This is a genomic window from Mesorhizobium australicum WSM2073 (genome assembly GCF_000230995.2).
Taxonomy (GTDB): domain Bacteria; phylum Pseudomonadota; class Alphaproteobacteria; order Rhizobiales; family Rhizobiaceae; genus Mesorhizobium; species Mesorhizobium australicum.
Map to the genome: position 1 here is coordinate 3610377 of NC_019973.1, position 56929 is coordinate 3667305.

General features: G+C 63.7%; 53 protein-coding genes, 1 tRNA gene, 1 pseudogene and 1 riboswitch (2 of these 56 only partly in view). Of the genes and pseudogenes, 37 read left to right on the top strand and 18 right to left on the bottom strand.

The window, feature by feature from the left end:
• The 15 genes and pseudogenes from MESAU_RS17325 to MESAU_RS17395 form a co-directional block, all read left to right on the top strand.
• Nucleotides 1–575, top strand: the 3' portion of a protein-coding gene (locus tag MESAU_RS17325) for an NADH-quinone oxidoreductase subunit C (protein ID WP_015317339.1). Its footprint begins 28 nt before the window's first position; only the last 575 of its 603 coding nucleotides appear in the window; the start codon falls outside the window, past its left edge; it ends in the stop codon at nt 573–575.
• Entirely contained in the window at nt 575–1765 is a 1191-nt protein-coding gene (locus MESAU_RS17330; RefSeq protein WP_015317340.1) for an NADH-quinone oxidoreductase subunit D, read from the top strand. Before MESAU_RS17325 ends, MESAU_RS17330 begins: the two co-directional genes overlap by 1 nt.
• Nucleotides 1766–2767 (top strand): annotated as a pseudogene (gene nuoE / locus MESAU_RS17335) (NADH-quinone oxidoreductase subunit NuoE); the annotation flags it as partial.
• A 22-nt stretch (nt 2768–2789) separates the two neighbouring features.
• Nucleotides 2790–4094 carry an NADH-quinone oxidoreductase subunit NuoF gene (nuoF, locus tag MESAU_RS17340; protein ID WP_015317342.1) on the top strand — a complete coding sequence of 435 codons (1305 nt, stop codon included), beginning with the start codon at nt 2790–2792 and terminating at the stop codon, nt 4092–4094.
• 65 nt (nt 4095–4159) lie between these two features.
• Nucleotides 4160–4855, top strand: coding sequence for an NADH-quinone oxidoreductase subunit E (locus MESAU_RS17345; protein WP_015317343.1), 696 nt, complete (start codon nt 4160–4162; stop codon nt 4853–4855).
• A 73-nt stretch (nt 4856–4928) separates the two neighbouring features.
• Nucleotides 4929–7010 (top strand): NADH-quinone oxidoreductase subunit NuoG, encoded by a 2082-nt coding sequence (gene nuoG, locus MESAU_RS17350; protein ID WP_015317344.1) that lies wholly within the window; start codon nt 4929–4931, stop codon nt 7008–7010.
• A 2-nt stretch (nt 7011–7012) separates the two neighbouring features.
• Nucleotides 7013–8056: an NADH-quinone oxidoreductase subunit NuoH gene (gene nuoH, locus MESAU_RS17355; RefSeq protein ID WP_015317345.1), complete on the top strand. Its 1044-nt coding sequence runs from the start codon at nt 7013–7015 to the stop codon at nt 8054–8056.
• Complete coding sequence (gene nuoI, locus MESAU_RS17360; RefSeq protein WP_015317346.1) at nt 8056–8547, top strand: NADH-quinone oxidoreductase subunit NuoI; 492 nt, start codon at nt 8056–8058, stop codon at nt 8545–8547. Before nuoH ends, nuoI begins: the two co-directional genes overlap by 1 nt.
• A 236-nt stretch (nt 8548–8783) precedes the next feature.
• Nucleotides 8784–9404, top strand: a complete 621-nt coding sequence (locus MESAU_RS17365) for an NADH-quinone oxidoreductase subunit J (protein ID WP_015317347.1) — start codon at nt 8784–8786, stop codon at nt 9402–9404.
• A 1-nt stretch (nt 9405) separates the two neighbouring features.
• Entirely contained in the window at nt 9406–9714 is a 309-nt protein-coding gene (gene nuoK / locus MESAU_RS17370; protein ID WP_015317348.1) for an NADH-quinone oxidoreductase subunit NuoK, read from the top strand.
• A gap of 10 nt (nt 9715–9724) precedes the next feature.
• The gene (gene nuoL, locus MESAU_RS17375; protein WP_015317349.1) at nt 9725–11698 is read left to right on the top strand and encodes an NADH-quinone oxidoreductase subunit L; all 1974 of its coding nucleotides are present in this window, start codon (nt 9725–9727) and stop codon (nt 11696–11698) included.
• On the top strand, nt 11698–13203 hold the full coding sequence (locus MESAU_RS17380; RefSeq protein ID WP_015317350.1) for an NADH-quinone oxidoreductase subunit M: 1506 nt from the start codon (nt 11698–11700) through the stop codon (nt 13201–13203). The genes nuoL and MESAU_RS17380 overlap by 1 nt, the downstream gene beginning before the upstream one ends.
• A gap of 19 nt (nt 13204–13222) precedes the next feature.
• Nucleotides 13223–14659 (top strand): NADH-quinone oxidoreductase subunit NuoN, encoded by a 1437-nt coding sequence (nuoN, locus tag MESAU_RS17385; protein ID WP_015317351.1) that lies wholly within the window; start codon nt 13223–13225, stop codon nt 14657–14659.
• A 4-nt stretch (nt 14660–14663) separates the two neighbouring features.
• Nucleotides 14664–15485: a biotin--[acetyl-CoA-carboxylase] ligase gene (locus MESAU_RS17390; RefSeq protein WP_015317352.1), complete on the top strand. Its 822-nt coding sequence runs from the start codon at nt 14664–14666 to the stop codon at nt 15483–15485.
• Nucleotides 15486–15576: 91 nt separating this feature from the next.
• On the top strand, nt 15577–17247 hold the full coding sequence (locus tag MESAU_RS17395) for a ribonuclease J (protein WP_015317353.1): 1671 nt from the start codon (nt 15577–15579) through the stop codon (nt 17245–17247).
• Here the strand turns inward: MESAU_RS17395 and MESAU_RS17400 are convergent.
• On the bottom strand, nt 17237–18127 hold the full coding sequence (locus MESAU_RS17400; RefSeq protein WP_015317354.1) for an MBL fold metallo-hydrolase: 891 nt from the start codon (nt 18125–18127) through the stop codon (nt 17237–17239). The genes MESAU_RS17395 and MESAU_RS17400 overlap by 11 nt on opposite strands.
• Before the next feature lie 126 nt (nt 18128–18253).
• Between MESAU_RS17400 and mce the strand changes: the two genes are divergently transcribed.
• From mce to MESAU_RS17430, 6 genes are all read left to right on the top strand, one after another.
• Nucleotides 18254–18658, top strand: coding sequence for a methylmalonyl-CoA epimerase (mce, locus tag MESAU_RS17405; RefSeq protein WP_015317355.1), 405 nt, complete (start codon nt 18254–18256; stop codon nt 18656–18658).
• Complete coding sequence (locus MESAU_RS17410) at nt 18655–18939, top strand: DUF1467 family protein (RefSeq protein WP_015317356.1); 285 nt, start codon at nt 18655–18657, stop codon at nt 18937–18939. The genes mce and MESAU_RS17410 overlap by 4 nt, the downstream gene beginning before the upstream one ends.
• 652 nt (nt 18940–19591) lie before the next feature.
• Nucleotides 19592–20920 carry a proline--tRNA ligase gene (proS, locus tag MESAU_RS17415; RefSeq protein ID WP_015317358.1) on the top strand — a complete coding sequence of 443 codons (1329 nt, stop codon included), beginning with the start codon at nt 19592–19594 and terminating at the stop codon, nt 20918–20920.
• The gene (locus MESAU_RS17420; protein WP_015317359.1) at nt 20917–22203 is read left to right on the top strand and encodes a lipoprotein-releasing ABC transporter permease subunit; all 1287 of its coding nucleotides are present in this window, start codon (nt 20917–20919) and stop codon (nt 22201–22203) included. The genes proS and MESAU_RS17420 overlap by 4 nt, the downstream gene beginning before the upstream one ends.
• Nucleotides 22155–22883 carry an ABC transporter ATP-binding protein gene (locus MESAU_RS17425; protein WP_174361970.1) on the top strand — a complete coding sequence of 243 codons (729 nt, stop codon included), beginning with the start codon at nt 22155–22157 and terminating at the stop codon, nt 22881–22883. The genes MESAU_RS17420 and MESAU_RS17425 overlap by 49 nt, the downstream gene beginning before the upstream one ends.
• Nucleotides 22884–23531: 648 nt before the next feature.
• Nucleotides 23532–24782, top strand: coding sequence for a Zn-dependent protease (locus tag MESAU_RS17430; RefSeq protein WP_015317361.1), 1251 nt, complete (start codon nt 23532–23534; stop codon nt 24780–24782).
• Nucleotides 24783–24801: 19 nt separating this feature from the next.
• On the opposite strand, the gene lipB is transcribed toward MESAU_RS17430, so the two are convergent.
• The 7 genes from lipB to MESAU_RS17465 form a co-directional block, all read right to left on the bottom strand.
• On the bottom strand, nt 24802–25545 hold the full coding sequence (gene lipB, locus MESAU_RS17435) for a lipoyl(octanoyl) transferase LipB (protein WP_015317362.1): 744 nt from the start codon (nt 25543–25545) through the stop codon (nt 24802–24804).
• Nucleotides 25546–25688: 143 nt separating this feature from the next.
• Nucleotides 25689–25773 (bottom strand) — tRNA-Leu (locus MESAU_RS17440).
• A gap of 189 nt (nt 25774–25962) precedes the next feature.
• Nucleotides 25963–26862, bottom strand: a complete 900-nt coding sequence (gene sucD, locus MESAU_RS17445) for a succinate--CoA ligase subunit alpha (RefSeq protein ID WP_015317363.1) — start codon at nt 26860–26862, stop codon at nt 25963–25965.
• A gap of 14 nt (nt 26863–26876) precedes the next feature.
• Nucleotides 26877–28061 carry a malate--CoA ligase subunit beta gene (locus tag MESAU_RS17450; protein WP_015317364.1) on the bottom strand — a complete coding sequence of 395 codons (1185 nt, stop codon included), beginning with the start codon at nt 28059–28061 and terminating at the stop codon, nt 26877–26879.
• A gap of 21 nt (nt 28062–28082) precedes the next feature.
• Nucleotides 28083–29045: an HpcH/HpaI aldolase/citrate lyase family protein gene (locus MESAU_RS17455; RefSeq protein WP_015317365.1), complete on the bottom strand. Its 963-nt coding sequence runs from the start codon at nt 29043–29045 to the stop codon at nt 28083–28085.
• A gap of 11 nt (nt 29046–29056) precedes the next feature.
• The gene (locus tag MESAU_RS17460; protein WP_015317366.1) at nt 29057–30247 is read right to left on the bottom strand and encodes an aminotransferase class V-fold PLP-dependent enzyme; all 1191 of its coding nucleotides are present in this window, start codon (nt 30245–30247) and stop codon (nt 29057–29059) included.
• A 124-nt stretch (nt 30248–30371) separates the two neighbouring features.
• The gene (locus MESAU_RS17465; protein WP_051041364.1) at nt 30372–30938 is read right to left on the bottom strand and encodes a LuxR C-terminal-related transcriptional regulator; all 567 of its coding nucleotides are present in this window, start codon (nt 30936–30938) and stop codon (nt 30372–30374) included.
• 488 nt (nt 30939–31426) lie between these two features.
• Here MESAU_RS17465 and mgtE point away from each other — a divergent pair, with 488 nt between their 5' ends.
• Nucleotides 31427–32845: a magnesium transporter gene (gene mgtE, locus MESAU_RS17470; protein WP_015317368.1), complete on the top strand. Its 1419-nt coding sequence runs from the start codon at nt 31427–31429 to the stop codon at nt 32843–32845.
• A gap of 139 nt (nt 32846–32984) precedes the next feature.
• Nucleotides 32985–33371 (top strand): MerR family transcriptional regulator, encoded by a 387-nt coding sequence (locus tag MESAU_RS17475; RefSeq protein ID WP_006203215.1) that lies wholly within the window; start codon nt 32985–32987, stop codon nt 33369–33371.
• A gap of 6 nt (nt 33372–33377) precedes the next feature.
• Here MESAU_RS17475 and MESAU_RS17480 read toward each other — a convergent pair whose 3' ends face one another.
• Nucleotides 33378–33884 carry a methyltransferase family protein gene (locus MESAU_RS17480; protein ID WP_015317369.1) on the bottom strand — a complete coding sequence of 169 codons (507 nt, stop codon included), beginning with the start codon at nt 33882–33884 and terminating at the stop codon, nt 33378–33380.
• Nucleotides 33881–34879 (bottom strand): heparan-alpha-glucosaminide N-acetyltransferase, encoded by a 999-nt coding sequence (locus MESAU_RS17485; protein WP_015317370.1) that lies wholly within the window; start codon nt 34877–34879, stop codon nt 33881–33883. Before MESAU_RS17485 ends, MESAU_RS17480 begins: the two co-directional genes overlap by 4 nt.
• A gap of 236 nt (nt 34880–35115) precedes the next feature.
• Here MESAU_RS17485 and MESAU_RS17490 point away from each other — a divergent pair, with 236 nt between their 5' ends.
• On the top strand, nt 35116–36315 hold the full coding sequence (locus tag MESAU_RS17490; RefSeq protein ID WP_015317371.1) for an MFS transporter: 1200 nt from the start codon (nt 35116–35118) through the stop codon (nt 36313–36315).
• A gap of 3 nt (nt 36316–36318) precedes the next feature.
• Here the strand turns inward: MESAU_RS17490 and MESAU_RS17495 are convergent, their stop codons facing one another.
• Nucleotides 36319–37494, bottom strand: coding sequence for an aromatic ring-hydroxylating oxygenase subunit alpha (locus tag MESAU_RS17495; RefSeq protein WP_015317372.1), 1176 nt, complete (start codon nt 37492–37494; stop codon nt 36319–36321).
• Between the two features lie 143 nt (nt 37495–37637).
• Nucleotides 37638–37836, top strand: a riboswitch (cobalamin riboswitch).
• A gap of 36 nt (nt 37837–37872) precedes the next feature.
• Between MESAU_RS17495 and MESAU_RS17500 the strand changes: the two genes are divergently transcribed.
• Genes MESAU_RS17500 through cobO form a run of 4 tightly spaced genes read left to right on the top strand, consistent with a single transcriptional unit; the run spans nt 37873 to nt 39995 of the window.
• Nucleotides 37873–38052, top strand: a complete 180-nt coding sequence (locus MESAU_RS17500; protein WP_015317373.1) for a CbtB domain-containing protein — start codon at nt 37873–37875, stop codon at nt 38050–38052.
• A gap of 15 nt (nt 38053–38067) precedes the next feature.
• The gene (locus MESAU_RS17505; protein ID WP_015317374.1) at nt 38068–38871 is read left to right on the top strand and encodes a CbtA family protein; all 804 of its coding nucleotides are present in this window, start codon (nt 38068–38070) and stop codon (nt 38869–38871) included.
• On the top strand, nt 38864–39379 hold the full coding sequence (gene cobU, locus MESAU_RS17510) for a bifunctional adenosylcobinamide kinase/adenosylcobinamide-phosphate guanylyltransferase (RefSeq protein ID WP_015317375.1): 516 nt from the start codon (nt 38864–38866) through the stop codon (nt 39377–39379). Before MESAU_RS17505 ends, cobU begins: the two co-directional genes overlap by 8 nt.
• 1 nt (nt 39380) lies before the next feature.
• Nucleotides 39381–39995: a cob(I)yrinic acid a,c-diamide adenosyltransferase gene (gene cobO, locus MESAU_RS17515; RefSeq protein ID WP_015317376.1), complete on the top strand. Its 615-nt coding sequence runs from the start codon at nt 39381–39383 to the stop codon at nt 39993–39995.
• Here cobO and cbiB read toward each other — a convergent pair.
• Nucleotides 39992–40966, bottom strand: a complete 975-nt coding sequence (cbiB, locus tag MESAU_RS17520) for an adenosylcobinamide-phosphate synthase CbiB (protein ID WP_015317377.1) — start codon at nt 40964–40966, stop codon at nt 39992–39994. The two genes, cobO and cbiB, sit on opposite strands and share 4 nt — an antisense overlap.
• Here cbiB and cobD point away from each other — a divergent pair.
• Together cobD and MESAU_RS17530 are read left to right on the top strand one after the other, a co-directional pair.
• Entirely contained in the window at nt 40965–42011 is a 1047-nt protein-coding gene (gene cobD / locus MESAU_RS17525) for a threonine-phosphate decarboxylase CobD (RefSeq protein ID WP_083883020.1), read from the top strand. The genes cbiB and cobD overlap by 2 nt on opposite strands.
• Entirely contained in the window at nt 42008–42517 is a 510-nt protein-coding gene (locus tag MESAU_RS17530) for a tyrosine phosphatase family protein (protein WP_015317379.1), read from the top strand. The genes cobD and MESAU_RS17530 overlap by 4 nt, the downstream gene beginning before the upstream one ends.
• On the opposite strand, the gene MESAU_RS17535 is transcribed toward MESAU_RS17530, so the two are convergent.
• Nucleotides 42518–43321, bottom strand: a complete 804-nt coding sequence (locus MESAU_RS17535) for a creatininase family protein (RefSeq protein WP_015317380.1) — start codon at nt 43319–43321, stop codon at nt 42518–42520. It lies immediately after the preceding gene.
• A gap of 56 nt (nt 43322–43377) precedes the next feature.
• A complete protein-coding gene (locus MESAU_RS17540) occupies nt 43378–43761 on the bottom strand; it encodes a RidA family protein (protein ID WP_015317381.1) in 384 nt (127 codons plus the stop codon).
• A gap of 267 nt (nt 43762–44028) precedes the next feature.
• Between MESAU_RS17540 and MESAU_RS17545 the strand changes: the two genes are divergently transcribed.
• The 7 genes from MESAU_RS17545 to MESAU_RS17575 are packed head-to-tail and all read left to right on the top strand — an operon-like array spanning nt 44029 to nt 50580.
• Nucleotides 44029–45033, top strand: coding sequence for an ABC transporter substrate-binding protein (locus MESAU_RS17545; protein WP_015317382.1), 1005 nt, complete (start codon nt 44029–44031; stop codon nt 45031–45033).
• 11 nt (nt 45034–45044) lie between these two features.
• Nucleotides 45045–45869: an ABC transporter ATP-binding protein gene (locus MESAU_RS17550; RefSeq protein ID WP_015317383.1), complete on the top strand. Its 825-nt coding sequence runs from the start codon at nt 45045–45047 to the stop codon at nt 45867–45869.
• A complete protein-coding gene (locus tag MESAU_RS17555) occupies nt 45856–46704 on the top strand; it encodes an ABC transporter permease (RefSeq protein ID WP_015317384.1) in 849 nt (282 codons plus the stop codon). Before MESAU_RS17550 ends, MESAU_RS17555 begins: the two co-directional genes overlap by 14 nt.
• A gap of 3 nt (nt 46705–46707) precedes the next feature.
• Nucleotides 46708–48009 (top strand): cytosine deaminase, encoded by a 1302-nt coding sequence (locus MESAU_RS17560; RefSeq protein ID WP_015317385.1) that lies wholly within the window; start codon nt 46708–46710, stop codon nt 48007–48009.
• Complete coding sequence (locus MESAU_RS17565) at nt 48009–49412, top strand: FAD-binding oxidoreductase (protein ID WP_015317386.1); 1404 nt, start codon at nt 48009–48011, stop codon at nt 49410–49412. The genes MESAU_RS17560 and MESAU_RS17565 overlap by 1 nt, the downstream gene beginning before the upstream one ends.
• Nucleotides 49412–49993 (top strand): NAD(P)H-dependent oxidoreductase, encoded by a 582-nt coding sequence (locus tag MESAU_RS17570; RefSeq protein ID WP_015317387.1) that lies wholly within the window; start codon nt 49412–49414, stop codon nt 49991–49993. Before MESAU_RS17565 ends, MESAU_RS17570 begins: the two co-directional genes overlap by 1 nt.
• Nucleotides 49993–50580: an NAD(P)H-dependent oxidoreductase gene (locus tag MESAU_RS17575; protein ID WP_015317388.1), complete on the top strand. Its 588-nt coding sequence runs from the start codon at nt 49993–49995 to the stop codon at nt 50578–50580. Before MESAU_RS17570 ends, MESAU_RS17575 begins: the two co-directional genes overlap by 1 nt.
• 158 nt (nt 50581–50738) lie before the next feature.
• On the opposite strand, the gene MESAU_RS17580 is transcribed toward MESAU_RS17575, so the two are convergent.
• The 4 genes in view from MESAU_RS17580 to MESAU_RS17595 are tightly spaced (each overlapping or abutting the next) and all read right to left on the bottom strand, a layout consistent with a single transcriptional unit that may run on beyond the window.
• Entirely contained in the window at nt 50739–53204 is a 2466-nt protein-coding gene (locus MESAU_RS17580; RefSeq protein WP_015317389.1) for a GcvT family protein, read from the bottom strand.
• The gene (locus tag MESAU_RS17585) at nt 53201–54382 is read right to left on the bottom strand and encodes a pyridoxal phosphate-dependent aminotransferase (protein ID WP_015317390.1); all 1182 of its coding nucleotides are present in this window, start codon (nt 54380–54382) and stop codon (nt 53201–53203) included. The genes MESAU_RS17580 and MESAU_RS17585 overlap by 4 nt, the downstream gene beginning before the upstream one ends.
• Nucleotides 54375–55280: a homocysteine S-methyltransferase family protein gene (locus tag MESAU_RS17590; protein ID WP_015317391.1), complete on the bottom strand. Its 906-nt coding sequence runs from the start codon at nt 55278–55280 to the stop codon at nt 54375–54377. The genes MESAU_RS17585 and MESAU_RS17590 overlap by 8 nt, the downstream gene beginning before the upstream one ends.
• Nucleotides 55277–56929 carry the 3' portion of a GcvT family protein gene (locus MESAU_RS17595; RefSeq protein ID WP_015317392.1) on the bottom strand. Its footprint extends 801 nt past the window's final position, so 1653 of the gene's 2454 nt are visible here — the last part of the coding sequence; the start codon falls outside the window, past its right edge; its stop codon occupies nt 55277–55279. Before MESAU_RS17595 ends, MESAU_RS17590 begins: the two co-directional genes overlap by 4 nt.

Below are 56929 nucleotides of genomic sequence, written 5' to 3' on the forward strand. Positions count from 1 at the left end.
CCTATCTCGGCGAGAAGCTGCCTGGCCGCTTCGGCGATGCGGTATTCGCCTATGGCGAGCTCACCGTTCACGTCGAGCCTCAAAACCTGATCGAGGTGATGACCTTCCTGCGCGACGATGCGCGCTGCCAGTTCATCTCGATCATCGATGTCTGCGGTGCCGACTATCCGTCGCGGGCCAAGCGCTTCGACGTCGTCTATCACCTGCTTTCGCCGAAGCAGAATGTGCGCATTCGCATCAAGGTGCAGGCCGACGAGGAGACGATGGTGCCTTCGATCACCGGCGTCTATCCCGGCGCCGACTGGTTCGAGCGCGAAACCTACGATCTCTATGGCGTGCTGTTTTCGGGCCACCCGGACCTGCGCCGCCTGCTGACCGACTACGGTTTCGAAGGCCATCCGCTGCGCAAGGATTTCCCGCTCACCGGTTTCGTCGAAGTGCGTTACGACGACGAAGCCAAGCGCGTCATCTACGAGCCGGTGGAACTGAAGCAGGAATTCCGCAATTTCGATTTTCTGTCCCCATGGGAAGGCACGGATTACGTGCTGCCAGGGGATGAGAAGGCAAAGCAGTAATGGCTGAAACCTCCGTCCGCAACTTTAACATCAACTTCGGACCTCAACACCCTGCCGCGCACGGCGTTTTGCGCCTCGTGCTGGAGTTGGACGGCGAAGTCGTCGACCGCGTCGATCCGCATATCGGGCTCTTGCATCGCGGTACGGAGAAGCTGATCGAGGCAAAAACCTATCTGCAGGCGCTGCCTTATCTCGACCGGCTCGATTATTGCGCGCCGATGAACCAGGAGCACGCCTTCGCGCTGGCCGCCGAGCGCCTGCTCGGCATCGAGGTGCCGAGGCGCGGCCAGCTGATCCGCGTGCTCTATTGCGAAATCGGCCGTATCATGTCGCACATCCTCAATGTGACGACGCAAGCCATGGACGTCGGCGCGCTGACGCCGCCGCTGTGGGGCTTCGTCGAGCGCGAAAAGCTGATGGTGTTCTATGAGCGCGCCTCGGGCTCGCGCATGCATGCGGCCTATTTCCGTCCGGGCGGCGTCCACCAGGACCTGCCGCGCCAGCTGGTCGAGGACATCGGCAAGTGGATCGACCCTTTCCTGAAATCGCTCGACGATCTCGACAGGCTGCTCACCGGCAACCGCATTTTCAAGCAGCGCAATGTCGACATCGGCATCGTCTCGCTGGCCGACGCCTGGGCCTGGGGCTTTTCGGGCGTCATGGTCCGTGGTTCGGGCTCGCCGTGGGACCTGCGCAAGTCGCAGCCCTATGAATGCTATTCGGAAATGGATTTCGACATTCCTGTCGGCAAGAATGGTGACTGTTTCGACCGCTACCTCGTGCGCATGGAAGAAATGCGCCAGTCGGCACGGATCATGCGCCAGTGCATCGATCTCTTGCTCGGCAAGGAAAGCACCGGCCCGGTGTCGAACCTCGACGGCAAGGTGGTGCCGCCCAAGCGCCAGGCGATGAAGCGTTCGATGGAAGCGCTCATCCATCACTTCAAGCTCTATACCGAGGGCTACCGCGTGCCGGCCGGCGAAGTCTATGCGGCGGTCGAGGCGCCAAAGGGCGAGTTCGGCGTCTACCTAGTCTCCGACGGCACCAACAAGCCCTACCGCTGCAAGCTGCGCGCACCCGGTTTCGCGCATCTGCAAGCCATGGATTTCCTCTGCCGCGGCCACATGCTGGCCGACGTCACCGCCGTCCTCGGCTCCCTCGACATCGTGTTTGGTGAGGTCGATCGCTAAATGTCAGTCCGCCGTCTCGCAGAAGCCAGCGTCCAGCCAGCCTCCTTCGCCTTCAACCGGGCGAATGCGGCAGCGGCGAAGCAATGGATCAAGAAGTATCCCAAGGGCCGCGAGCAGTCGGCGATCATTCCCCTGCTGATGATAGCGCAGGAGCAGGAGGGCTGGGTCACCAAGGCGGCGATCGAGACCATCTCCGACATGCTCGGCATGCCGCGTATCCGCGGCCTCGAGGTCGCGACCTTCTATACGCAGTACCAGTTGAACCCCGTTGGCACCCGTGCGCACATCCAGGTTTGCGGCACCACGCCCTGCATGCTGCGCGGCTCGGAAGCGCTGATGGATGTGTGCCGCTCGAAGATCCATCACGACCAATTCCACACCAACGACAAGGGCACCTTGTCGTGGGAAGAGGTCGAGTGCCTCGGCGCCTGCGTCAACGCGCCGATGGTCATGGTGTTCAAGGATACGTTCGAGGATCTGACACCGGAACGGCTGGCTGAAATCATCGATCTCTACGATGCGGGCAAGGGCGCCTCGGTGACGCCGGGACCGCAGAACGGCCGCACCGGCTCGGAGCCGGCCTCCGGCCTGACCACGTTGAAGAGCGAAAAGGCGATCCTCAAGTCGACCCGCGACCGTGAAGCCCGGGAAGCAGCCAGGGCCGCGAAGGCAGCGCCCGACGCGATCATCGCTGCGCCGGTGCCGGCACCGGCCGCCCCAGCTGCGCCTGGTCCGGTTGCTCCGTCGAAATCCAGCAGGCCGAAGACCGCCGCGCCAGAGACTAACCCGACGTTGAAGACGCCGTCGCCGGCCAAGGTCGCGCCGGTCACCGAGAACGCGGCTAGCGTTGCGCCACCCCTTCACTCGGCCGCCAACGCCAACAAGGCCGCTCCTGAAGTCGAGGCGACTCCAAAACAACGCAATGGGCCGAAGAACCGGGCCGAACCGGGCAGCGCCTTCAAGGCGCCGGAGACCAAGCAGCCTGCCGCCAAGCCGACCAAGAAGCCGGTCTGAGGGACGAAAAATGCTTCAGGACAAAGACCGCATCTTTACCAACATATACGGCCTCTTCGACAAGTCGCTGGCCGGCGCCATGGCGCGCGGCGCCTGGGACAACACGCCCGGCATCGTCGCCAAGGGGCGTGAGTGGATCGTCAACGAGATGAAGGCGTCGGGACTGCGCGGACGCGGCGGCGCCGGCTTCCCGACCGGGCTGAAATGGTCGTTCATGCCCAAGCAGAGCGACGGCCGGCCGAGCTATCTCGTCATCAACGCCGACGAATCCGAGCCCGGCACCTGCAAGGACCGCGACATCCTGCGCAACGATCCGCACACGCTGGTCGAGGGCGCGTTCCTGGCCGGCTTCGCCATGGGCGCGATTGCCGCCTACATCTATGTGCGCGGCGAGTTCATCCGCGAGCGCGAGGCGCTGCAGCGGGCGATCGAGGAGGCCTACGAGGCCAAGCTGATCGGCAAGAACAACACGTCGGGCTACGATTTTGAAATCTACATGCATCACGGCGCCGGCGCTTATATCTGCGGCGAGGAAACGGCGCTGCTGGAAAGCCTCGAAGGCAAGAAGGGCCAGCCCCGGCTGAAACCGCCATTCCCGGCCAATGTCGGCCTCTATGGCTGCCCGACCACTGTCAACAATGTCGAATCGATCGCGGTGGCGCCGACCATCCTGCGCCGGGGGGCTGCCTGGTTCTCGTCCTTCGGCCGGCCCAACAATGTCGGCACCAAGCTGTTCTGCGTTTCCGGCCACGTCAACAATCCGTGCACCGTCGAAGAGGCGATGTCGATCCCGTTCCGCGAGCTTATCGAGACCCATTGCGGCGGCATCCGCGGCGGCTGGGACAATCTGCTCGCCGTCATTCCGGGCGGCGCCTCGGTGCCACTGGTGCCGGCGGAGCAGATCATCGATACGCCGATGGATTTCGACGCGCTGCGCGATCTCAAGTCCGGCCTCGGCACGGCCGCCGTCATCGTCATGGACAAGTCGACCGATGTCGTGAAGGCGATCGCGCGGCTTTCCTACTTCTACAAGCATGAAAGCTGCGGCCAGTGCACGCCGTGCCGCGAGGGCACCGGCTGGATGTGGCGGGTGATGGAGCGGCTGGTGCGCGGCGAGGCTCAGAAGCGCGAGATCGACATGCTGCTCGACGTCACCAAGCAGGTCGAAGGCCACACGATCTGCGCGCTGGGCGATGCGGCGGCATGGCCGATCCAGGGCCTGATGCGGCATTTCCGCGGCGAGGTGGAGCGGCGCATCGACGAGTTTTCGCGCAACGCGCACCGGGCCGAACCGGTGATGGTGGCGGCGGAATAACAAGAAACTTTTGAACGCGGGAAGAAACGGGGCGGGGCGAACGAAGAAACGACCAGGAGAACTCTATGGCGCCGTATTCGACACCCTACCCATTGATGCCCAATTTGGACCAGATCGAGAAGATGAACCAGGACCTGACCAGGATGATGCCGAAGGAGATGGCCAGCGCCGTCAACCTTTTCGCGCACCCTGTCGCGGGTGCGGCGGCGATGTCGGCGCTTGGCATGGGGCTCGCCAATCATGCGTTCGGCGTCTGGATGGGCGCGCTTTCGGGGGCCGCCGAGGCATCACACCGCCTCATGCAGCCGCTGATCGAGGATTTCGAGGCACGCGTCGAGCAATTCGAGGATGCGAACTCGTCGTCCATCAGGGCGCGGGCGACCGCGAAGACGATGATTGCCGAGGCGCAGTCCTTCGCCCAGGAAGTCACCGATATCGCAGCCAGGGAAGCCGCCACCACCGCGCCGGCCGCCAATGCCGCTCCGGCAACAAGCGAGGCAGCGGATGTGCTGCTGCCGGAAGATTTCAGGCAGCCCAAGGCCATGGAGAAGCCGACGAGGCCGTCCGACCTCAAGGCGATATCGGGCATCGGCCCGAAGCTGGAAAGAGTGCTGAACGGCCTCGGTATCTGGACGTTTGCCCAGATCGCCGCATGGTCGCCGCAAGAGATTGCCTGGGTCGACGATTATCTGTCGTTCAAGGGCCGCATCGGCCGTGACGACTGGACTGCCCAGGCGGCGGCGCTGGCCGCGAAGAAGTGAATGAAATCTCGGGCGCTGCGTCTGTCGCGCCCGGAAAATGAGATTGCGGGAAATCCGCAGGGGTTTGAGGCGAATGGCAAAGCTCAAGGTCGACGGGAAAGAAATCACTGTACCCGACCATTACACGCTGCTGCAGGCGGCCGAGGACGCGGGCGCGGAAGTGCCGCGCTTCTGCTTCCATGAGCGGCTGTCGATCGCCGGCAATTGCCGCATGTGCCTGATCGAGGTGAAGGGCGGACCGCCCAAGCCGCAGGCCTCCTGCGCCATGGGCGTGCGCGACCTGCGCCCCGGCCCGAACGGCGAGCCGCCGGAAATCTTCACCAACACGCCGATGGTCAAGAAGGCCCGGGAAGGCGTGATGGAATTCCTGCTGATCAACCATCCGCTGGACTGCCCGATCTGCGATCAGGGCGGCGAGTGCGACCTGCAGGACCAGGCGATGGCCTTCGGCGTCGATTCCTCGCGCTACCACGAGAACAAGCGCGCGGTGGAAGACAAGTATATCGGCCCGCTGGTCAAGACAGTGATGAACCGCTGCATCCACTGCACGCGCTGCGTCCGCTTCACCACCGAAGTTGCCGGCATTTCCGAACTCGGCCTGATCGGCCGCGGCGAGGATGCCGAGATCACCACCTATCTCGAACAGGCAATGACCTCGGAGTTGCAGGGCAACGTGATCGATCTCTGCCCGGTCGGCGCGCTGACCTCCAAGCCCTTCGCCTTCCAGGCCCGGCCGTGGGAGCTGACCAAGACCGAATCCATCGACGTGATGGATGCCGTCGGCTCGGCGATCCGCGTCGACAGCCGTGGACGCGAAGTGATGCGCATCCTGCCGCGCGTCAACGAAGCCGTGAACGAGGAATGGATTTCCGACAAGACCCGCTTCATCTGGGACGGCCTGCGCACGCAGCGCCTCGACCGCCCCTATGTGCGCAAGGACGGCAGGCTGGTTCCGGCGAGCTGGGCCGAAGCGTTCGCGGCGATCAAGGGCGCGGTTTCGGCGGCGGCCCCCGACAAGATCGGCGCCATCGCGGGCGATCTCGCGGCGGTTGAGGAAATCTACGCGCTGAAGCTCCTGATGGCCTCGCTCGGTTCGAAGAACACCGACTGCCGCCAGGATGGCGCGACGCTCGATCCGGCACTCGGACGCGCCAGCTATATCTTCAACCCGACCATCGAAGGCATCGAGCAGGCCGACGCGGTGCTGATCATCGGGGCCAATCCGCGCTTCGAGGCCTCGGTGCTCAACGCCCGCATCCGCAAGCGCTGGCGCCTCGGCAATCTGCCGGTCGGTGTCATCGGCGATGTCGGCGACACGCGCTATGACTACGAACAGCTGGGCGCCGGGCCGGATTCGCTGAAGGATCTGGCGGACGGCAACGGCAAGTTCTTCCAGACGCTGAAGAAGGCGACGCATCCCCTTATTATCGTCGGTCAGGGCGCTCTGGCGCGCGCCGATGGCGCGGCCGTGCTCGGCCAAGCGGCCAGGCTCGCCGCCGCCGTGAATGCCGCACGCGCCGACTGGAATGGCTTTGCCGTGCTGCACACCGCAGCGGCGCGCGTCGGCGGCCTGGACCTCGGCTTCGTGCCGGGCGAGGGCGGCAAGAACGTCGCCGGCATGCTGGGCGAGACGGATGTCCTGTTCCTGCTCGGCGCCGACGAGATCGACATGAGCAAGACCGGCGGCGCCTTCGTCGTCTATGTCGGCACGCACGGCGACGCCGGCGCGCATCGCGCCAATGTCATCCTGCCGGCGGCTGCCTATACCGAAAAGTCCGGCACCTACGTCAACACCGAAGGGCGCGTGCAGCAGACCAACCGCGCTGGCTTCGCGCCGGGCGACGCGCGCGAGGATTGGGCGATCTTGCGGGCGCTGTCCGACGTACTGGGCAAGAAACTGCCGTTCGATTCGCTGCCGCAGCTGCGCGCAAAGCTCTATGGCGAATACCCGCATCTGGCTCGCATCGACCAGGTCGCGGCCGGCAATGCCGAGGATATCGCCGGCGTGGCGAAGCTCGGCGGGCGGTTGAACAAGGGAACCTTCACCTCGCCGGTCAAGGATTTCTACCTGACCAACCCGATCGCGCGCGCATCGGCCGTGATGGCGGAATGCTCGGCACTGGCCAAGAGCGGCTTCAAGCAGGCGGCGGAATAAGCATGGACACCTTCTTCTCCTTCTACGTGCTGCCGGCGCTGCTGATCCTCTTGAAGTCGGTCGTGCTGATCGTGGTGCTGCTGATCTTCGTCGCCTACATCCTTTATGCCGACCGCAAGATCTGGGCGGCGGTGCAGCTTCGCCGTGGCCCGAATGTCGTCGGCCCCTGGGGCACGCTGCAGGCCTTCGCCGACCTGCTGAAATTCGTCTTCAAGGAACCGGTCATCCCGTCGGGCGCCAACAAGGGCGTCTTCCTGCTGGCGCCACTTGTCTCCGCCGTGCTGGCGATCTCGGCCTGGGCGGTCATACCGGTCAGCCAGGGTTGGGCGATCGCCAACGTCAATGTCGGCATCCTCTATGTCTTCGCCATCTCCTCGCTCGAGGTCTATGGCGTGATCATGGGCGGCTGGGCGTCCAACTCGAAATATCCGTTCCTCGGCGCGTTGCGTTCGGCGGCGCAGATGGTGTCATACGAAGTTTCGATCGGCTTCGTCATCGTCACCGTGCTGCTCACCGCCGGCTCGCTCAACCTCAGCGATATCGTGCTGTCGCAGCAGGGTGGGCTTGGTACGCGGCTCGGCCTGCCCAACACGTTCCTCGACTGGAACTGGCTGGCGCTGTTCCCGATGTTCGTCATCTTCTTCATCTCGGCGTTGGCGGAGACGAACCGTCCGCCCTTCGATCTGGTCGAAGCCGAATCGGAGCTGGTCGCCGGCCACATGGTCGAATATTCGTCGACGCCGTTCCTTTTGTTCTTCCTCGGCGAGTATGTCGCGATCGTGCTGATGTGCGCGCTGGCCACCATCCTGTTCCTCGGCGGCTGGCTGCCTCCCTTCGACTTCGCGCCCTTCACCTGGGTGCCCGGCGTCATCTGGTTCGTGCTGAAGGTCTGTTTCGTGTTCTTCGGCATCTCGATGGTGAAGGCCTTCGTGCCGCGCTACCGCTACGACCAGCTGATGCGGCTGGGCTGGAAAGTGTTCCTGCCGATCTCGCTGTTCATGGTCGTCGCCACCGCGGCCTTCCTCAAGATCACGGGGTTTGCGTGATGTCCGCTTTGTCCCAGGCCGCGAAATCGCTGCTGCTGCAGGATTTCGTCAGCGCCTTCTTCCTGTCGATGCGCCAGTTCTTCGCGCCGAAGGAGACGATCAACTATCCGCACGAGAAGGGACCGATCAGCCCGCGCTTTCGCGGCGAGCATGCGTTGCGCCGCTATCCCAACGGCGAGGAACGCTGCATCGCCTGCAAACTGTGCGAGGCGATCTGCCCGGCGCAGGCGATCACCATCGAGGCCGGCCCGCGCCGCAATGACGGCACGCGCCGCACGGTGCGTTACGATATCGACATGGTGAAGTGCATCTATTGCGGCTTCTGCCAGGAAGCCTGCCCGGTCGACGCCATTGTCGAGGGGCCGAATTTCGAATTCGCGACGGAAACGCGCGAGGAACTCTACTACGACAAGGACCGGCTGCTGGCGAATGGCGACCGGTGGGAGCGCGAACTGGCGCGCAACATCTCACTGGACTCGCCCTATCGCTGAGATCTGACGCATGGACGGGGCGAGGGGCCTCGTCCGGAGGATCATCCCGAAAAGTTGCGGACTTTTCGGACAAGATCATCCTCCGGAAGACAAAAGTGTCGCATGTTTCTTTTGATCGGGTATTTCAACCCGATCGGAACATGCGATAGGACACAACGAAACTTGCCGACCGGAGGCGGTCGCAAACATCAAACAGGACGAGCGTCCTGTTTGGACAGGAACCCGGGGGATCCCCAATGCTGAGTGGACTAGAGGCGGCCTTCTTCTACCTCTTCGCCTTTGTCGCCGTGGCGTCGGCGTTCATGGTCATTTCGTCGCGCAACCCCGTGCATTCGGTGCTGTTCCTGATCCTGACCTTCTTCAACGCCGCCGGCCTGTTCATGCTGACCGGCGCCGAGTTCCTGGCGATGATCCTGCTCGTCGTCTATGTCGGCGCGGTCCTGGTGCTGTTCCTGTTCGTCGTCATGATGCTCGACGTCGATTTCGCCGAACTGAAGAGCGGCGCCCTGCAATACGCGCCGATCGGCGCGCTGGTCGGGCTGATCCTGGCGGCGGAGCTGATCGTGGTGCTGGGCGGCTACACCTTCGCGCCGAAGCTCGCCTCGACAGTCGCAAAGCCCATCCCGGATCTCGCCGCGCGATCGAACACGGCGGCGCTCGGCGACATCCTCTATACCGACTACCTCTACTACTTCCAGATTTCGGGCCTCATCCTGCTGGTCGCCATGATCGGCGCCATCGTCTTGACGCTGCGCCACAAGGAAGGGGTCAAGCGGCAGTCGATCGCAGCCCAGGTCGGCCGCACCGCGGCGACCGGCATGGAAATCCGCAAGGTCAAGTCGGGCGAAGGAGTCTGAGATGGTCGTCGGCATCGCACATTATCTGACCGTATCGGCTGTTCTGTTCACGCTCGGCGTGTTCGGCATCTTCCTCAACCGCCGCAACATCATCGTCATCTTGATGTCGATCGAGCTGATCCTGCTGGCGGTCAACATCAATTTCGTCGCCTTTTCGGCGGCGCTCGGCGATCTGGTCGGCCAGGTGTTCGCGCTGTTCGTGCTGACCGTCGCGGCGGCTGAAGCCGCTATCGGGCTTGCCATTCTCGTCGTCTTCTTCCGCAACCGCGGCTCGATCGCGGTCGAAGACGTGAACATGATGAAGGGTTGACGGGGCGACTATGTATCAAGCGATCGTCTTCCTTCCGCTGCTCGGCTTCCTGATCGTCGGCCTGTTCGGCAATGCGCTCGGTGCCAAGGCATCCGAATACATCACCTCCGGCTTCCTGGTGATCGCGGCCGTGCTGTCATGGGTCGCCTTCTTTTCCGTCGGCTTCGGCCATGGCGAGGTGTTCACCGTGCCGGTGCTGCACTGGATCCAGTCCGGCGGGCTGGACGTCTCCTGGGCGCTCAGGATCGACACCTTGACGGTGGTGATGCTGGTGGTGGTCAACACCGTGTCGGCGCTGGTTCACATCTATTCGATCGGCTACATGCATCACGATCCGAACCGGCCGCGCTTCTTCGCCTATCTGTCGCTGTTCACCTTTGCCATGCTGATGCTGGTGACGGCTGACAACCTCGTGCAGATGTTCTTCGGCTGGGAAGGGGTGGGCCTCGCGTCCTACCTGCTGATCGGCTTCTGGTACAAGAAGCCGTCGGCCAATGCCGCGGCAATCAAGGCCTTCGTCGTCAACCGCGTCGGCGATTTCGGTTTTGCGCTCGGCATTTTCGGCGTCTTCGTGCTGTTCGGCTCGGTCAATCTCGGCACGATCTTTGCCAATGCGGCGACGTTCATCCCGGCCGAAGGCGCGCCGCAAGGTGCCGCCGTGCTCACCTTCCTCGGCCATGCGCTCGACAAGCAGGCGGCAATGACCGTCGTCTGCCTGCTGCTGTTCATGGGTGCCATGGGCAAGTCGGCGCAGGTGCCGCTGCACACCTGGCTGCCGGACGCCATGGAGGGCCCGACCCCGGTGTCGGCGCTGATCCATGCCGCCACCATGGTGACGGCCGGCGTGTTCATGCTGGCGCGGCTTTCGCCGCTGTTCGAATTGTCGCACTCGGCGCTGACGGTGGTCACCTTCATCGGCGCCTTCACCGCCTTCTTCGCGGCGACTGTCGGCCTGGTCCAGAACGACATCAAGCGCGTCATCGCCTATTCGACCTGCTCGCAGCTCGGCTACATGTTCGTGGCGCTCGGCGTCGGCGCCTATGGCGCGGCGATCTTCCATTTGTTCACGCACGCCTTCTTCAAGGCGCTGCTGTTCCTTGGTTCCGGCTCGGTCATCCACGCCGTCTCCGACGAGCAGGACATGCGCAAGATGGGCGGCCTGAGGACGCTGATCCCGACCACCTACTGGATGATGGTGATCGGCACGCTGGCGCTGACCGGCGTCGGCATTCCGGTGACCGTCATCGGCACCGCCGGCTTCTTCTCCAAGGACGCCATCATCGAGGCCTCCTTCGCAGGCCACAATTCGGTCGCCGGCCTGGCCTTCATCCTGCTGGTCATCGCCGCCTGCTTCACCTCCTTCTATTCCTGGCGGCTGATCTTCATGACCTTCCATGGCAAGCCGCGGGCGAGCCACGAGGTGATGCACCACGTCCATGAATCGCCGCCGGTGATGCTGGTGCCGCTGTTCATCCTGGCGGCTGGGGCGCTGTTTGCCGGTGTCATCTTCCACAATTCCTTTATCGGCGAAGGCTATGCCGAATTCTGGAAGGCGTCGCTGTTCACGCTGCCGGACAACCATATCCTGCACGAGATCCACGAATTGCCGCTGTGGGTGGAGCTCTCGCCCTTCATCGCCATGCTGATCGGTTTCGCTCTGGCCTGGAAGTTCTACATCCGCTCGCCGGAGATGCCGGTCAATCTGGCCGCCCAGCATCGCGGGCTTTACGCCTTCCTGCTCAACAAGTGGTATTTCGACGAGCTTTACGACTTCCTGTTCGTTCGCCCTGCCAAGCGTCTCGGTCACTTCCTGTGGAAGACCGGTGACGGGACCATCATCGATGGGCTCGGGCCTGACGGCATTTCGGCGCGCGTCGTCGACGTCACCAACCGCGTCGTCAAGCTGCAGACCGGCTACCTCTACCACTACGCCTTCGCCATGCTGATCGGCGTTGCCGCACTCGTCACCTGGATGATGCTCTGATGACCGCCTGGCCAATCCTCTCGCTGGTCACCTTCCTGCCGCTGGTTGGTGTGCTGCTGATCCTGTTCATCAACGATGACAGCGAAAACGCGCGCCGCAACATCCGCGCCATTGCGTTCATCACCACGGCGTTCACCTTCCTGGTGTCGCTGTTCATCTGGGCCGGCTTCGACAATTCGCAGGCCGGATTCCAGTTTGTCGAAAAGGTCGCCTGGCTCGATTCCGGCATTTCCTACCATATGGGCGTCGACGGCATTTCCATGCTGTTCGTCATTCTGACGACCTTCCTGATGCCGCTTTGCATCCTGGCGTCGTGGGAAGCGATCGAAAAGCGCGTCAAGGCCTACATGATCGCCTTCCTGCTTCTGGAAACGCTGATGATCGGCGTGTTCTGCGCGCTGGACATCGTGCTGTTCTACGTCTTCTTCGAAGCCGGACTGATCCCGATGTTCATCATCATCGGCGTATGGGGCGGCAAGCGGCGCGTCTACGCCTCGTTCAAGTTCTTCCTCTATACGCTGGCCGGCTCGGTGCTGATGCTGCTCGCCATCATGGCGATGTTCTTCCAGTCCGGCACCACCGACATCCCGACGCTTCTGACGCACAGCTTCCCGGCCAACATGCAGACCTGGCTGTGGCTTGCCTTCTTCGCCTCCTTCGCGGTGAAGATGCCGATGTGGCCGGTGCACACCTGGCTGCCCGACGCGCACGTCGAGGCGCCGACGGCGGGCTCGGTCATCCTGGCCGGCATCCTGCTGAAAATGGGCGGATACGGCTTCCTGCGCTTCTCCTTGCCGATGTTCCCGCTGGCCTCCGAAATGTTCGCACCGCTGGTGTTCACGCTGTCGGTCGTCGCCATCATCTACACCTCGCTGGTGGCGCTGATGCAGGAGGACATGAAGAAGCTGATCGCCTATTCGTCGGTCGCCCATATGGGCTTCGTCACCATGGGCATCTTTGCCATGAACCAGGAAGGCGTGCAGGGCGCCATCTTCCAGATGCTCAGCCACGGCCTGGTGTCGGGCGCGCTGTTCCTGTGCGTCGGCGTCATCTATGACCGCATGCACACGCGTGAGATTGCCGCCTATGGCGGTCTCGTCAACAACATGCCGAAATACGCGACCGTGTTCCTGATCTTCACCATGGCCAATGTCGGCCTGCCAGGTACGTCAGGTTTCGTCGGCGAGTTCCTGACCATGCTTGGCGTGTTCCGGGTCAACACCTGGGTGGCGTTCTTCGCCGCCACCGGCGTCATCCTGTCGGCGGCCTATGCGCTTTGGCTCTACCGCCGGGTGATCTTCGGCGCGCTGACCAAGGACAGCCTGAAGGGGCTGCTCGACCTGTCGACCCGCGAGAAGGCGATCATCTATCCGCTGGTCGTGCTGGTCATCTTCTTCGGCGTCTATCCCGCACCCGTCTTCGACGCGACGGCCCAGTCGGTCAAGTCGCTCGTCACCAATGTCACCGCATCCATCGGCGCCGCGCAGACCGCGGCGGCGAACTGACCCAGGGGTTTTGCGAACCATGACGCCGGACCTTCTCTCCAGCCTGTCGCTCTCGACGCCCGAGCTGATCCTTGCCATCGGCGCGCTCGCGCTGCTTATGGTCGGGGCCTATTCGCGTTCCAACACCGCCAATACCGTGACCGGCCTTGCCGTCGCCGTGCTGGTGATCGCAGGCGCCTGGCTGATCTTCCACGCAGGGCAGGGCAGCGCCTATGGCAATGCCTTCATCCAGGATTCCTTCGCCCGCTTCATGAAGGTGCTGGCGCTGATCGGCTCGGCGGTGACGCTCATCATGTCGATGCGCTTTGCCAAGGCGGAGCGTTTCGACAAGTTCGAATATCCGGTGCTGATCCTGCTTTGCACGCTCGGCATGATGCTGATGATCTCGGCCAACGGCATGATCGGGCTCTATCTCGGCCTCGAACTGCAGTCGCTTGCGATCTATGTGCTGGCGGCGATCAATCGCGACAATTTGCGTTCGACAGAAGCCGGCCTGAAATATTTCGTCCTCGGCGCGCTGTCCTCGGGCATGCTGCTCTACGGCATCAGCCTGGTCTACGGCTATACCGGCAACACCGGCTTCCAGGAGATCGCCACGGCACTGGGCGGCGGCGAGCGCCAGCTTGGCCTTGTCGTCGGCCTCGTCTTCGTGCTGGCCGGGCTTGCCTTCAAGATCTCGGCGGTGCCGTTCCACATGTGGACGCCAGACGTCTATGAGGGCGCACCGACACCGGTGACGGCCTTCCTGGCGGCAGCGCCGAAAATGGCGGCGATGGCGCTGATCGTGCGCGTCACCATGGGTGCGTTCAAGCCGATCGCCTCCGACTGGCAGCAGATCATCGTCTTCATCTCGATCGCCTCGATGGCGCTTGGCTCCTTCGCCGCGATCGGCCAGACCAACATCAAGCGGCTGATGGCCTATTCCTCGATCGGCCATATGGGCTACGCGCTGGTCGGCCTTGCCGCGAACAGCCAGGCCGGCGTGCGCGGCGTCGCCATCTACATGCTGATTTACCTGGTGATGACGCTCGGCACCTTCGCCTTCATCCTTGCCATGCGGCGCAAGGAAGGCAATGTCGAGCAGATCAGCGATCTCGCCGGCCTCTCGTCGACCAACCCCATCATGGCGACGATCCTGACCATCCTGATGTTCTCGCTGGCCGGCATTCCGCCGCTCGCCGGCTTCTGGGGGAAGTGGTACGTCTTCCTCGCCGCCATCAACGCCAACCTTTATGCGCTGGCAATCATCGGCGTGCTCGCTTCCGTGGTGGGCGCTTACTACTACCTGCGCATCATCAAGATCATGTGGTTCGATGAGCCGGTCGGCGGCTTTGTGCCGATGGCCAGCGAGTTGCGTGTCGTGCTCGGCGTCAGTGGCGCCTTCGTGCTGTTCTACGTGCTGATCGGCGGGCCGATCGGGACCTATGCCGAAGCCGCCGCCAAGACATTTTTCTGACGGGATGGCATTTCGGCTGGCTCCAACCTCGGCGTCGGAAGGGTTCCGGCTCGAAGCGCATGACAGTGTCGGCTCCACCAACGCGCTGGCGCTAGACCATGCCCGGGCGGGCGATCCGGGCAAGCTCTGGGTCGTTTCCAAGAAGCAGGAAAGCGGACGCGGCCGGCGTGGCCGTGCCTGGGCAACGCCGGAAGGCAATCTGGCGGCGACGCTGCTCCTCATCACCGGCGGCGAATTGCGCCTTGCCGCGACGCTCGGCTTCGTCGCGGGGCTGGCGCTGGCCGACGCGCTCGACGCGGTGGTGCCGAAGGGCCGCATCGCGATAGGCCTCGACGGAGCGAGCCAGGGACAGAACCGTTTCGAGCTGAAATGGCCAAACGATGTGCTCGCCTCCGGCGCCAAGCTGGCCGGCATCCTGCTGGAGTCGGCGATGCTTGACGGTGGCCGCTTCGCGGTGGCGGTGGGCATCGGCGTCAATGTGGTGGCGCACCCGCGGGATTTGCCTTATCCCGCGACATCGCTTCATGCGTTGGGCGCGGCTTGCGATGCCGAAACGCTGTTTCTGGCGCTGTCGGATGCCTGGAGCGAGAATGCCCGCCTGTGGGACGAAGGACGTGGCCTTGCCGCCATCAGGAAGCGTTGGCTGACCCGCGCGGCGGGCCTTGGCGGCGAGGTTGCTGTCAGAATTGACGGTAATGTGGTGCGTGGCGTGTTCGAGACCATTGACGACGACTGCCGTTTCGTGATCCGCGACGATGACGGGTCTGTTCTGACGGTCGCCGCCGGCGATGTGCATTTCGGCGCGGTGGCGTCCGCGCGGATATAATTTGTTTTTGAGCAATTCCGGACGGAAAACCGGTAGGCACTTGCTGGAATTGCTTTAACGGCTTGGCCTGAGGGTCAGGAAGGAAAAAATCATGGCGAAAGCGGACAACGCCGAACTCGTCTTCGTGCCGCTCGGCGGCGTCGGCGAGATCGGCATGAACTTCGCCCTCTACGGCTACGGCCCGCCGAGCGCGCGCGAATGGATCATCATCGATGTCGGCGTCACCTTTCCCGACGCGGCGCATCCAGGCGTCGACCTGATCCTGCCCGACACGCGCTTCATCGAGGAGAACCTCGCCAATCTGCGCGGCATCATCATCACCCACGCGCATGAGGACCACTACGGCGCGCTGCTCGACATCTGGCCGAAGCTGAAGGCGCCGGTCTGGATGACGCCGTTCAGCGCCGGGCTGCTGGAAGCCAAGCGTCAGGGCGAGCAGGGCGCGCCGAAGATCCCGCTGACGATCTACCGGGCGGGCGAAAAGTTCACGGTGGGCCCCTTCGAGATCGAAGCCATTCCGGTGGCACACTCCATTCCCGAACCCATGTCGCTGGCGATCACCTCGCCGGCCGGCACCGTCATCCACACCGGCGACTGGAAGATCGATCCGGAGCCGACGATCGGTCCCAAGACCGACGAGGCGCGGTTCCGCGCCTATGGCGACAAAGGCGTGCTGGCGCTGATCTGCGATTCGACCAATGCGCTGCGCGAAGGCGAGTCGCCTTCGGAAGTGGCCGTGGGCGAGGGCCTGAAAGGCGTCATCCAGGCGGCCAAGGGCCGCGTCGCCGTCACCACCTTCTCCTCCAATGTCGGACGCATCGTTTCCATCGCCAGGGCAGCGCGCGATGCCGGCCGCCAGTGCCTTGTGCTCGGCCGCTCGTTGAAGCGCGTCATCGATGTGGCCGGCGAGCTTGGCTACATGGACGGCCTGCCGGAGTTCATCGCCGAGGAGGATTTCGGCTTCATCCCGCGCGAGAACCTGGTCATCATCTGCACCGGCAGCCAGGGCGAGCCGTTGGCGGCACTTGCCAAGCTGTCGCGCGACGAGATGAAATCGGTGTCGCTGACAGCGGGCGACACGGTGGTGTTTTCCTCGCGCACCATTCCCGGCAACGAGAAGGCGATCCTCGAGATCAAGAACCGCCTCATCGATCTCGGCATCAAGATCATCGAAGACGGCGATGCTCTGGTGCATGTCTCCGGCCACCCCCGCCGCAGCGAACTGCGCAAGATGTATGAATGGGTGCGTCCGCAAATCGGCGTTCCCGTGCATGGCGAGGCGGCGCATCTGGTGGCGCAGGGCTCGCTGATGTCCACCTCCGGCATCGGCCAGGTGGCGCAGGTGCGCGACGGCGACATGCTGCGGCTCGCTCCAGGTCCCGCCACGATCATCGACCAGGTGCCGTTCGGCCGCGTCTACAAGGACGGCAATCTGATCGGCACCGATCAGGCGATGGGTATTCGCGACAGGCGCAAACTGTCCTTTGCCGGTCATGTCGCGGTCAATGTCGTGCTTGATGACAAGTACGAGCTGGCTGGCGATCCCGATCTGGTCGCCATTGGCGTCGCCGAAACCGATGCCCGTGGCGAGACGCTCGAGGACCTGATGATCGATGCGGCCGTCGGCGCGGTCGATTCGATCCCCCGCCAGCGCCGCAAGGATCTCGACCTGGTGCAGGAGGCGGTGCGGCGCGCGGTGCGCGGCGCGGCCAACGAAGCGTGGGGCAAGAAACCGCTGGTGACGGTTTTCGTCACCCGGTGACGGAGGCGTCGGGGGCTCGGATGTTCAGCTGATAGCTGACCGGAATCCAGCGAAAGGAATGGTCTGTCCGCTCGACATAGCCCAGGCCCGGAAACGGCATGTGGTGGCCGGCGACGAGCAGGCGCTGCTCCGCAGCCATGCCGAGCAGCCGCTTGCGGGTCTCGATCGCCTTTTCCTTGTCGTCGTCGAAATCGGCATGCCACTGCGGACGCTGGATCGACACGACATAATGCAGGAAAGCGTCCGACCAGATCAGCAATTGCTGTCCGTCGCTTTCGACAAGGAAGGCCAAGAGCCCGGCGGAGTGACCGGCCGCGTCGATGGCAGTGATGCCCGGCACCACTTCGTCTCCAGGCGCTATGAACGTCGCGCGGTCGGCCAGGCCGGTGCAAATGCGCCTGAAGAGATCACGATTGGCCAACCTGGCCGGACGCACCGCATTTCCTTCGGTCCAGAACGCGAATTCCGCTGCGCCGAATACCAGGCGTGCGCGGCTGAAAACGGATGCGCCATTCCGGACAAGCCCGCCAATGTGGTCCGGGTGCCCGTGGGTGATGACCACCACATCGATGTCATCAGGGCCGAGCCCAAGGGCTTGCAAACACTCCAGGAGTGAACTGTCTTCATCTCCGCAGCCGGTGTCGAACAGGATTTTTTCGGAACCGGTATCGATCAGCGTCGGGATGAAGCAATGCTCGTAGCGATCCTGGTCGATGAAGTTCGAAACCGCGAGTTCGAGCACGGCCGCCGGCGACTGTCCGGCCGCGAAGGCCGATGCAAGCCCGTCTCTGACATCGACGGCATCGAGCAGAGCGGCAATTTTGAACGACCCGAGATCGAAGGTGAAAACGCGGGGGCGGGCAGGGCTGATTCCGGACATTGGCCTTTGTACTTTGTGGCTGCCGGTCGCAACAGGTGCGACAGTGCGCTCCTCGCGAAAGGCTGTTGATCTCGGCTGATTTGACGTATGACGCCAGTCGTTGGACCTGGGAGAAAAAGCTCGGACATGCTCGGACGGCTGAACCATGTCGCGCTTGCGGTGCCGGATTTGACCGCCGCCGTTGCAGCTTACCGCAACACGCTCGGCGCCGAAGTGACCGAGCCGCAGGCGTTGCCGGAGCATGGCGTCACCGTGGTGTTCGTCGATGTCGGCAACACCAAGGTCGAGTTGCTGGAGCCGCTTGGCGAGGGCTCGCCAATCGCGGCATTCCTCGAGAAGAACCCGTCGGGCGGCATGCATCATCTCTGCTACGAGGTCGACGACATCCTGGCCGCGCGCGACCAGCTCAAGGCCGCCGGCGCCCGGGTGCTTGGTGACGGCAATCCCAAACCAGGCGCGCACGGCAAGCCGGTGTTGTTCCTGCATCCGAAGGATTTCTTCGGCACGCTGATCGAACTGGAGCAATCATGAGCTGGGTCTCGTTCACCGCGCTGTTTTTCGCGACCTGGTGGGTGGTGCTGTTTGCCGTCCTGCCGTTCAGCGTCAGAACGCAGGACGACGATCACGACGTGACGCTGGGCACCGTGCCGAGCGCGCCGCGCGGGCCGCATATGCTGCGTGCCGTGATCCGCACCACCATCGCAACGGCGGTCCTGATGGGCATTTTCTACGGCCTGACGCACGGGTTAGGATACAGCCTCAACGACATCCCGCACATCGTGCCGGAACTCAGTCCGACCCCAGGGAAATAGACGTGGCGGCAAGGGTGCTCCGATAAGGTCGGAGCGCTGCGGATGGGATTGAGATGCCGCCCTGTACGGCGGCTACTGGCTGCTGACGCAAGGTCATGTAGCCTGCCAATTCGCAGCGCTAACCAGATGATTGCACAAAAAAAATGCAAGGCACAAGGCCTTGCAATTAAACGCGTCCGATCTGTTTCCGGTATCCGGCGGCAGCGAATAACCGCGCCTAGATCGCATCCTCCCAAGACTTTGACCGCGTAGGAGAGCAGATTTTTTTCTGCCCTCTCGGTTATCGGGGCACATTAGCCCAACGGAAATGAAAATGTCACGAAGAATTTTGCCTTGAAACGGGCAATCTCGTGCTGCACTGCACAATAGTGCGGCAGGCTTTGCTTTTGAAACGTCCAGTCAGGCTCGACAGAGCCTTTGCGGCATGTTCGCAATTGACGCGCGCAAAGAATTGACGGCCAAACCCGAAGAGGTTCGGTGCGTTCCATTGTCGGCGCGGGTCGATCCGGAAGCGAGGGATTCGGGCTCGGAAGGGGCCTACGTGGTGGGATGGCCGGGTTTCCATTCGGTCATGAAATCGCTATGAAGCCGGGGCAAGCAAGCCTGCGCCGCGCCGATTCTGGCGTGGCCATTCTCATTCACGGACCTGTCCATGCGTTTGTCGCGCTATTTCCTGCCTATCCTCAAAGAAAATCCGCGCGAGGCCGAAATCGTCTCGCATCGGCTGATGCTGCGCGCCGGCATGATCCGCCAGCAGGGACAAGGCAGTTTTTCCTGGCTGCCGCTGGGCAAACGGGTGCTGGACAAGGTCTGCAAGATCATCCGCGAGGAGCAGAACCGCGCCGGTGCGCTGGAGATCCTGATGCCGACCATCCAGTCGGCCGATCTGTGGCGCGAGAGCGGCCGTTACAACGACTACGGCAAGGAGATGCTGCGCATCAAGGACCGGCAGGACCGCGACATGCTCTACGGTCCGACCAACGAGGAAATGGTCACCGAGATTTTTCGCGCTTACGTCAAATCCTACAAGGACCTGCCGCTCAACCTCTACCACATACAGTGGAAGTTCCGTGACGAGGTGCGGCCGCGCTTCGGCGTGATGCGTTCGCGCGAATTCCTGATGAAGGACGCTTATTCCTTCGATCTCGACTTCGAAGGCGCGAGAGCCGCCTACAACCGGATGTTCGTGTCCTATCTCAGGACCTTCACGCGCATGGGCCTGCAGGCCATTCCGATGCGGGCCGACACCGGTCCGATCGGCGGCGATCTCAGCCACGAGTTCATCATCCTGGCCGACACTGGTGAAAGCCAGGTCTTCTGCCATCGCGATTACCTGTCGCTTGCGGTGCCCGGCGCGAACACCGACTTCGCCAATGACGGCGAGATAGCAGATATCGTCAAGACGTGGACGACGCCTTACGCCGCCACCGACGAGATGCATGACGAGGCGGCCTGGGAGAAGGTTCCGACAGGCGACCGGGTCTCGGCGCGTGGCATCGAGGTCGGCCATATCTTCCACTTCGGCGAGAAATATTCCAAGCCGATGGGGGCCAAGGTGACGGGGCCCGACGGCAAGGATCATTTCGCGTCGGGCGGCTCCTATGGTATCGGCCCGTCGCGACTGGTCGCGGCGATCATCGAGGCCAGCCATGACGAGAACGGCATCATCTGGCCGGAAGCGGTGGCGCCCTTCGATATCGGCCTGATCAACATGAAGGCGGGCGATGCCGACTGCGATCGCGTCTGCGACGAGCTCAACGCCGCCTTCACCGCCGCCGGCAAGGATGTGCTCTATGACGATACCGACCAGCGGCCGGGCGGCAAATTCGCCACCGCCGACCTGATCGGCCTGCCCTGGCAAGTGATCGTCGGGCCGCGCGGTGTCGCCGCCGGCGAGGTCGAGATCAAGAATCGCAAGACCGGCGAGCGCGTGACGCTGCCGATCGCCGACGCGGCCAAACACTTCGGTGCCGCCGCATGAGCGAGGCGGCGGCAGCGCGATCGGCGGGCGCCGGCCCTTTTTCCATCTTCGAGCGCACGGTCGCCTGGCGCTATTTGCGTTCGCGGCGCAAGGAGACGGTGATCTCGGTGATCGCCTCGATCTCTTTTCTCGGCATCATGCTGGGCGTCGCCACGCTGATCGTGGTCATGGCGGTGATGAACGGCTTCCGCGCCGAGCTTTTGACGCGCATCCTTGGCGTCAACGGCCATCTGATCGTGCAGCCGCTCGATTCACCGCTTGAGGACTATGCCCAGGTCGCCAGCCGCATCAACGGCGTACCCGGGGTCAAATACGCCATCCCGCTGATCGACGGCCAGGTGCTCGCGCAAGGCAATGTCGGCGGCGGCACCGGCGCGCTGGTGCGCGGCATCCGGGGTGAAGATCTCGGCAAGATCGCCATCGTGGCCAGCAACATCAAGCAAGGCACGCTCGCCGATTTCGATACCGGCGAGGGTGTCGCCATCGGCAAGCGCATGGCCGAGAATCTCGGCCTGACGCTCGGCGATACCATTACCTTGATCTCGCCGGACGGGGATGTGACGCCGCTCGGCACCACACCGCGCATGAAGGGCTACAAGATCGCGGCGATCTTCGAGGTCGGCATGTCTGAATATGACACGTCGATCGTCTACATGCCGTTCTCCGAAGCGCAGCTCTACTTCAACATGGACGGCCGGGCGCAGACGATCGAGATTTATGTCGACAATCCCGACGATGTCGACGCGCTGAAACCCAAGGTGGAAGCGGCGGCGCAGCGGCCGATCGACATGGTCGACTGGCGCCAGCGCAACGAGACCTTCTTTTCGGCTCTGCAGGTCGAACGCAACGTCATGTTCATGATCCTGACGCTGATCGTGCTGGTGGCGGCGCTCAACATCATTTCCGGACTGATCATGCTGGTGAAGGACAAGGGGCATGACATCGCCATCCTGCGCACCATGGGCGCCTCGCGCGGCGCCATCCTGCGCATCTTCCTGATGACTGGGGCGGCGATCGGCGTGACGGGCACGCTCGCCGGCGTGCTGCTCGGCGTCGTGATCTGCACCAATATCGAATCGATCCGCCAGTTCTTCTCCTGGATGACCGGCAAGGTGCTGTTCAACCCCGAGCTCTATTTCCTCAGCCAGTTGCCGGCCAAGATGGATCCGCGCGAGACGACCTATGTCATCATCATGGCGCTTGCGCTGTCCTTCCTGGCTACGGTGTTTCCGGCATGGCGGGCGGCCCGCCTCGATCCGGTCGAAGCCTTGAGGTACGAGTAGTGGCCGAAGTCATTATCGAGCTGAAGAGCGTCGAACGGCACTACGTCCAGGGGCCGCGCAAGCTCACCATCCTGAACGGCGCCGATTTCGCGCTGCGGCGCGGTGAAATGGTGGCGCTGGTGGCCCCGTCGGGCACCGGCAAATCGACGCTGCTGCATACGGCCGGGCTGTTGGAGCGGCCGGATGCCGGCGACGTGATCCTGTCCGGACGCGCCTGTGGCCGGCTGTCCGACGACGAGCGCACCTCGATCCGCCGCAACGATGTCGGCTTCGTCTATCAGTTCCATCATTTGCTGCCGGAGTTCTCCGCGCTGGAAAACATCATGATGCCGCAGCTCATCAAGGGCCTGCCGCGCAAGGAGGCGTCCGAGCGCGCGGCGCAACTGCTCGACTACATGCAGATCGGCAAGCGGGCGTCGCACCGGCCATCCGAGCTGTCCGGCGGCGAGCAGCAGCGCGTCGCCATCGCGCGTGCGGTCGCTAATGCGCCGCTGGTGCTGCTCGCCGACGAGCCCACCGGCAACCTCGACCCGGTCACAGCCTCCTACGTGTTCGAGGCGCTGGAGGCACTGGTGCGGCAATCGGGCCTCGCGGCGCTGATCGCCACCCACAATCACGAGCTTGCATCGCGCATGGACCGGCGCGTCACGTTGGCCGACGGCAAGGTGGTGCCGCTCTAAGGACGATTCTCACCCGACGTGTACCGCGCGGGGGTAGCTTAGAACCGCCAGTGAGCGCTCATTGCGATCAGAGTGGACGATATCGCGCTCGTCGCCAGGATGGCCAACCAAATTACGAGATTGCGAGAGAGGCGCCGCCGGCGACCTTGTCGCATACGCTTTCGCCAGCGTTCACCTTGATTTGCGCCTCCGTATCTCCCCATGTCGATCGCTCAGCAATGCCTCAGGCCCAGGCATTTTCGGCTCAGCCAAAATTTAATACAAGCGCTCGCTAATTTGTTCTTCCCGGGCTGAAGCCTACCCTGGCAAGCTTCCAACTCCCTCTCTTAGCGACCAATTAACGTTTCGCTAACCGTGCACAGTTCCCCGCCCATGGCCATACCTCCCAGCGGTTGACAATGGAACAAAATTAGAACAAATTAGAAACATATCCACAACAGGAGAGAGTTATGACCGATTTGGTTCAGGATGTCGTCTCGCTGGTTTGCATGAGCGCGTTTCTTGTCTCCATGGCGATCTGGATCGGAGCCATGTGATTTGGCGGCGTCGGCCGTCGCTGTTTCTCGAAGGCCAATGCCGCCCCGCCGTTAAGCTTTTCTTGCCGCAGCAAAGTTAGGGTGCGTCTCCAAGGCAGGGAGCAACGTCCAGGTGTCGCCCATCGTCACGGCCATTCTCGTGGCCAGCAATCTCGGGCTGATCTTTCTCCTGATGACCGTGCCGCTTGGTTTGCGCACGGTCAGGTCGAGCCGCATCGTGGCGATGGACCGGCAGCGCCTGTGGCAGGCGCTGTGGCCGCTCGGCAGCGATGCCGGCTGGTCCGGCGAGATCCTGTCGGCGCAGCCGCTGGACGAAGAGGGCGTCGCCCGCGTCACGCTCTCTTGGGAAGGCCGCGATGGCAAGCCGATAGAGCGCAGGGCGCAGTTTGAAGATGTCGTCGAGGGCAGCCGCTTCTCGATGCGGGTGATCGAGGACACCGCGCTCGATAGCTCGTTCTGGAAGGACTATGGCGAGACCGCCGAACTGGTTTCGGAGGGAAGCGGCACGCGCGTGACGCTCAGCCGGACCGACCGCTACCGCGGCGTGGCTTTCCTGGTGTTTCGCTATTTCGCCATGCGCCGCGAGCTCTCCAAGCTGCAGCGTTGGGCAAGGACCGGGCAGTATCGCAAGGGTGGCTGGTTCGAGCATCCGCTGAGCCAGGTCGGCTTTGCCGTGTTGTCGGCATTGATGCTGTGGCCGTTCTTCGGCCTTCACCTCGGCGGGCTGGCGCTGGCCGCGATCCTGACGTCGGTGGTGGCGCTGCACGAACTCGGCCACATGGCGGCGTTCCGGCTGACGGGCCATCGCAGGGCGCGGATGATCTTCATCCCGCTGCTTGGCGGCATCGCCATTGGCGGCCGGCCCTATAACAGCCGTTTCGAAGTGGCCTTCGTGGCGTTGATGGGGGCGGGGTTTTCCGCCTTCCTGGTGCCGATCGTCATCGCCGCCAGCGTTCTTGCCGGCGGCGAGGGTCACAAGGCGGCTGCCGCGCTACTCGCCGCACTCGCAGGCTGCGCTGCCCTGTTCAACATCGCCAATCTGGTGCCGGTGTGGAAGTTCGACGGCGGCCAGGTGCTGCGCCAGATCTGCCCGGGGCCGGTCGTCCTGGCGCTGGCGTCCTTCTCGCTGCTTTCGGCCTTTCTGGCGCTTGGCTGGCGGGCCGGTTTTTCCCTTGGCTTCCTGCTCGCGGCCGGTGCGGTCTTTTCGATTCTCAGCCTGCTCACCGTCGGCAGCGGGGTGAAGCCACGTCACGAACTGGAGCCGATCGGCACTGTCGACCGTTTGGTCATCGCCGGGGCCTTGCTGGCGGTGTTCGCCATCCACGGCTGCGGCGTGCTGTGGGCGTCAGGGCAGTTGCTCTGAGCTGGTTGGGCCGAAAGGATCAACCCGTCTTGCGGGCAGCCTCGGCCGGCAAAGCCGTCACGGGACCAAAAACATCCTCGAAGGCTGATTTCAGCGCCAGATCCAGATCGGCCATGCCGAGGGGCAGGCCGAGGTCGACGAGGCTAGTGACGCCGTGATCCTGGACGCCGCAGGGCACGATGCCGCCGAAATGGGAAAGGTCCGGCTCGACATTGATGGCAATGCCATGGAAGGTCACCCAGCGCCGCAGCCTTATGCCGATTGCCGCGATCTTGTCCTCGGCAGGTGAGCCGTCGGGCAAAGCAGGGCGATCTGGCCGTACCACCCAGACACCAACCCGGTCCTCGCGGCGTTCGCCGCGCACGTTGAAGGCGGCGAGCGTGCCGATGATCCACTGTTCGAGCGCCGCGACGAAGGCGCGCACGTCCTCGCGCCGGCGCTTCAGGTCGAGCATGACATAGGCGACCCGCTGGCCTGGCCCATGATAAGTGTATTCGCCGCCGCGTCCGGCCGCAAAGACCGGAAAGCGATCGGGTTCGATCAGGTCCTCGATGCGGGCGCTGGTGCCGGCGGTGTAGAGCGGCGGATGTTCGACCAGCCAGACCATTTCGCCGGCAGCCCCGCCGCGGATCGCCTCGGCGCGCGTCTCCATGAACGCAAGCGCATCGGGATAGGCGACAAGGCCCGGCTCGACCAGCCATTCCACCGGGGCCGAACCGGGCAAGGGCAGGAACGACGTGGCAATCTGGCTGCGTTCTGGCATGGCGTCTCTCTTGTCGCCTTCCATATGGCGATATCAGGCGGAAACGTCCAGTTCGCCGTGCGCTTGGGCGCCGAGCATCCGACGCGCCGGCAAGACAATGAGTGCTTGCTGGTTCAATTCGCAGCTGTGTCGTCAGGATGATTTGGTGCGGTCGAGAAGACTCGAACTTCCACGGGTTGCCCCACAGCGACCTCAACGCTGCGCGTCTACCAATTCCGCCACGACCGCACGTGGTAGAGCCGGAACCGACCGGCTCGCGGCGTGTAGCAAATCGTTTCCAGCGAAACAAGTGCGCCACGAGTATTTAATCGCTGGGAATGGCTATAACGGATCAATCGCTTTGCGCGCCCGGAAACGAAGGCGGCGGCGCGTCTTGGAGACTGCGTCGCCGCGTCCGTCTTTCGCCCGAACCTGCGGCTACGCCGCCTGCTTCCTCCGCGCCAGCGTATCTGCCACAACCTCGCCAAACGATGAGGGCGTCGGCACGATGATGACGCCGGCCTCTTTCAGGATCTCGACCTTTTCCTGCGCGGACTCGCCGAAGGCCGAGATGATGGCGCCGGCATGGCCCATGCGGCGTCCTTTGGGGGCGGAAAGCCCTGCAATGTAGGCGATCAGCGGCTTCCTCATATTGTCGCGCGCCCAGATCGCGGCTTCGGCTTCCTGCGGTCCGCCGATCTCGCCGATCATGACCACGGCGTCGGTCTCGTCGTCCTGCTCGAACAGCTTCAGAACGTCCTTGAACGAGGAGCCGTTGATCGGATCGCCGCCAATGCCGACGCTGGTCGACACGCCGATGCCGAGCGCCTTCATCTGCGAGGCGGCTTCATAGCCCAGCGTTCCCGAGCGGCCGACGATGCCGATGCGGCCGGGCAGGTAGATCGAGCCGGGCATGATGCCCATCAGCGCCTGTCCCGGCGTGATGATGCCGGCGCAATTCGGCCCGACCAGCCGCATGCGGTCCTCGAAGCGGTAGCGGCGCATGTAGCGCTTGACCTGCATCATGTCCTGCGACGGGATGCCGTCGGTGATGCAGACGCAGAGCTTTATCCCCGCATCCGCCGCTTCCATGATCGAATCGGCTGCAAAGGGCGGCGGCACGAAGACGATGCTGGCTTCGGCACGGGTCTCGCGCACCGCGCCCTTGACCGTGTTGAAGACGGGCAGGCCGAGATGCGTCTGGCCGCCCTTGCCGGGCGTGACGCCGCCGACGAGCTTGGTGCCGTAGCGCTTCATGTCCTCGGCATGGAAGCTGCCGATCTTGCCGGTGAAACCTTGCACGATGACGCGTGTGCTGCGGTTGAGCAGGATTGCCATTTTTCCGTCCTCCCTCAGGCTGCTTTTTTGTTGGTGGCCACGCGCCAGGCGGCGACGGCTTTTTCGGCGGCTTCGGCGAGCGTGTCGGCGACGATCACCGCCTCGCCGGAATCGGCCAGGATCTTGCGCCCTTCCTCGGCCCTGGTGCCGGACAGCCGCACCACCAGCGGCACGTTGACGCCGACCTCGCGGATGGCCTTGATGACGCCCTCGGCGACCCAGTCGCAACGGTTGATGCCGGCAAAGATGTTGACCAGGATGGTCTCGACATTCTTGTCGCCGAGCACGGCGCGGAAGGATTTCGCGACCCGCTCGGGCGAAGCGCCGCCGCCGATGTCGAGGAAGTTGGCCGGCTCGCCGCCTGCGATCTTGATCATGTCCATCGTCGCCATGGCGAGCCCGGCGCCATTGATGATGCAGCCAATATTGCCGTCGAGGCCGACATAGGAGAGGCCGCGATCGCTGGCGAAGGTTTCGCGCGGGTCTTCCTGGCTCTTGTCGCGCAATTCGGAGATTTCGGGCCGCCGGAACAGCGCGTTCTCATCGAACGACATCTTGGCGTCGAGCGCCACCAGGCTGCCGTCACGGGTCACCACCAGCGGATTGATCTCCAGCATCGAGGCGTCGTAGTCGCGGAACACCTGGTAGCAGCTGAAGATGGTCTCGGTCGCCTTGCCGATCAGACTGTCCTCCAGCCCGAGCCCGAAGGCGATCTCGCGCGCCTGGAAGCGCTGCATGCCGACGCCAGGATCGACGGTGGCGCGGATGATCGAATCGGGTGCCTTCTCGGCTATCTCCTCGATCTCCATGCCGCCGGCGGCCGAGGCCACGATCATGACGCGCTCTTCCTTGCGGTCGAGCACGAAGCCGAGATAGAGTTCCTGCGCGATGTCGACGGCTTCCTCCAGATAGAGGCGCGAGATCAGCTTGCCACGCGGGCCGGTCTGGTGGGTCACCAGCTTGCGCCCGAGCATGGCTTCGGCGGCGCTGGAAATTTCCTCATCATTGGCGCAGAGCTTGATGCCGCCGGCCTTGCCGCGCGCGCCGGAATGAACCTGCGCCTTCAGCACCCATTTGCCGCCGCCGATCTCGCGCGCCCGGTAGGTCGCCTGTTCGGGGCTGTAGGCCAGGCCGCCACGCGGCACATGGATCCCATGCCGGGCGAGCAGTTCCTTGGCTTGGTATTCGTGGATGTCCATTCTTTTCTCCTCCCCAAATCGTCAAAGTGCCGCGACGTGCTGTTGGCCGGCGCGTTCGATGGCGTCGTTGACCACCAGAACGTTGCGCGCCATGCGTTCCGACGCGGCGTCGATCATCTTGCCGTCGAGTGCGGCGGCACCCTTGCCCTGCGCCTCCGCCTCTTTCAGCACTTCGAGGATGCGGCGGGCGCGCGTGACTTCCTTCTCCGGCGGCGAGAAGACGTCGTTGGCCAAGGCAATCTGCGAGGGATGGATCGCCCATTTGCCTTCGATGCCGAGCGCGGCGGCGCGTCTGGCGGCCGCCTTGTAGCCTTCCGGGTCGGAGAAATCGCCGAACGGTCCGTCGATGGCGCGCAGGCCGTAGGCGCGGCAGGCGACGGTCATCCGCGACAGGGCGAAATGCCACTGGTCGCCGGGATAGTCGGGATTGAGGCCGCCAATATTGACGGTCCGCGCCTTGCAGCTTGCCGCATAGTCGGCAACGCCGAAATGCATGGCTTCCAGCCGTCCAGGGGTGGCGGCGATAGCCTCGACATTGGCCATGCCGAGCGCGGTCTCGATCAGGGCTTCCAGGCCGACACGGGTCTTGAAGCCCTTGGCCATCTCGATCTGGTTGACCATGGCCTCGACCATGTAGAGGTCGGCCGGAACGCCGACCTTCGGCACCAGTATGGTGTCCAGCCGGTCGCCGGCCTGCTCCATGACGTCGACAACGTCGCGGTACATGTAGTGCGTGTCCAGCCCGTTGATGCGCACCGAGACGGTCTTGCCCTTGGCGCGCCAGTCGATGTCGTTCAGCGCCTGGATGATGTTCTTGCGTGCGCGTTCCTTGTCGGGCGGCGCGACGGCGTCCTCAATGTCGAGGAAGACGAAGTCGGCGGCGCTGTTGGCCGCCTTGTCGATCATCTCCGGGCTGGAGCCTGGAACCGCCAGCTCGCTGCGCTGCAGCCTGAGTTTCTTGAGGTGGTTAATGGTGTGGCTCATCGTCAACTCCCTCAGGCGGCTTCGGCGACCGGCACCGCGGCCGAGGCGCGGAAATGCTGGATGGCGGCGCCGACGCCGGAGCCCGGTGCCAGCCGGACCCCACAATCGAGCAGCGCCATTTCCGCCGCCGAAAGCGAGGCCAGCACCATCACCTCGTTCAGCCAGCCGAGATGGCCAATGCGGAAAACCTTGCCGAACACCTTGTTGAGGCCGCCGCCCAGCGATGTCTGGTAAGCCTGGTAGGCGCGCTTGACGACGTCGCCGCTATCGATGCCATCCGGCACGAGAATGGCGCTGACCGTGTCCGAATGCCATTTTGGCGCCCTGGCGCAGAGTTTCAGGCCCCACGCGTCGGCCGCCTTGCGCACGCCTTCGGCGAGGCGATGGTGCCGGGAGAAGATGGTCTCCAGCCCTTCCTCGGCGATCAGGTCGAGCGAGGCGCGCAGGCCGCGCAGCAATTGTGTCGCCGGCGTGTAGGGGAAATAGCCGGCATCGTTGGCGCGGATCATGTCCTCGAAGGAGAAGAAGCAGCGCCGGTGGGTGGCGGTTCTCGAAGCGACGAGCGCCTTCCTGCTCACCGACAGGAAGCCAAGGCCGGCCGGCAGCATGAAGCCTTTCTGCGAGCCGCTGACGGCGCAGTCGACGCCCCATTCTTCCTGGCGAAAGTCGATCGAGCCGATTGACGAGACGCCGTCGACGAAAAGAAGGGCAGGGTGGTTCGCATCGTCGAGCGCGGCGCGGCAGCCGGCGACGTCGCTGGTAACGCCTGTCGCCGTCTCGTTCTGGGTGCAGAAGATCGCCTTGATGCGGTGCGTCTTGTCCGCCTTCAGCCGCTCCGCATAGAGTTCCAGCGGAACGCCGGTTCCCCATTCGCAGTCGATGACGTCGACCTCGAAACCGAGCCGTTCGGCCATGTCGACCCACAGATGCGAGAACTGGCCGAAACGCGACATCAAAACGCGGTCGCCTGGGCTGAGCACATTGGTCATCGCCGCTTCCCAGGCTCCGGTGCCCGAGGACGGGTAGATGAAGACGCGGCCGGTCTCGTTCTTGAAGATCCGTTTGATGTCCTCGAACAGCGGCAGGGTGAGGTCGGGGAAGGTGGCCGCGCGCATGTCCTCCATCGGCAGGTTCATCGCTTGGCGTACCTGCTCGGGGATGTTGGTCGGCCCGGGAATGAAAAGATGGGTGAAACCGGCCATGATGCGAACTCCTCCTGATCCAGCAAAGCGGTGGTGGGGAGTTTCGTTTCGACGGCCGATGCCAACAACACCTTGGCGGGTAAGATCTCACCGCATGCGGGTGGGTATGGCCTACCCGGTCGCCCTACCCGAAAGGCTGCCTTTGGCTACGCCTCTCTCGTGAATAGAGCGCGACCGCCATGGCGCGGTTGCGGACGTCCAGCTTGTCGTACAGATTCTTGAGATGGTACTTCACGGTATTTTCGGAGATGCCGGTCCGGGTGGCGATCTGCAAATTGGTCCAGCCGTCGGACAATACCGCCAGCAGTTCACGCTCGCGCACGGTAAGCCGGGATAGAGGCGTATCGTTGACCTTGTTGATGTCGATATAGGGGATGCAGATGCGGCCGTGCGCGACAGCCAGGATCGTGTCGAAGATGATGGCGGGATCGTCGAACTGGAAGCAGTAGCCCTGGGCCCCCAGGCGCACGCACTGTTTCAGGATGCCGATGTCATGGTCGTTTGAAAAGACCGCGATGCGAACGTCGAGCTTGCGGGCCTGGACCTCGGCCAGGACATCAGCGCCGTCCATGTCGGACAGCTTCCAGCCGATCACGGCGACATCGAACTCCTGGACCGCTGCCAGCTCCAGGAAATGCCTGCCGCTTTGTACGGAGGCCAAAAGCTCGAAGCGCCCGTCGCAGTCCAGCATTTCGCGCAGAGCCGATATGACGAGCGGATTGCGTTCGGCCACGACCACGCGAACGCGCCGCTCGTCGATTGCCTTGTTTTCTGTCCGCGACCTGATCTTCAAGGGCTTCCGGCTTTTTTGTTGCGGCTTGGGGGTCCAGCCGATGCCTGGACCTGCATCATGACAATTCTGCCCCAATCGCGCACGGGTGCTCTTTCCCCAGCGACATGCGCTGTCGCGTGGCCGGGCCACAAGCACACCCGCTTTTGACGGAATCGACCAGGTTGCGCACGCCGGACAATGTCGCGTCGGTGGAAAACGACGCCTTTGCGCAAGCGGGATTTTCGGCTGAATTCCCGTGCGTTGGAGCGACGGGCTGCGAAATCGAATCATGCCGCCGCTCCAAATTTCTTGTTTGTGGTCGGACCCAAAACCGATTTCCACTTTTCGGAATCATGGTCTAGACCTGACTGGCAACCTTTCCGGGATTCTGATGGCTGGAGACGCTGGTGGAAGGCCAGGACAAGCAGACGACCTCCGCCAAGGCGGCTGACGACGCCCACGCCGACATCTATGGCGAGGACGGCGCGGTCCTTTCGTCCTTCCTTGCCCAGATCGGTGCGGCGATCGCCGACCGCGATACGCTGACCCTCAAGCGCGAAGTCGACGACCTGCACCAGTCGGAACTTGGCGACCTCATCGAGGCGCTGCATCCCGAGCAGCGGCGCGCGTTGGTCGAGCTGCTGGGCGCCGACTTCGATTTTTCCGCGCTGACCGAAGTCGACGAGGCGATCCGCATGGATATCGTCGACAATCTGCCCAATGCGCAGATCGCGCAGGCCGTGCAGGCACTCGATTCCGACGACGCGGTCTACATTCTCGAAGACCTCGAGCCGGAAGACCAGGACGAGATCCTGTCGCAGCTGCCGTTCACCGAGCGGATCAGGCTGCGGCGCTCGCTCGACTACCCGGAAGAGACCGCCGGGCGGCGCATGCAGACCGAGTTCGTCGCTGTGCCGCCTTTCTGGACCATCGGCCAGACCATCGACTACATGCGCGAGGACAAGAACCTTCCGGACCGCTTCAGCCAGATCTTCGTCATCGATCCGACCTTCAAGTTGTTGGGGGCCATCGATCTCGACCAGATCCTGCGCGCCAAGCGCGCGGTCAAGGTGGGGGAGGTCATGCATGAGACGCGGCACGCCATTCCCGCCACCATGGACCAGGAAGAGGCGGCGCGGGAATTCGAACAATACGACCTTCTGTCGGCCGCGGTCGTCGACGAAAACGAACGGCTGGTCGGCGTGCTGACCATCGACGATGTCGTCGACGTCATCCAGCAGGAGGCGGAGGAAGACCTGCTGCGCATGGGCGGCGTCGGTGACGAAGAGCTCTCCGACAGCATTCTGGCGACCTCGCGCTCGCGCGTTCCCTGGCTGCTCGTCAATCTGCTGACGGCATTCCTGGCGGCATCGGTGATCGGCCTGTTCGACCACACGATCGAGCGGATCGTGGCACTCGCCGTGCTGATGCCGATCGTGGCCGGCATGGGCGGCAATGCCGGTTCGCAGACCATGACCGTCACCGTGCGGGCGCTGGCGACCAGGGATCTCGACATCTACAACGCCGGCCGCATCATCCGCCGCGAGATGGGCGTCGGCTTCATCAACGGCATCGTCTTCGCCGTGCTGATCGGCATCGTCGCCGCAAGTTGGTTCCACGACCCTAATCTCGGCGGCATCATCGCGGCGGCTATGATCATCAACATGTTCGTGGCGGCCCTTGCCGGCATCCTGATCCCGCTGCTGCTCGACAGGTTCAAGGTGGATCCCGCGGTCGCTTCGGCGGTTTTCGTCACCACGGTCACCGACGTCGTTGGATTCTTTGCCTTCCTCGGCCTCGCGAGCTGGTGGTTCGGCGTCCGGTAACGGTCTCAATTGACTTTTACGTAAATGCCATGCGAGGCTTGTGCGGGGTGTCGCGTCGATTCCGGCGGACAAGGGTTTAGTTCGGGACAGAAGGGCGACGCCGCATGGCGAGCGCCTGGAATTCCGGCAGGGAGTGACAATGCGGGAATATTATTCGATCACCGAGCTGACCCGCGAATTCGACGTGTCGACGCGGACACTGCGTTTCTATGAAGACGAGGGATTGGTGCAGCCGGTGCGGCGCGGCCGCACACGCCTGTTTCGCCCTTCCGACCGCCACCTCATCCGGCAGATCATGCGCGGAAAACGCCTCGGCTTCTCGATCAACGAGATCCGCGAGATCATCCAGATGTACAAGGAGCCGCCGGGCGAGGTCGGGCAGCTCAAGCTGATGATCAAGCGCATCGAGGAAAAGCGCGAAGACCTCAGGCAGAAACGTCGCGACCTTGAGGAGACACTAGCCGAACTCGACCAGGCCGAGGAGTCTTGCGTCGAGCGGCTGGTCGAGCTCGGCGTTAACACGTAGCCCTGCTCAAATCCAGCGCCGGACTCTTTTTGCATAGTCACGGTATTTCTTGCCGAATTTCGCCGCCAATATCTTTTCCTCGCCCTCGATCGCGACCTTCTGGGTGACGAAGGCGGCGACGAAGGCAAGCAGGAAGAACCAGGCGATGCCCGAGACGAAGGCGACGCCGATCAACAGCAGCGTGTTGGCCAGGTACATCGGATTGCGGCTGACGCCGAAGGGGCCGGTCGTGACGAGATGATCGGGCACGGCGTTGGGATTGAGCGTGGTCCTGGCCCGTATCATGGTGCGGATCGCTGTGAACCAGAGTACGGCCACGGCGAACAATGCCACCCAGCCGGCGGCGAACAGGATGTCGCCAAGGAGATCGCCGATCCAGGGCAGGGGAATGTAGAGGCCGAGCACGACACTGATGAGAATGGCGGCGGCGTAGATCACCGGCGGCCACGGTATCAGCCCAGGCTTCTGCCCGGTCCCAGGCTTCGGTTCGATCCCAGGCTTTGGCCCGATCATTGTGTCCCTCCCTCCGTCATCTTGTCCTCGGTCTTGGCGGTGCACGTTGCGGCAAGATCGGACAGATGCGCCCTGAAGTCCGCAGTCTGGTCGTTGTTGAAGAGGCGATCAAGAGAGGCTTCGCCTTCGAGCGTTTCGAGCATGCAGCCGCAATAGCTCGAACAGAAGGTTGCGTTGCGCATCTGCTCGCACGATCGCTGGCAGGTTTTCAGGAAATTGACCTGCGGGGTTTCGACTTGCGCCGGCATCACTTGCGAGAACAGCCAGACGCAGCCGATCAGCAGCGGCTGGTGGATCAGGTAGAAAGCCAGGCTGTGGCGGCCGATGAAGTCCAGCGGGTTCGACCAGCGTCCGGGCGCCAGGTTCGCCAGGCGTGCCCTTATGCCGGAGGTGGAAGCGAATTTCGCCACCGCAATGCCCGTAAGCACGGCGCCGAACCAGGGGAACAGCGGAACGTAGTCGTTGGAGCGCGGATTGATCGCCGACAGGCCGATCCACCAGAGCCAGGGATGATCGAGGGCCTCGAAGCGCAGGTAGACTGGTGCCGCGATGACGAGCGCGGCGACGGCAAGCGTCAGCAGCGCCGGCAGGCGCAGGAACGCGAGGCCGAGCAGGCTGGCGAGCGCGATCTCGTGCAGGATGCCGAAGAAGATGAACCCGTCGGGCGTGGCGACGCGGGTGACGACCGAAATGGCGACCGCCGCGCCGGCGACCATGGCGAACCGTCTCCAGAAGCCGTTCCAGCGGATCTGTCGGCCATGGGCGAGATAGAGGCTGACGCCAACCAGGAACAGGAAGGTCGATGCAATGCAGCGGGCGTAGAACTTCCACCAGCCGAAGGCGGTGAGGCCGGGATCGGTGTAACCGAAGAATTCCAGGTCCCAGGTGAAGTGGTAGCTCGCCATCGCGATCAGCGCGATGCCACGCAAGATATCGATGGCGACGATGCGCTTCGATGGCTGCGGGACGGGTACGGTCGGCGTGTGGATGCTCATGGTCTCGCGATCTGATTCAGCCCCTCCACGACGACTATCACGGTTGCACCGGATAGAAGAAGACCGGTCGCCTTGGCCTGGACCGCGCGGCGGGGTCCGCGCCAGCCGCCGGGTTGGGCCAGCGCGGAAAAGCCTTTGACCGGCTTCGCTTTTTGCCGGATGTGCGTCGGTTTCCTCTTAATGGGCCTGAAATGTCCACGGCAGATTCGACGCCGCGATTCTGCTTTGGGGAAGCAATGTCCACCCATGTTCGCCATCCGATCTGGCTTCCGGCCCTCAAGGCCGCGGATGCGCGCACCTTCGCCTCGCTTTACGCGGTCGAATCCTTCGCCCGCGCCATGGTGTCGAGCGTCATACCGATCCAGGCCTACGAGATTCTCCACAACGAGCAGATCGTCTCGATACTCTACACCGCCGTGTCCCTGCTCGGCCTGTCGGTGACCTTGTTCATGCCGATGCTGATCCGCCGCTTCGCGCGGCGCTGGGTCTACACGGCGGGCGCCTGCCTGCTCGCTATCGGCTCGCTGTTCTTCGTCACCCATACGCTCGCCGGGCAACTGGCCGGGATGCTGTGCCGGGTGATGGGCGCCAGCGCGCTGTCGATCACGCTCAACCTCTACATCATGGATCACATCCGCAAGACCGATTTCATGCAGGCCGAATCGCTGCGCATGGCGTGGTCGATGGTTGCCTGGACCTGCGGGCCGACGCTCGGCATTTTTCTCTATACGCGCTTCGGCATTTATGCCGCGCATGGCGCGGTGGCGGTGTTCGCCATGGCTTTGCTGGCGCTGTTCTGGACCTATCGGCTGAGCGACAACCAGTCGATCCGCCCGGGCAAGACACGACCGGCCAATCCGCTCGCCAATATCGGCCGCTTCGTCGCCCAGCCGAGGCTGAGATTGGCCTGGCTGATCGCCTTCGGCCGCTCCTGCTTCTGGACGACCTTCTTCGTCTATGGACCGCTGTTCATGGTCATCACCGGCGAGGGCGAATTGGCCGGCGGCCTGCTGGTCTCGGCCGGCAACGCGCTGCTGTTCATGGCGATCTTCTGGGGCAAGGCGGGGAAACGCTTCGGCGGCCGCAGGACCATGACATTTGCCTATTTCGCCATGTCGGCGACGCTGCTGGCGGCCGGTGCCGTGGGCGAAACCGTGCCGTTGCTCACCGGCGCCTTCCTGCTGTGCGGCGCCTTCTTCACCATCGCGCTCGACGCGCTGGGTTCGACCGCCTTCATGCGCTCGGTGCGCTCTTATGAGCGCGCGCAGATGGCGGCGGTCTACCGCACCTATCTCGATTTTTCCGAACTGACGCCGCCGCTGGTCTATTCGGTGGTGCTGGCCTTCTTCGGCCTGGGCTCGGTGTTCGTCACGCTTGGGCTACTGGCAGCCTTTTGCGGCTTCATGACCTGGCGATATCTGCCGAAGTCGCTGTGATCTTCAGGCCTCGGGTGAGCGCGCAGCGTGCCGTTCGCGCACCCAGTTGTGGAAACGGTGCAGGTCGTACTCCTCGGGCATCAGCACGCCAGCTGTATGACGCATCGAGCGCAGGCCCTTCTGGTTGACCTCGCAGATTGCTGCGTCCTCCTCCAGCACCTGTGTGCCGAAGGCAACGATGTTGTCGATGTCGGTCTCGGCGAGCGCCTCGGGCGCGAACAGCCATTCCGCGGTCAATTCGGTCTGTTCGGGACCGAGCGGCGTAAGCCGCACGGTCCTGACATAGTCGACATGGCCGACGATGAACATCGACGGCAGGCTGGTGGCATAGGTCTGACCGGCGCTGCGTTCCGCCGGCGTCAAGCTCGGGAAGATCGGCCCGTGCGTCTGCCCATCACGCGACCATGTCTCAGCCCCGGCGCGCAGGCCGCCGGAGAATTCTGGCGCGTCATTGTCGGCGTGGCGGAGCCATTCGGGATCGTCATGCCGGCTCATCAGGCCGCGGCCATAGATCGGCACCAGCCGCGACAGGTCCTTGTGGACGCCCGGGCAGTGCAGGCACTCGTTGAAGTTTTCCCAAAAAATCTTCCAGTTGCAGTTCATCACCTTGCGCAGCACGTGCCCTGATACCAGCATTTCCAGCGGCCAGTTGCCGAAGTCGCCGGAGGCCGGGTCGAAGGAGGATTGCGCCGAGCTGGCGGCATCTTCCGCAAGATTGACGAAGACGAAGCCCCGCCACACCGAGTGCGCGACGCGATAAAGCGGGTGATCGGCCTTGTCGAAGCCGTCAGGCAGCGATTTCGACGGCACGCGCACCAGATCGCCACGCAGAGAATAGGACCAGGCATGATACGGGCAGGTGATCAGCCGCGCCTTCAGCCGGCCCTGGCTTTCCTGGCAAAGCTGCGAGCCGCGATGCCGGCAGGTGTTGTGGAAGGCATGCAACTCGCCGGTGTCGTCGCGCAGCAGGAGGATTTCCTGCGTACCGACGCGGAAGGTGCGGAACGCCAAGGGCTGGGCAAGGTCGGCCTCGCGGCAGACGAGCAGCCAGTTCCTGTACCAGATGGCGTCGAGATCGCGCTGATAGTTGTCCTGGTCCCAATAGGCCGACGAGGGCAGCGTCGGCTCGGTTCGAGTCAGGCCGTTATAGGGCACGCACTCGCTGGCATTGGGCTGCATGGCTGGCTTCCCGTGAGGGGTGCCAGCCGACACCCGGCCATGAAGTTTGTCAATCGGGACGGGATGAGGGCAGCTTCGCCGATACGGCGCTCCTGCGCTGGCGGCTGTCGGAATTTGGTTTGCCGGGCGCGGCGAATTTCCCTATAGTCCCCGATGTCGTCGGTTCCTTTTTGGAGCCAAGAGGGAATGCGGTGCGGGCAGGAATTCCTGCCCAATGCCGTGGCTGCCCCCGCAACTGTGTGCGGTAGTCCTCTCCATATGCCACTGAAGATTTTTCTTCGGGAAGGTGGGGAAGGGCGCTTATCCGCGAGCCAGGAGACCTGCCGGCGACAGGAAACTGACTTCGATGCCCTCGGGTGGAGGGCGAAAGGACAAGACATGACTACCGCTTCCGTCTCCCTCGGCGCCTCCGTCTCCTCGCAGTCGCGCTTCATGCAGCTCGCGCTCGCGGCGCTGCTCGGCATCTTCGTCGTCGGCTTTGTCGGCTTCTCGCATATCGATGCGGTCCACAATGCTGCCCACGACTATCGCCACTCGATGGCGTTTCCCTGCCACTAACGAGGATCCGACATCATGAATCTGTTTCGCAACGTCGTGTTCGTCGCGGCGATCGCGGGGCTCGTGGCCGGTGTCGTTCTCGCCTGCATGCAGGCCTATGCCACCGTGCCGCTGATCCTCAAGGCGGAAGTCTACGAAAAGGCCGGCGGCGGCCACCACCATGATCACGCGGCCGCACCAGCGGCGACCAATGATGCCATGAGCACGGTGGCGCCCGCTGGGAATGCCATGAGCTCTGCCGCGCCCGCGGGCACCGATGCCGTGACACCGGCGGAGGAAGACGAAGGCTGGGCGCCGGCCGACGGTTTCGAGCGTTTCGCCTTTAGCGTGGTTGCCAATATCGTCACCGGCATCGGCTTCGCACTGGTCCTGGTCGCGGTTTCCGAGTTCTTCGGCGGCGTCGGCAACTGGCGCCAGGGTGTGTTCTGGGGTTTGGCCGGCTTTGCCGTGTTCACACTGGCACCGGGTCTCGGACTGCAGCCGGAACTGCCGGCAATGCCGGCGGCCGATCTTCTGCCGCGCCAGATCTGGTGGACGGCGACGGCGGCCGCGACCGCGATCGGCCTAGGCCTGATCGTCTTTCGCAGATCGCTGCCATTGACCATCCTCGCCGTCTTGCTGATCGTCGCGCCGCATGTCGTCGGCGCGCCGCAGCCCGACAGTTTCGAAACACCGATCCCGGAAGGCCTGCACCATCAGTTCGTGGTGGCGGTGACGGTGACCAATCTGGTGTTCTGGCTGGTGCTCGGCGCGATCGTGGGCGTGGTGCGCAGGCGCTTCACCGGCATGGCGACCAGCCTGCGCGACAGCTTTGCCTGATCGCGGCAGGCTGACCTTCATCATCGGTGGTGCGCGCTCCGGCAAGAGCGCGCACGCCGAAACCCTGATGACGGCATTGCCCTCGCCATGGGCCTATATCGCCACGGCGCAAGCCTATGACGACGAGATGCGCGAGCGCATCGCGCTGCACCGCTCGCGGCGCGGTGAGGGCTGGTCGACCATCGATGCGCCACTCGACCTCGCCGAAGCGCTGGAGGCGTTGCCAGACGGGCAGCCGGTGCTTGCCGACTGCCTGACGCTGTGGCTGACCAACCACACGCTGGCCGATCACGACGTCGAGGCCGCGTGCCGGCGGCTGGCGGACGTGCTGTCTCGGCCGCGCGGACCGTGGTTCGTGGTGACGAACGAGGTCGGGCAAGGCATCGTGCCCGACAACGCGCTGGCGCGTCGGTTTCGTGACGATGCCGGCCGGCTCAACCAGCGGGTCGCCGCGATTGCCGACACGGTGCTGCTCATGGTGGCGGGGCTACCGCTCAAGGTGAAGTGAAATGACCGATATCGACGACAAGGATGAAGAACGCCATCGCGCCAAGATGGCCAAGCGCAAGGCGGTGCAGGACGCCGAGGTTGCGGGCAAGACGATCGAGAAGGGGTTGCTGATCGTCAACACCGGTCCCGGCAAGGGCAAGACCACGGCCGCCTTCGGTCTTGCGCTGCGCATGCTCGGCTACGGCAAGCGCGTCGGCGTCGTCCAGTTCATCAAGGGCAAATGGCACACCGGCGAGAAGGACGCCTTTGCCGCCTTTGGCGATCGCGTCGTCTGGCATGCAATGGGCGAGGGTTTCACCTGGGAGACGCAGGACCTGAAGCGCGACATCGCGGCCGCCGAGGCCGCCTGGGCCAAGGCGCTGGAATTGATCGCCGACCCCTCGATCAGCCTTGTCGTGCTCGACGAGCTCAACATTGCCTTGCGCTACGACTATCTCGCTCTCGACAAGGTGGTTGCGGCGCTCAAGGCCCGCCGCGAAGGCCTGCATATCGTCGTCACCGGCCGCAACGCCAAGCCGGCACTGGTCGAGGCGGCGGACCTGGTCACCGAGATGGGGGTGACAAAGCACCATTTCTCGACGGGCGTGAAAGCGCAGCAAGGCATCGAGTTCTAGAAAACCAGAACGGCGATCAGCGCGACCAGGCCGAACAAGCCGATCAACAGGTAGTCCGCGACCCGGTAAAGCTTGAGCGCCCGCCTGATATCGCCGCTGTCGACATCGCGGCGCCCGCCTTCGCCCATGAAGATGTCGTCGACCATGACACCGCCATAGCTGCGTGGTCCGGCGAGCGCCAGCCCGAGTGCGCCGGCCATGGCCGCTTCCGGCCAGCCGGCATTGGGCGAGCGGTGTTTTTTCGCGTCGCGCCGTACCGCCTGCCAGGCGCCGCGGGGGTCGGCGCCCTCGACCAGGAGGGAAGCGAGCACGATCAGCAGCGCCGTCAGCCGTGATGCCGGCAGGTTGATCCAGTCGTCGAAGCGCGCCGCCGCCCAGCCGAAGGGCTCATGGCGCGGAGTCCGGTGGCCGATCATCGAATCGGCGGTGTTGGCCGCCTTGTAGGCGGCGCCGCCGGCGAGCCCTCCGACCCCGGTCCAGAAGACGGGGGCGACGATGCCGTCGGAAAAATTTTCTGCCAGGCTCTCGATTGCCGCGCGGCAGACGCCGGCGCGGTCGAGTGTCTCGGGATCACGGCCGACGATCCGCGAAACGGCGGCTCGGCCCATGTCGAGGCCTCCGCTGTCGAGCGCGTCGGCGACGGCTTCGACATGTTCGTAAAGGCTTTTCTGTGACAGAAGCGATGTCGCCAGAAAGACGGCAACGATCCACCCCAGGGGGACGAACCAGAGCAGAACAAGCTGCACGCAAAGGCCTGCTATCGCCGGCACCAGCACGATGACCAGAAGCGCCTGGACACCACGTTGGCGACGCAGCGCGTCGGGATCAGTGGCGCGGTTGAGCCGCAAGTCGAGAAAGGATATCAGCCTGCCGAACCATGTCACCGGATGGCCGATGGCGCGAAACAGCCAGTCGGGATAACCAAGGGCGAATTCGACAATTAATGACAGGAAAGCGATCAGGACTGACATGAAGCTTCTTGAAGGAGCGGTGGACCATGGTGGAAGTCTTGGCCGGGCAAGGGCGCTTTTCCCCAATGCCGTGCTGCCTTTCGTCGACCTCTCGACCGGTATCAATCCGCACTCCTACCCGCTTTTCGACCTGCCCGCCACCTCGCTGTGGCGATTGCCAGAGGCCGCGCGTGGGCGCGAACTGGTAGAGATCGCGGCCAACACCTATGGCGCGCCTTCCCCAGCAAGCGTGGTGGCGGCCCCTGGTACACAGATCCTGTTGCCGCGGGTCGCCTCGCTGGTGAGGCCCGGCAAGGCAATGGTGCTGGGGCCGACCTATGCCGAACACGCCCGGGCGGCGGCGATTGCCGGGCACGATGTGGTCGAGGTCAGCGATTTCGCGGCGCTGGCGGAAGCCGACCTCGCCATCATCGTCAATCCGAACAATCCGGATGGGCGCATCATCGAGCGCGACCGGTTGCTGGTGCTGGCCGCTGGACTTCGCGCCAAGGGCGGGCTGCTGGTCGTCGACGAGGCGTTCATGGATGTGGGTCCACGCGAGCACAGCCTCGCCGGCGATGTCGGCCAGGGCGGCATCGTCGTGCTGCGTTCGTTCGGCAAGTTCTTTGGTTTGGCCGGCCTGCGGCTCGGGTTCGCGCTTGCCGACGCGCCGACGGCTGAACGGCTGGACATGCAGTTCGGGCCGTGGGCTGTCGCAGGACCGGCCCTGGAATACGGCATCCGCGCGCTCGCCGATCTCGATTGGCAGGATGCGATGCGGGCCTCGCTGGCGGAAGCGACGGTGCGGCTCGATGCGCTGTTTAGCCGTTTCGGTGTTCCCGTCGCGGGCGGCACCACGCTGTTCCGCTATCTCAGCCTGCCCGATGCCGGCGGCCTGTTTTCCGGGCTTGGCCAGAGCGGTATCCTGCTGCGGCATTTCTCCGAACGGCCGCATGCCTTGCGCGCCGGACTGCCGGGGAGCGAGGAGGAATGGCGCAGGCTCGAATCCGCCCTTGCCGTTTGGGCGTCGCGGCGCGAGGATCGTTCGAAAGGTTTCAAACAATGATCCATGTCTGCTCATTGGCGAAAATCGAGGAAGTGGTGGCCAGGACCGGCGCCGACCGCATGCTGTCGCTGCTCGCCGCCGGAACGGACGTAGTCCGACCGGCCTCGATCCCAAGGAAAAACCATCTGCACCTGGTCATGCACGACATCGCCGTGGCGCAGGACGGCATGACCATGCCGGGCGAGGAGCATGTCCGTAACCTGCTCGATTTCGCACGCCGCTGGGACCGGGCGAAACCAATGCTGGTGCACTGCTATGCCGGCATCAGCCGTTCGACCGCCTCGGCCTATATCATCGCCGCGGCTTTGGCGCCGAAACGCAACGAGGTGGAACTGGCGCGGACGCTGCGAGCGCTGTCGCCTTCGGCGACGCCCAATCCGCGGCTGATCGCGGTGGCCGACGCGCTGCTTCAGCGCAACGGCCGCATGATCGAGGCGATCGAGTCGATCGGGCGCGGCGCCGACGCTTTTGAAGGCACGCCGTTCGCCCTCAAGATCGACGGTTAGCTATTTCAGCCACTCCGCGAGCTTGGCCTTGCGCACGTCGCGCACCAGGTTGATGAACCCGTCAGCCTGATATTCCGCGGTCAGCCGGCCTTTCTCGGCTGTCGCGATGCTGGCGTCGCCGACCACGCCGTTCGGGTTGAGATCCCCGGCGATCCAGGCGAAGGCGTGGGGGCCTGTGTGGCGCAACAGCGAGAATTCCTGCTCGGCCTTGGCGACGTTGGAAACGAAATTGTCGGCCTTGCCCATGTCGACGAGATCTGGCCGGAAATGCAGCATCAGCGACGTCTCGACATCGCCGCCATGAATGCCGTGACGATCCTCGAGTTCGGTGTACATGCCGGCCGGGCGGCCAAAGCGCTGCCAACTGGTCTTCACCGCCAGCATCTTTTCGCGCACGCGCAATTCGCGCGTGACGATGCCCATGATCTCCTCATTGCCGCCATGCGAATTGACGACGATAAGCTTGCGCACGCCGGCGCGCGCGATCGACAGGCCAAGCTCGGTCCAGGCGTCGACCAGCGTCGTTGCCGGCAAGGTGAGAGTGCCCGGCGCGTGCAGATGCTCGTTCGACTTGCCCACCGCCTGGACCGGCAGGATGCGGATGTCGAGATCGTCGGGCAAGCGTGAAATCACCGTGTCGAGCATGCCGTTCATGATCGAAGTGTCGGTCGACACAGGCAGATGCGGTCCATGCTGCTCGATAGCCGCCAGCGGCAGCACCGCGATTGTCGCCTCGGGATCGATCGAGGCGTATTCGGTGGTCCGGTAGTCGCCCCACCATACGCGTTTCTTGCCAGCAGTCATGTCACGCCTCTTCAAATGATCAGGTCAGACCTAGCGCGGTGCGGCCGGCCTGTCGATCACCCGGCCGCGATGGCCTCGACCTCGACCTTGAATTCGGGCCGGGCAAAGCCGGAAACGATCATCAGCGTCGAGGCTGGCGCCGGGCTCGAAAACAGCCGGTCGCGAACCTCCATGTAGGGCCGCAGATGCGCGCGGTCGTTGACATAGGCGTTGATGCGAACGATGTCGCCAAGTCCCAGCCCGGCTTCGCCCAGAACCGCCGCGATGTTCCTGAAGCAGAGTTCGGCCTGCGCGCCGGCATCTTCCGGTATCTGGTCGTCCGCCGTGATGGCGACCTGACCCGAGCACAGCACCAGACGCTTGCCGGCCGGCACCTCGACGCCGTGGCTGTAGCGGGCAAAGGGTGGCTTGATCGACTTAGGGGTAAGGAATTTGAACATGGCAATCTCCTGGATATCGCCAGCCTAAGGCCGGATGCATTGCACCATCAAGATGGTGGTGCATGTCGCCGGTGCGATTGTGGACAGGCGTTCAAAAAATAGGCACGATGCCCTTCGGTGCAGCACGACCTTTCCGGCTTTCGCAGATGGCTGTGGTGCAGGCGGGCGGGTCCCGGCGCGCGACGCCGGTGGCATGTGTCTTGCTTCTTGAATCTTTGGTGTCAAGCACGGCGCGCAACGCGCCGGTGCAAATAAAGGGCGGTGTCAATGTACGTGAAACAGAAGATTTCGGCCGCGGTGGTGGCCCTGCTTGCGGCCAGCACGCTGGGCGCGGCGGCGAATGAAAAAGTCACTTTCGGCACCAACTGGCTCGCCGAGCCGGAACATGGCGGCTACTACCAGGCCGTGGCCGATGGCACCTATGCCGCCTGCGGTCTCGACGTCACCATCATGCAGGGCGGCCCGCAGGTCAGCGGCCGGCCGATGTTGCTCGCCGGCAAGATCGATTTCTACATGGGCGGCAATCTGCTGTCGGCCTTCGACGCCGTCCAGCAAGGCATTCCGATGCGTGTGGTGGCAGCCGACTTCCAGAAGGACCCGCAGGTCATCATGTCCCACCCCGGCGAGGGGCTCGACAAATGGGAAGACCTGAAGAACGCCGAGCAGTACATTCTGGGTGACGAAGGCGTGCAGACCTTCTTCCAGTGGATGGTCATCGAGCTCGGTTTCGACGCTTCAAAGCGCGTCCCCTACACCTACAACACCGCCCCTTTCCTCGCCAACAAGAAGTCGATCCAGCAGGGCTACGTCACCTCGGAGCCGTTCGCGGTCAAGAAGGAAGGCGGCTTCGTGCCGAACCAGTTCCTGCTCGCCGACTACGGCTGGGACACCTATTCGACCACGATCGAGGTGATGCAGGAGACGATCGACAAGAAACCTGAGGTTGTCCAGTGCTTCGTCGATGGCTCGGCCAAGGGATGGTACAAGTACCTCTACGGCGACAACAAGGCCGCCAACGACATGATCAAGAAAGACAATCCTGACATGAGCGACGAGCAGATCGCCTTCTCGATCGAGCAGATGAAGAAGTTCGGCCTGGCCGATTCCGGCGACACCGAGAAGCTCGGCATCGGCGCCATGAAGGAAGAACGGATCAAGAGCTTCTACGACAAGATGGTCAAGGCCAAGGTCACGCCTGAAGGCATCGACATCACGAAAGCCTACACGCTGGCCTTCATCAACAAGGGGGTCGGGCTCGAGCTGAAGAAATAGGCCGGCCCGGCATGATGCGGGAACAGGTGGCGCAAACGCCCGCCTCGGACATGGCTCCGACCTTGCTGGCGCTGCGTGGCGTCGGCAAGGTCTTTTCCAACGGCGTGACGGCGCTCAGCGATGTCGACCTGACGATCCGGGAAGGCGATTTCCTCAGCCTGCTCGGACCGTCGGGCTGCGGCAAGTCGACGGCGCTGCGGCTGATTGCCGGCCTGTCCACGCCGACATCCGGCGTGCTCGACTGGCGCGGCGGCGGCTCGCTCGACCGTGCCAATATCGGCTTCGTCTTCCAGGAGCCGACGCTGCTGCCCTGGGCCAGCGTCTTCGACAATGTCTGGCTGCCGCTCAGGCTGAAAGGCATTTCCCGCGCCAAGGCCGCCCCGGCGATATCGGAGATGCTGGCGCGGGTGCACCTCACCGGCTTCGAGGACGCCGTGCCGCGCGAACTCTCCGGCGGCATGAAGATGCGCGTCTCGATCGCGCGCGCCATGGTGACCAAGCCACGCGTGCTGTTGATGGACGAGCCGTTCGCGGCACTCGACGAGATCACCCGCTTCAAGCTCAACAACGACCTGCTGGAACTGTGGCAAGACGAGCGCTTCACCGTCGTCTTCGTTACCCACAGTGTGTTCGAAAGCGTGTTTCTCTCCAACCGCGTCGTCGTCATGGCGGCTCGGCCGGGGCGGGTGTTCGACGAACTCGCGATCGAGGCGTCCTATCCGCGCGATGAGGCGTTTCGCACCTCGCCTGACTATGCGGCCCTTTGCCGGCAAGCCTCGGATGTGCTGGTCAATGCCATCGATTCAACAGCGGGCTCGCATCATGACAGCCATTGACGGCACGTTGAAACTCGACCCCGAGGAAGCGCGCCGCGTGCGCCAGGAGCGGTTTGAGCGGATCGGCCGCTGGGTTCTGCCGCTGGCGATCATGATCCTGGCGATCTGGCTGTGGGACCGCATCTGCGTGTGGAACGAGATCCCGCAATACATCCTGCCGCGCCCCGGCGTCGTGCTGACAACGCTCTACAACGATGCCGGCCTGCTGTTTTCCGCACTGCTGGTCACCTTGCGCATCACCTTCCTCAGCCTGCTGCTGGCGGTGGTCGGTGGCGTCGGCCTGGCGGTCTTGTTCGCGCAGTCGAAATGGGTGGAGATGTCGTTCTTCCCCTTCGCCATCGTGCTGCAGGTGACACCGATCGTAGCGATCTTTCCACTGATCAACATCTATGTCGACAACCAGACGACCAAGCTCCTGCTCTGCGCCTGGATCGTCGCCTTCTTCCCGATCCTGTCCAACACCACGCTCGGCCTCAACTCGGTCGACCGCAACCTGCGCGACCTGTTCAAGCTCAACGGCGCGACGCGCTGGCAGCAACTGCGCTATCTCAGGCTGCCGGCGGCCATGCCGTATTTTCTCGGCGGGCTGAAGATTGCCGGCGGCCTGTCGCTGATCGGCGCCGTGGTGGCCGAGTTCGTCGCCGGCGCCACCGGCCAGTCGTCCGGGCTTGCCTCGCGCATCATCGAAGCGGGTTACCGGCTCAACGCGCCAAGGCTGTTCGCGGCGCTGTTTCTGATATCGCTGACAGGCATCCTGATCTTTCTCGTGCTGTCGCTGATTTCGCATCTCATTTTGCGGCGCTGGCACGAAAGCGCGCTGAAGCAGGAGCGGTAGATCTTGATACCAGCCTCTGGCTCCTACCGCCTTGCCAACGCGCGTGTTCATCAATCTGTCACGCTTGGCCTCGCTGCGACCTTCGACAGCGACGGTTTCGCCCTTGCCGACATTACCGTCGCGGACGGCAAGATTTCCAGCATCGCCGTGCAGGCCGCATCGAAGCTACCGGCGGGCGCCATCGACCTTGCCGGCCGTATCGTGCTGCCGTGTTTCGTCGACTGCCACACGCATATCGACAAGGGCCATATCTGGCCACGAAAGCCCAATCCAGACGGCAGCTTCATGGGCGCTCTGAACGCCACGGGCGCCGACCGCGTGGCGCGCTGGAGCGCCGAGGATGTGGCGCGTCGCATGGATTTCTCGCTGCGCTCGGCCTACGCGCATGGCACCAGGGCGCTCAGAACTCATATCGACAGCGTCGCGCCGCAGGAGGAAATCTCCTGGCCCGTGTTCGAGACGATGCGCGAGGCATGGCGTGGCCGCATCGAATTGCAGGGTGCCTGCCTGCTCGGCATCGAGGGCGTGCGCGACAAGAAATGGTTCGACAGGCTGGCCAAACGCGTAGCCGCCGCCAAGGGCGTGCTGGGCGTCGTCACCTATATGGTGCCGGACCTGGAAGAGCTGCTCGACCACGTTTTCGCGCAGGCAATCAAGCACGGGCTCGACCTTGATTTCCATGCCGACGAGACCGACGACATCGCCGCGATCTCGCTGAAAAAGATCGCCGAGGCGGCGCTGTGGAACGGCTTCGAGGGCAACATCCTCGTCGGCCATTGCTGCTCGCTGGCGCGCCAGCCCGATCTCGAGGTGCTGGACACGCTGGACAAGGTGGCGAAGGCTGGGCTGGCAATCGTGTCGCTGCCGATGTGCAATCTCTATTTGCAGGACCGTCGCGCTGACCAGACCACACCGCGCTGGCGTGGCGTGACGCTGCTGCACGAGATGAAGGCGAGGGGCATTCCGGTGGCCGTCGCTTCGGACAACACGCGCGATCCCTTCCATGCCTATGGCGATCTCGATATGCTGGAGGTCTACCGCATGGCGACGCGCGTCCTGCATTTCGATCATCCGGTCGGCGACTGGCCGCAGGCGGTCACCGCGACGCCGGCCCATGTGATGCGGCTCGATGGCTTCGGCACGCTCGCCGCCGGAGGCGATGCCGACTTCGTGCTGTTCAAAGGTCGAAGCTGGACGGAATTGCTGTCGCGCCCCGAATCGGATCGCATCGTCGTGCGTGCGGGGCGAGCGATAGACCGGCAATTGCCGGACTATGCCGAACTCGACGGACTGATGGTGGAATGATGGATGTTTCGGCGCTCAAACGCGATCTCGATGGGATAAAACTCGACGACAATCCGGCCATCGTCCAGCAGAAGAGCCGGGACTTCTACTGGTACAGTCCGGTCCTGAAACAACAGCTCGACCATGTCACCGGCGACCTCATCGTGACGCCCAGGAACGAAGCCGAACTGATCCGCGTGCTTGCCGCCTGTCATCGCCATGGCGTGGCGGTGACGCCGCGCGGCAGCGGCACCGGAAATTATGGCCAGGCAATGCCGCTTTCGGGCGGCGTGGTGCTCAATCTCGCCGAGATGAACGAGATCAAGTCGATCGCGCCGGGGCGCGTGGTGACCGGACCGGGCGCGGTCCTGGCCGACATCGACAAGGCGACGCGCGCGCATTGCGGGCAGGAGCTGCGGCTGTCGCCCTCCACCTACAATACCGCCTCGATCGGCGGTTTCATCGCCGGCGGCTCCGGCGGCGTCGGCTCGATCAATTTCGGCGGATTGCGTGATTTCGGCAATGTGCTGCGCCTGCGCGTGGTGACGATGGAGGCCGAGCCGAGGGTGCTCGAACTCACCGGCGAAGACCTGCACAAGGTGACCCACGCCTATGGCACCAATGGCATCATCTCGGAAGTCGAGATGCCGCTGACGGCGGCCTATGACTGGATCGACGTCATCGTCGGCTTCGACCAATTCATGGATGCGGCGCGCTATGGCAATGCGCTGGCCTGCCAGGACGGCATCCTGACCAAGCTGATCACGCCGATCGCGGCACCCGTGCCGCAGCTTTATTTCAAGCGGCACCAGAAATTCTTCAGGGAAGGTCAAAGCATCTGCGTCGTCATGGTGGCGCAACATGGGCTGGATGCTTTTCTGGCCTTTACGCGCCGCGCCGGGGGTGAGGTGATCTACAACGCCACCACGGCGACGCCGGAGGAGAAAAAGGGCCTGCCGCCGGCCTATGAGCTGGCCTGGAACCACACGACGCTCCGGGCGCTGCGCGTCGACCCCGCCGTCACCTACCTGCAGTCGCTCTATCCCTTTCCCAACCAGCTGGCGCTGGTAGAGAAAATGGATGCGATGTTTCCCGGCGAAGTGTTCTCGCATCTCGAATTCGTGCGGCTGGATGGCAACATCACCTGCTTCGGCCTGCCGCTGGTCAAGTTCACCACCGAGGCGCGGCTTAACGAGATCATCCGCCTGCATGAGGAAAATGGCTGCCCGATCTTCAACCCGCACCGCTACACGCTGGAAGAGGGCGGCATGAAGCAGACCGACGCGGTGCAACTCGCCTTCAAGCGCGAGACCGACCCGCAAGGCCTGCTCAATCCCGGCAAGATGATCGCCTGGGAAAACCCGGACTATGACTACCGTTCGGGCCGGACGTTCCTGTTCAAGGGGTTGCAAAAGGCTGGGTAATGAACATCCTCGTCCTCTATGCCCATCCCGTCGAGACCAGCTTCAATGCCGGCCTGCACCGGATGATCGTCGAGCGGCTCACGATGGCTGGCCATTCGATCGATGACTGCGATCTCTACGGCGAGGATTTCGATCCGCGTCTGACGCGCAGGGAGAGGCTGGATTATCACAATTTCCGCGGTCCCGGGGATCCTGCGGCGCCATACGTCGAGCGCCTGTTGCGGGCCGATGCGCTGGTGCTTTCCTATCCGGTCTGGAATTACGGTTTCCCGGCGATCCTGAAAGGGTTTTTCGATCGCGTCTTCCTGCCGGGCGTGTCGTTCAAGCTGGTCGACGGCAAGGTGGAGCCGTCGCTGCACAACATAAGAAAGGTCGCGGCGGTCACCTCCTATGGCGGCAGCCGGTTCCGCGCCTTTCTGATGGGCGACCCGCCGCGAAAACTGATCAAGCGCATGCTGCGCGCCACGGTAAAGCCGGGTGCTTCCGTTTCCTATCTGGCGCATTATTCGATGAACCTTTCGACCGACGAGACGCGCAAGGCATTCCTGGCCAAGGTCACGGCCAGCATGGACAGATTCTGATGCGCGCGCTGGTGGTCTATTGCCATCCGGTGCCGGAGAGCTTTTGCGCCGCTATCCGTGACACCGCCGTGGAGGTTCTGACGGGAAGAGGCTGGGAGGTGCGGCTGCTCGACCTCTACGCCGAGAAGTTCGATCCGGTGATGAACTGCGAGGAACGGCGTTTCTACAACGACCAGGCGCCGCAGGATCCTGCGCTGAAGCCGCATTTCGAGCTGCTCAACTGGGCCGAGGCGATTCTCTTCGTCTATCCGACCTGGTGGTACGGGCTGCCGGCGATGCTGAAGGGTTGGCTCGACCGGGTGTGGGCGACCAACGTCGCCTTCAAGCTTCCGGCCGGCAAGGGGCGGATCAAATCGCTGATGCGGCATGTGACCATGGTTGGCGTCATCACCACCTGCGGCGCGCCGACATGGTGGAGCGTCGTCGTCGGCCAGCCGGGGCGCAAGACCCTGCTGCGCGGCATGCGGGCGCTCTGCGCCACGCGCTGCAAGACGTTTTTCCTGGCGCATTATCTGATGGATAGCTCGACGTCGAAGAGCCGGGCGGCGTTCCTGGCGAAGGTGCGGGCGAAGCTGGAGCGGTTTTAAGCAATTAGCGTCCTTCTCCCCGTTCACGGAGAGAAGATGCCGGCAGGCAGATGAGGGGCGGTGCCAGCGTTTGCCTCAGTTTGAGACGTTCGCGCCGCCCCTCATCCGACCCTTCGGGCCACCTTCTCCCCGTGAACGGGGAGAAGGAAAAAGCGGCGCTACATCTTCGTCCGTTCCGATTTCGGATCGTACATCGGTTTCAGCGATGCCTCAGCCGCAAACCGTTCGCCGGCGATCTCGATTTCATAAGTCGAGGCGAGCACATCCGCCTCGCTCTGCCCTTGGCACGGCACATAGCCCAGCCCGATCGCTCCGCCGAGATGGTGGCCGTAATTGCCCGAAGTGATCGGACCGATGATCTTGCCATCGCGCAGGATCGCTTCGTTGTGGAAGAGCAGAGGCTGCGGGTCCTTGAGGCGGAACTGGACCAGGCGGCGGTCCAATCCGGCCTCCTTCTTCTTCAGCACGGCATCGCGGCCGATGAAATCGCCCTTGGCCGTCTTCACCGCGAAGCCGAGGCCCGCCTCCAGCACATTGTCCTCATCGGTGATGTCGTGTCCGAAATGGCGGAAAGCCTTTTCTATGCGGCAGGAATCGAGCGTGTGCAGTCCACAGAGCTTTAGCCCGACATCGGCACCGGCCTCATCGATGGCCTCGAAGACATGGGCGGCCTGTTCGGTCGAGATGTAAAGCTCCCAGCCGAGCTCTCCGACATAGGTGACGCGGTGCGCCCGGGCGAGGCCCATGCCGATTTCGATCTCCTGGAACGTGCCGAACGGATTGTTCTCGTTGGAGAAGTCGTTGGGGCTGACCTTCTGGATCAGTTTTCGCGCATCCGGGCCCATCACGCAGAGCACGCTTTCAGCGGCGGTTACGTCCGTGATGATGACGAACTGGTCGCCGACATGCCGGTGCAGCCAGGCGAGGTCGCGCTGCAGCGTGGCGCCCGGCACGACGAGGAAATAGGCCGTATCCGAAAGCCGCGACACGGTGAGGTCGCTCTCTATGCCGCCGCGCTGGTTGAGCATTTGCGTGTAGACGATCTTGCCCGGCGCCACGTCCATGTCGTTGGCGCAGAGTCTTTGCAGGAAGGTGCAGGCGTCGCGGCCCTCGACGCGGATCTTGCCGAACGACGTCATGTCGAACAGGCCGACGTTGCCGCGGACCGCCAGATGCTCCTCGCGCTGGTTATCAAACCAGTTCTGCCGCTTCCAGGAATAGCGATATTCGCGCTCCTGGCCTTCGCGGGCGAACCAGTTGGCACGCTCCCAGCCGGCGACTTCGCCGAACACGGCGCCGCGCGCCTTCAGATGCTCGTGCAGGGGCGAGCGGCGCACACCACGCGAGGTTGCCATCTGGCGATAGGGGAAATGGTCGGCATAAAGCAGGCCGAGCGTTTCGGAGACGCGTTCCTTGAGATAGCGGCGGTTCTTCTGGAACGGCTGGGTGCGGCGGATGTCGACTTCCCACAGGTCGAACGGGGCTTCACCATCGTTGATCCACTGCGCCAGCGCCATGCCGGCGCCGCCCGAGGAGACGATGCCGATCGAATTGTAGCCGGTCGCCATCCAGTAGCCGCGCAACTCCGGCGCCTCGCCGAGATAGTAGCGGTCATCAGGGGTAAAACTTTCAGGGCCGTTGAAGAAAGTGTGGATGCCGGCGGTCGCCAGCATCGGCATGCGGCTAACGCCCATTTCGAGGATCGGTTCGAAATGGTCCATGTCCTCCGGCAACTGGTCGAAGCAGAAATCCTCGCGGATGCCGTCCATGCCCCATGGCTTGGCCACCGGCTCGAAGGCACCGAGCATCATCTTGCCGGCGTCTTCCTTGTAGTAGGCGCACTCGTCCGGCACGCGCAGCACTGGCAGGCGGCCAAGGCCGGGGATCGGCTCGGTGACCAGATAAAAGTGCTCGCAGGCGTGCAACGGGATGTTCACGCCGTTCTGGGCGCCGAGATCGCGCGCCCACATGCCGGCGCAGTTGATAACGATATCGGTCTCGATCGAGCCCTGGCCTTCGCCTTGCGCCCAGGACACGCCGGAGACGCGGCCATTTTTCGTATGGACCTTGGTGACCTTCACATTCTCCGCGATGGTGGCGCCACGTTGGCGCGCACCCTTGGCCAGCGCCATGGCGATGTTGGCCGGGTCGCACTGGCCGTCGAGCGGCAGATGCACGGCGCCGACCACGTCGGAGACATTGAGATGCGGGTACATCTCCTTGACCTCATTGGGAGAAATCTCGCGCACGTCGACGTCGAAGGCGCGGGCGAGCGACGCCTGCCGGTAGATCTCGTGCTTGCGCTCTTCGGTCAGCGCCACGGTGATCGAGCCGACCTGGCGCATGCCGGTGCCGACCTCGGTCTCGGCTTCCAGCTTGACGTAGAGATCGGCCGAATATTTCGCCAGCCGGGTCATGTTCTGCGAGCCGCGCAACTGTCCGATCAGCCCTGCGGCGTGCCATGTCGTGCCCGAGGTCAGTTGCTTGCGCTCCAGAAGCACGATGTCGGTCCAGCCAAGCTTGGCCAGGTGGTAGGCCACCGAGCAGCCGGAGACGCCGCCACCGATGATGACGGCCCTTGCCTTGGTGGGGATGGCTTTCGTGGGAAGGCTCCTGGCGGTCATGCGGCCTCACGACGGTAGCTGGAAACGAAACGGCGCAGCCGGGCGGCTGCTTCCCTGAGCACGGGTTCGGGCTGGCACAGGCTGATTCTGATATGGCCGGCCGCGGCTTCGCCGAAACTCGAGCCCGGCATGACGCCGACCTTCTCCTTGTCGAGGAAGGCGAAGGCGAATTTCTCGTCGTCGGGTTCGACATCAGATATGTCGAGCATGACATACATGCCGCCTTCGGAACCGCGCACGGTGACATCGTTCATGCCGCGCACCGCATCGAGCAGGACGGTGCGGCGCGCCGCGTAGCGTTCGGCGATGTCCTTGACGCCATAGTGCTGCTCCAGCGCCTCGGCGCAAGCGATGGAGATGAAGGCCGGCAGGCCGTAGGTCGTCACCAAATTGAGATTGATCAGCAGCGTGATCATTTTTTCCGGCCCGGTCAGCCAGCCCATGCGCCAGCCGGTCATGCCGTGGCTCTTGGACATCGAATTGATCACCAGCGTGCGCTCGGCCATGCCGGGCAGCGAGCGCGGCGAGACATGCTCGCCGCCGCCCAGCGTCCAGTAGACCTCATCGGACAGCAGCCAGAGATCGTGCTCGCGGCAGATTTCGGCCAGCTGTTCCAGCCGCTCGCGCGAATAGACGGCACCCGTCGGGTTGTTCGGCGTGTTGATCAGTATGGCGCGCGTGTTGGGCTTGAGTGCGGCACGGATCATGTCCGCGCGCGGTTGGAACCCATCCTCGGCCGGTGTCTCGACGACGGTGAAGCTGGCACCGGCGGCGCTGAAGGTGTTGGGATAGGTGGCATAGTAGGGGGCAACCACGATGGCGTGGTCGCCCGGGTCGAGAACGGCCTGCACGGCCGCGTAAAGTGCGGCCTGGCCGCCCGGCGTGGCGATGACCTCTTCCGGCGTCGTCTCGACACCGGTGCAGGCGCTGGAGGCCGCCGCCATCGCCTTGCGCAGGCGCGGCAGGCCGGGCAGCGGCGTGTAGTGATGGTTGCTGCCGCGAACCGCCGCAACGCAGGCTTCGATCGTCTCCGACGGCGTGTCGAAATCGTGGTCGCCGACCGACAGCATGATAATGTCCTCGCCGGCTTCCTTGCGGGCCCAGGCGGCGAAATGAACTTCCCAGCCGTCCTTGCCCGATGGAACAATGCCGGTGATGCGCGATGATGGTTTAGGCATGTGAGACTCCCGTGATCGCGTAGCCGTCCTGTTGCAGCCGGTCGCGCAAGGCGGCGATATGGGCAGGACCGACCTCGCAGCAACCGCCGACGATGTCCGCACCCGCTTCCACCCAGCCGACAGCCTGGTCGGCGTAGGCATCCGGACCGAGGTCGTGGCGGGCATGCAGTACATCCACCGTGCCGCCATGCTTGAGCGCTTCGGTGGAAGTGAAGCCATTGGCATAGGCACCGACCAGGCCGCCAAGCTCGATCAGTTCAGGCAAGGCCGCCGCAATCGCCTCGGGGCGGCAGCAGTTGAGCAGCCGCGCCGCCACCGGCAGATTTCCGAGCGCATCGGCCGCCGACGCAATAGTCTCGCCGCTGCGCAAGCGCGGCGTGCCGTGATCGGCCAGCGTCCATGACACCCAGACAGGCTTGCCGCTTTCCGATGCGGCGGTGACCGCCGCGCGCGCTTCCTCCGACGACGCCATGGTCTCGCAAAGGAACAGGTCGACACCGTCCACCTGCTCGGCGACGATGCGGCGGTAGATGTCGAGCGTCTCCTGGTAGGAGATCGTCAGCGCCGGCGCGTAGCTGCCGAAGAGCGGCGACAGACAGCCGGCGATCGCCGCATCGCCGGCCTCGTCGCGCGCTTGCCTGGCGAGCTCGATGCCACGCTTCTGCAATGGCTTGAACAGGTCTTCCGCACCTTCGCGCGCCAGGCGTTCGGGCGTCGCCGAATAGGTGTTAATGGTGATGACGCGGGCGCCGGCGTTGATGAATTCGGCATGCAGGCCGCGCACAAGGTCCGGTTCGTCGATCAGCACCCTGGCCGACCACAGCGGCGTCGGCTCGGACTGGCTGCGCCGCACCAGCTCCTGGCCCATGCCGCCATCGGTGAGGATAACGTTCTTCATGCGCGCAGTCTTTCGTTCCTGGGATCCCACAAGGGCTCGTCCTGTTGCACGATCGCCTTGAAGCGGTCGCCGAAGATCTCGACCTCAACCGATGTGCCGGGTTCGGTCAGGTCGGCGCGCAGCATGCCGAGCGCGATCGACTTGTCGACGCGATGGCCCCAGCCCCCCGACGTCGTCTCGCCGACGATCTGGCCGTCATGCCAAAGGGTCGACATGTAAGGCGCGTCGCAATCGCCGGGATCTTCGACCACCAGCGTGACGAAGCGTTTCTTCACGCCTTGCTGTTTTTCGTTCTGGAGGGCCGCCTTGCCGCGGAAATCGGGCTTTTCCCATTTGACGAAGCGCTCCAGACCGCCCTGCAGGATCGAATAGTCGGTCGACAGATCGCCCTTCCAGGTGCGGTAGCCTTTTTCGAGCCGCAGCGAATCCAGTGCGTACATGCCAAACGGCTTCAGCCCATGATTCTGCCCGGCAGCGCAGATCGTATCGAAGATCGCGGCAGTGTCGTCGACCCTGGTGTGGATCTCCCAGCCGAGCTCGCCGGCGAAGGAGACGCGGACCAGCCTGGCCCAGCGCCCGGCAATCCTGGTTTCCTGATGCGTCAGCCAAGGCAAGGTCAGGTCGGCGTCACAGACGTCGGCAAGGATTTTTCGCGAGTTGGGACCGGCCAGGATCTGCGTGGAGAATTCTTCCGTCCGGTCGATCAGCTTGAACGCCGCATCCCCGGGCATGTGCGATTTCAGCCATTCGAAGTCATGCCACTGTGCCACCGCCGCGGTGATCAGCGTCATGGACTCCTCGCCATGGCGCACCACCGACATTTCGGTGACGATGCGGCCCTTGTCATCGGAGAAATAGACGAGGCCGATGCGGCCGGGCTTCGGCACCAGGCCGGTCACCTGCCGGCTCAGCCATTCGGCGGCACCAGGGCCTTCGAGATTGAAGCGCGAGAAGCCGGGCAGGTCGAGGATGCCGGCAGCGTCGCGGACAGCCAGGCACTCTTCGCGCACGCGCTGCTGCCAAGGCCCGTCGCGGCGGAAGGTCAGCGTGGCTTCCTCGGAGACGTCGTCGCCGTCCCGCGCGTACCAGGTGGCGCGTTCCCAGCCATTGTAGGCGTCGAAACGGGCACCCAGCGCCTTGATGCGATCGTGGATCGGCGACAGTTTCCTGTCACGTCCTTCCGGCCAGGCATGGCGCGGGAACTGGATGGCGTATTCGTTGCCATAGATCTCCATACCCTTGGCCACGCAATAGTCCGGCGCGGAAGCAAAGGAGGTGAAGCGGCGCGGATCGCACGACCACATGTCCCATTCGGTCTGGCCTTGCGTCACCCATTCGGCCAGCACCTTGCCGGCACCGCCACCCTGGGCGATGCCGAAAGTGAAGACGCAAGCCTCGAAGGCGTTGGGAACGCCGGGCATCGGCCCGATCAGCGGATTGCCATCCGGCGCATAAGGGATCGGGCCGTTGATGACCTTGGAGAGGCCGGCGGTGCCGAGGATCGGCACACGGGCGACGGCGTCGGCCAGATAATGTTCCAGCCGGTCGAGGTCGTCGGGGAAGAGCTGGAAGGAAAAGTCGTCCGGCATGGGGTCGTTGTGGGTGGCCCAATGCGCGCGGCAATTGCGCTCATAGGGGCCGAGATTCAT

Coding starts and splice junctions, on each gene's coding strand:
- MESAU_RS17570 (WP_015317387.1), top strand. CDS start 49,412: ATGAACATCCTCGTCCTCTATGCCCATCCCGTCGAGACCAGCTTCAAT.
- MESAU_RS17590 (WP_015317391.1), bottom strand. CDS start 55,280: ATGAAGAACGTTATCCTCACCGATGGCGGCATGGGCCAGGAGCTGGTG.
- cobD (WP_083883020.1), top strand. CDS start 40,965: ATGAAGCTTCTTGAAGGAGCGGTGGACCATGGTGGAAGTCTTGGCCGG.
- MESAU_RS17575 (WP_015317388.1), top strand. CDS start 49,993: ATGCGCGCGCTGGTGGTCTATTGCCATCCGGTGCCGGAGAGCTTTTGC.
- mce (WP_015317355.1), top strand. CDS start 18,254: ATGCTCGGACGGCTGAACCATGTCGCGCTTGCGGTGCCGGATTTGACC.
- MESAU_RS17390 (WP_015317352.1), top strand. CDS start 14,664: ATGGCATTTCGGCTGGCTCCAACCTCGGCGTCGGAAGGGTTCCGGCTC.
- nuoH (WP_015317345.1), top strand. CDS start 7,013: ATGGACACCTTCTTCTCCTTCTACGTGCTGCCGGCGCTGCTGATCCTC.
- MESAU_RS17410 (WP_015317356.1), top strand. CDS start 18,655: ATGAGCTGGGTCTCGTTCACCGCGCTGTTTTTCGCGACCTGGTGGGTG.
- MESAU_RS17580 (WP_015317389.1), bottom strand. CDS start 53,204: ATGACCGCCAGGAGCCTTCCCACGAAAGCCATCCCCACCAAGGCAAGG.
- nuoF (WP_015317342.1), top strand. CDS start 2,790: ATGCTTCAGGACAAAGACCGCATCTTTACCAACATATACGGCCTCTTC.
- nuoL (WP_015317349.1), top strand. CDS start 9,725: ATGTATCAAGCGATCGTCTTCCTTCCGCTGCTCGGCTTCCTGATCGTC.
- MESAU_RS17455 (WP_015317365.1), bottom strand. CDS start 29,045: ATGAGCCACACCATTAACCACCTCAAGAAACTCAGGCTGCAGCGCAGC.
- nuoK (WP_015317348.1), top strand. CDS start 9,406: ATGGTCGTCGGCATCGCACATTATCTGACCGTATCGGCTGTTCTGTTC.
- MESAU_RS17530 (WP_015317379.1), top strand. CDS start 42,008: ATGATCCATGTCTGCTCATTGGCGAAAATCGAGGAAGTGGTGGCCAGG.
- MESAU_RS17460 (WP_015317366.1), bottom strand. CDS start 30,247: ATGGCCGGTTTCACCCATCTTTTCATTCCCGGGCCGACCAACATCCCC.
- proS (WP_015317358.1), top strand. CDS start 19,592: ATGCGTTTGTCGCGCTATTTCCTGCCTATCCTCAAAGAAAATCCGCGC.
- nuoG (WP_015317344.1), top strand. CDS start 4,929: ATGGCAAAGCTCAAGGTCGACGGGAAAGAAATCACTGTACCCGACCAT.
- MESAU_RS17330 (WP_015317340.1), top strand. CDS start 575: ATGGCTGAAACCTCCGTCCGCAACTTTAACATCAACTTCGGACCTCAA.
- MESAU_RS17345 (WP_015317343.1), top strand. CDS start 4,160: ATGGCGCCGTATTCGACACCCTACCCATTGATGCCCAATTTGGACCAG.
- MESAU_RS17450 (WP_015317364.1), bottom strand. CDS start 28,061: ATGGACATCCACGAATACCAAGCCAAGGAACTGCTCGCCCGGCATGGG.
- MESAU_RS17545 (WP_015317382.1), top strand. CDS start 44,029: ATGTACGTGAAACAGAAGATTTCGGCCGCGGTGGTGGCCCTGCTTGCG.
- MESAU_RS17400 (WP_015317354.1), bottom strand. CDS start 18,127: ATGTCCGGAATCAGCCCTGCCCGCCCCCGCGTTTTCACCTTCGATCTC.
- MESAU_RS17425 (WP_174361970.1), top strand. CDS start 22,155: ATGGCGGGCGGCCCGCCTCGATCCGGTCGAAGCCTTGAGGTACGAGTA.
- MESAU_RS17555 (WP_015317384.1), top strand. CDS start 45,856: ATGACAGCCATTGACGGCACGTTGAAACTCGACCCCGAGGAAGCGCGC.
- MESAU_RS17480 (WP_015317369.1), bottom strand. CDS start 33,884: ATGATCGGGCCAAAGCCTGGGATCGAACCGAAGCCTGGGACCGGGCAG.
- MESAU_RS17420 (WP_015317359.1), top strand. CDS start 20,917: ATGAGCGAGGCGGCGGCAGCGCGATCGGCGGGCGCCGGCCCTTTTTCC.
- cobO (WP_015317376.1), top strand. CDS start 39,381: ATGACCGATATCGACGACAAGGATGAAGAACGCCATCGCGCCAAGATG.
- sucD (WP_015317363.1), bottom strand. CDS start 26,862: ATGGCAATCCTGCTCAACCGCAGCACACGCGTCATCGTGCAAGGTTTC.
- MESAU_RS17565 (WP_015317386.1), top strand. CDS start 48,009: ATGGATGTTTCGGCGCTCAAACGCGATCTCGATGGGATAAAACTCGAC.
- MESAU_RS17365 (WP_015317347.1), top strand. CDS start 8,784: ATGCTGAGTGGACTAGAGGCGGCCTTCTTCTACCTCTTCGCCTTTGTC.
- MESAU_RS17475 (WP_006203215.1), top strand. CDS start 32,985: ATGCGGGAATATTATTCGATCACCGAGCTGACCCGCGAATTCGACGTG.
- MESAU_RS17465 (WP_051041364.1), bottom strand. CDS start 30,938: ATGCTGGACTGCGACGGGCGCTTCGAGCTTTTGGCCTCCGTACAAAGC.
- MESAU_RS17500 (WP_015317373.1), top strand. CDS start 37,873: ATGACTACCGCTTCCGTCTCCCTCGGCGCCTCCGTCTCCTCGCAGTCG.
- nuoN (WP_015317351.1), top strand. CDS start 13,223: ATGACGCCGGACCTTCTCTCCAGCCTGTCGCTCTCGACGCCCGAGCTG.
- MESAU_RS17550 (WP_015317383.1), top strand. CDS start 45,045: ATGATGCGGGAACAGGTGGCGCAAACGCCCGCCTCGGACATGGCTCCG.
- MESAU_RS17380 (WP_015317350.1), top strand. CDS start 11,698: ATGACCGCCTGGCCAATCCTCTCGCTGGTCACCTTCCTGCCGCTGGTT.
- cbiB (WP_015317377.1), bottom strand. CDS start 40,966: ATGTCAGTCCTGATCGCTTTCCTGTCATTAATTGTCGAATTCGCCCTT.
- MESAU_RS17505 (WP_015317374.1), top strand. CDS start 38,068: ATGAATCTGTTTCGCAACGTCGTGTTCGTCGCGGCGATCGCGGGGCTC.
- MESAU_RS17490 (WP_015317371.1), top strand. CDS start 35,116: ATGTCCACCCATGTTCGCCATCCGATCTGGCTTCCGGCCCTCAAGGCC.
- MESAU_RS17485 (WP_015317370.1), bottom strand. CDS start 34,879: ATGAGCATCCACACGCCGACCGTACCCGTCCCGCAGCCATCGAAGCGC.
- nuoI (WP_015317346.1), top strand. CDS start 8,056: ATGTCCGCTTTGTCCCAGGCCGCGAAATCGCTGCTGCTGCAGGATTTC.
- MESAU_RS17535 (WP_015317380.1), bottom strand. CDS start 43,321: ATGACTGCTGGCAAGAAACGCGTATGGTGGGGCGACTACCGGACCACC.
- MESAU_RS17540 (WP_015317381.1), bottom strand. CDS start 43,761: ATGTTCAAATTCCTTACCCCTAAGTCGATCAAGCCACCCTTTGCCCGC.
- MESAU_RS17585 (WP_015317390.1), bottom strand. CDS start 54,382: ATGCCTAAACCATCATCGCGCATCACCGGCATTGTTCCATCGGGCAAG.
- lipB (WP_015317362.1), bottom strand. CDS start 25,545: ATGCCAGAACGCAGCCAGATTGCCACGTCGTTCCTGCCCTTGCCCGGT.
- MESAU_RS17395 (WP_015317353.1), top strand. CDS start 15,577: ATGGCGAAAGCGGACAACGCCGAACTCGTCTTCGTGCCGCTCGGCGGC.
- MESAU_RS17495 (WP_015317372.1), bottom strand. CDS start 37,494: ATGCAGCCCAATGCCAGCGAGTGCGTGCCCTATAACGGCCTGACTCGA.